The 40,704-nt window shown below is 56.9% G+C and carries 37 protein-coding genes and 1 pseudogene; 13 read left to right on the top strand and 25 right to left on the bottom strand.

The window, feature by feature from the left end; all coding sequences use genetic code 11:
• The first annotated feature begins 689 nt into the window (after positions 1-689).
• Positions 690-1,703 (top strand): Gfo/Idh/MocA family protein, encoded by a 1,014-nt coding sequence (locus EO133_RS03915; protein WP_127071372.1) that lies wholly within the window; start codon positions 690-692, stop codon positions 1,701-1,703.
• On the opposite strand, the gene EO133_RS03910 is transcribed toward EO133_RS03915, so the two are convergent.
• Positions 1,693-2,898, bottom strand: a complete 1,206-nt coding sequence (locus EO133_RS03910) for a TIGR03862 family flavoprotein (RefSeq protein WP_280516139.1) — start codon at positions 2,896-2,898, stop codon at positions 1,693-1,695. The two genes, EO133_RS03915 and EO133_RS03910, sit on opposite strands and share 11 nt — an antisense overlap.
• Before the next feature lie 134 nt (positions 2,899-3,032).
• On the opposite strand from EO133_RS03910, the gene EO133_RS03905 reads away from it, so the two are divergent.
• The 3 genes from EO133_RS03905 to EO133_RS03895 all read left to right on the top strand — a co-directional run bounded on the left by EO133_RS03905 (position 3,033) and on the right by EO133_RS03895 (position 6,864).
• A complete protein-coding gene (locus EO133_RS03905) occupies positions 3,033-4,283 on the top strand; it encodes an aminopeptidase (RefSeq protein ID WP_127071371.1) in 1,251 nt (416 codons plus the stop codon).
• A gap of 174 nt (positions 4,284-4,457) precedes the next feature.
• Positions 4,458-5,054 carry a DUF1176 domain-containing protein gene (locus EO133_RS03900; RefSeq protein ID WP_164734876.1) on the top strand — a complete coding sequence of 199 codons (597 nt, stop codon included), beginning with the start codon at positions 4,458-4,460 and terminating at the stop codon, positions 5,052-5,054.
• Between the two features lie 331 nt (positions 5,055-5,385).
• Complete coding sequence (locus tag EO133_RS03895; protein WP_127071369.1) at positions 5,386-6,864, top strand: AMP nucleosidase; 1,479 nt, start codon at positions 5,386-5,388, stop codon at positions 6,862-6,864.
• A gap of 56 nt (positions 6,865-6,920) precedes the next feature.
• On the opposite strand, the gene EO133_RS03890 is transcribed toward EO133_RS03895, so the two are convergent.
• From EO133_RS03890 to aspS, 3 genes are all read right to left on the bottom strand, one after another.
• Positions 6,921-9,197, bottom strand: coding sequence for an NADP-dependent malic enzyme (locus tag EO133_RS03890; RefSeq protein WP_127071368.1), 2,277 nt, complete (start codon positions 9,195-9,197; stop codon positions 6,921-6,923).
• 125 nt (positions 9,198-9,322) lie between these two features.
• Positions 9,323-10,903 carry an EAL domain-containing protein gene (locus EO133_RS03885; protein WP_164734875.1) on the bottom strand — a complete coding sequence of 527 codons (1,581 nt, stop codon included), beginning with the start codon at positions 10,901-10,903 and terminating at the stop codon, positions 9,323-9,325.
• Positions 10,904-11,099: 196 nt separating this feature from the next.
• Positions 11,100-12,899, bottom strand: a complete 1,800-nt coding sequence (gene aspS / locus EO133_RS03880) for an aspartate--tRNA ligase (RefSeq protein ID WP_127071374.1) — start codon at positions 12,897-12,899, stop codon at positions 11,100-11,102.
• A gap of 153 nt (positions 12,900-13,052) precedes the next feature.
• On the opposite strand from aspS, the gene rnd reads away from it, so the two are divergent.
• Positions 13,053-14,210 carry a ribonuclease D gene (rnd, locus tag EO133_RS03875; protein WP_127071366.1) on the top strand — a complete coding sequence of 386 codons (1,158 nt, stop codon included), beginning with the start codon at positions 13,053-13,055 and terminating at the stop codon, positions 14,208-14,210.
• Here rnd and EO133_RS03870 read toward each other — a convergent pair whose 3' ends face one another.
• Genes EO133_RS03870 through EO133_RS03855 form a run of 4 tightly spaced genes read right to left on the bottom strand, consistent with a single transcriptional unit; the run spans position 14,211 to position 19,787 of the window.
• Positions 14,211-15,752: a Ppx/GppA family phosphatase gene (locus EO133_RS03870; RefSeq protein WP_164734874.1), complete on the bottom strand. Its 1,542-nt coding sequence runs from the start codon at positions 15,750-15,752 to the stop codon at positions 14,211-14,213.
• The gene (locus EO133_RS03865; RefSeq protein WP_127071364.1) at positions 15,749-17,926 is read right to left on the bottom strand and encodes an RNA degradosome polyphosphate kinase; all 2,178 of its coding nucleotides are present in this window, start codon (positions 17,924-17,926) and stop codon (positions 15,749-15,751) included. The genes EO133_RS03870 and EO133_RS03865 overlap by 4 nt, the downstream gene beginning before the upstream one ends.
• A gap of 9 nt (positions 17,927-17,935) precedes the next feature.
• Positions 17,936-18,643, bottom strand: coding sequence for a P-loop NTPase family protein (locus tag EO133_RS03860; protein WP_127071363.1), 708 nt, complete (start codon positions 18,641-18,643; stop codon positions 17,936-17,938).
• A gap of 25 nt (positions 18,644-18,668) precedes the next feature.
• Complete coding sequence (locus tag EO133_RS03855) at positions 18,669-19,787, bottom strand: AI-2E family transporter (protein ID WP_127071362.1); 1,119 nt, start codon at positions 19,785-19,787, stop codon at positions 18,669-18,671.
• 129 nt (positions 19,788-19,916) lie between these two features.
• On the opposite strand from EO133_RS03855, the gene purM reads away from it, so the two are divergent.
• The 3 genes from purM to EO133_RS03840 all read left to right on the top strand — a co-directional run bounded on the left by purM (position 19,917) and on the right by EO133_RS03840 (position 22,593).
• Positions 19,917-20,993, top strand: a complete 1,077-nt coding sequence (purM, locus tag EO133_RS03850) for a phosphoribosylformylglycinamidine cyclo-ligase (protein WP_127071361.1) — start codon at positions 19,917-19,919, stop codon at positions 20,991-20,993.
• Positions 20,990-21,577: a phosphoribosylglycinamide formyltransferase gene (gene purN, locus EO133_RS03845; RefSeq protein WP_127071360.1), complete on the top strand. Its 588-nt coding sequence runs from the start codon at positions 20,990-20,992 to the stop codon at positions 21,575-21,577. Before purM ends, purN begins: the two co-directional genes overlap by 4 nt.
• A gap of 113 nt (positions 21,578-21,690) precedes the next feature.
• Positions 21,691-22,593, top strand: coding sequence for a DMT family transporter (locus tag EO133_RS03840; protein WP_127071359.1), 903 nt, complete (start codon positions 21,691-21,693; stop codon positions 22,591-22,593).
• Positions 22,594-22,799: 206 nt separating this feature from the next.
• Here EO133_RS03840 and gatB read toward each other — a convergent pair whose 3' ends face one another.
• From gatB to clpS, 5 genes are all read right to left on the bottom strand, one after another.
• On the bottom strand, positions 22,800-24,284 hold the full coding sequence (gatB, locus tag EO133_RS03835; protein ID WP_127071358.1) for an Asp-tRNA(Asn)/Glu-tRNA(Gln) amidotransferase subunit GatB: 1,485 nt from the start codon (positions 24,282-24,284) through the stop codon (positions 22,800-22,802).
• Positions 24,285-24,370: 86 nt separating this feature from the next.
• A complete protein-coding gene (locus EO133_RS03830; protein ID WP_127071357.1) occupies positions 24,371-24,886 on the bottom strand; it encodes a GNAT family N-acetyltransferase in 516 nt (171 codons plus the stop codon).
• Positions 24,887-24,891: 5 nt separating this feature from the next.
• Complete coding sequence (locus EO133_RS03825) at positions 24,892-25,212, bottom strand: chorismate mutase (protein ID WP_127071356.1); 321 nt, start codon at positions 25,210-25,212, stop codon at positions 24,892-24,894.
• Positions 25,213-25,382: 170 nt separating this feature from the next.
• Positions 25,383-27,770, bottom strand: a complete 2,388-nt coding sequence (clpA, locus tag EO133_RS03820) for an ATP-dependent Clp protease ATP-binding subunit ClpA (protein WP_127071355.1) — start codon at positions 27,768-27,770, stop codon at positions 25,383-25,385.
• A 12-nt stretch (positions 27,771-27,782) separates the two neighbouring features.
• A complete protein-coding gene (clpS, locus tag EO133_RS03815) occupies positions 27,783-28,064 on the bottom strand; it encodes an ATP-dependent Clp protease adapter ClpS (RefSeq protein WP_371870939.1) in 282 nt (93 codons plus the stop codon).
• Positions 28,065-28,486: 422 nt separating this feature from the next.
• Here clpS and EO133_RS03810 point away from each other — a divergent pair, with 422 nt between their 5' ends.
• A complete protein-coding gene (locus tag EO133_RS03810) occupies positions 28,487-30,106 on the top strand; it encodes a D-alanyl-D-alanine carboxypeptidase (RefSeq protein WP_127071354.1) in 1,620 nt (539 codons plus the stop codon).
• A 63-nt stretch (positions 30,107-30,169) separates the two neighbouring features.
• Positions 30,170-30,448, top strand: a complete 279-nt coding sequence (locus EO133_RS03805; protein WP_127071353.1) for a hypothetical protein — start codon at positions 30,170-30,172, stop codon at positions 30,446-30,448.
• A 129-nt stretch (positions 30,449-30,577) separates the two neighbouring features.
• On the opposite strand, the gene EO133_RS03800 is transcribed toward EO133_RS03805, so the two are convergent.
• Entirely contained in the window at positions 30,578-31,471 is an 894-nt protein-coding gene (locus EO133_RS03800) for a division plane positioning ATPase MipZ (RefSeq protein ID WP_127071352.1), read from the bottom strand.
• A gap of 180 nt (positions 31,472-31,651) precedes the next feature.
• Complete coding sequence (locus EO133_RS03795; protein WP_127071351.1) at positions 31,652-32,077, bottom strand: DUF1489 family protein; 426 nt, start codon at positions 32,075-32,077, stop codon at positions 31,652-31,654.
• A 464-nt stretch (positions 32,078-32,541) separates the two neighbouring features.
• Between EO133_RS03795 and EO133_RS03790 the strand changes: the two genes are divergently transcribed.
• Together EO133_RS03790 and EO133_RS03785 are read left to right on the top strand one after the other, a co-directional pair.
• Positions 32,542-33,342 (top strand): GGDEF domain-containing protein, encoded by an 801-nt coding sequence (locus EO133_RS03790; protein WP_127071350.1) that lies wholly within the window; start codon positions 32,542-32,544, stop codon positions 33,340-33,342.
• Between the two features lie 18 nt (positions 33,343-33,360).
• Positions 33,361-33,930 (top strand): DNA-3-methyladenine glycosylase, encoded by a 570-nt coding sequence (locus EO133_RS03785; RefSeq protein WP_127071349.1) that lies wholly within the window; start codon positions 33,361-33,363, stop codon positions 33,928-33,930.
• A gap of 54 nt (positions 33,931-33,984) precedes the next feature.
• Here EO133_RS03785 and EO133_RS03780 read toward each other — a convergent pair whose 3' ends face one another.
• The 4 genes from EO133_RS03780 to EO133_RS03760 all read right to left on the bottom strand — a co-directional run bounded on the left by EO133_RS03780 (position 33,985) and on the right by EO133_RS03760 (position 36,981).
• Entirely contained in the window at positions 33,985-34,608 is a 624-nt protein-coding gene (locus tag EO133_RS03780) for a L,D-transpeptidase (RefSeq protein WP_127071348.1), read from the bottom strand.
• A gap of 320 nt (positions 34,609-34,928) precedes the next feature.
• Entirely contained in the window at positions 34,929-35,135 is a 207-nt protein-coding gene (locus EO133_RS03775) for a hypothetical protein (RefSeq protein ID WP_127071347.1), read from the bottom strand.
• Between the two features lie 134 nt (positions 35,136-35,269).
• Positions 35,270-36,202, bottom strand: a complete 933-nt coding sequence (locus EO133_RS03770) for a DMT family transporter (protein ID WP_164734873.1) — start codon at positions 36,200-36,202, stop codon at positions 35,270-35,272.
• 545 nt (positions 36,203-36,747) lie between these two features.
• A complete protein-coding gene (locus tag EO133_RS03760) occupies positions 36,748-36,981 on the bottom strand; it encodes a hypothetical protein (RefSeq protein ID WP_127071344.1) in 234 nt (77 codons plus the stop codon).
• A 214-nt stretch (positions 36,982-37,195) separates the two neighbouring features.
• Here EO133_RS03760 and EO133_RS03755 point away from each other — a divergent pair, with 214 nt between their 5' ends.
• Positions 37,196-37,852 (top strand): SOS response-associated peptidase, encoded by a 657-nt coding sequence (locus tag EO133_RS03755; protein WP_127071343.1) that lies wholly within the window; start codon positions 37,196-37,198, stop codon positions 37,850-37,852.
• Between the two features lie 2 nt (positions 37,853-37,854).
• Here EO133_RS03755 and EO133_RS03750 read toward each other — a convergent pair whose 3' ends face one another.
• The 6 genes and pseudogenes from EO133_RS03750 to EO133_RS20475 all read right to left on the bottom strand — a co-directional run.
• The gene (locus EO133_RS03750) at positions 37,855-38,217 is read right to left on the bottom strand and encodes a hypothetical protein (RefSeq protein ID WP_127071342.1); all 363 of its coding nucleotides are present in this window, start codon (positions 38,215-38,217) and stop codon (positions 37,855-37,857) included.
• 74 nt (positions 38,218-38,291) lie between these two features.
• Complete coding sequence (locus EO133_RS03745) at positions 38,292-38,657, bottom strand: hypothetical protein (RefSeq protein ID WP_127071341.1); 366 nt, start codon at positions 38,655-38,657, stop codon at positions 38,292-38,294.
• 30 nt (positions 38,658-38,687) lie between these two features.
• Positions 38,688-39,599, bottom strand: coding sequence for a glycoside hydrolase family protein (locus EO133_RS03740; RefSeq protein WP_164734872.1), 912 nt, complete (start codon positions 39,597-39,599; stop codon positions 38,688-38,690).
• Between the two features lie 22 nt (positions 39,600-39,621).
• Positions 39,622-39,915, bottom strand: coding sequence for a hypothetical protein (locus EO133_RS03735; RefSeq protein WP_127071339.1), 294 nt, complete (start codon positions 39,913-39,915; stop codon positions 39,622-39,624).
• Positions 39,902-40,228, bottom strand: coding sequence for a hypothetical protein (locus EO133_RS03730; protein ID WP_127071338.1), 327 nt, complete (start codon positions 40,226-40,228; stop codon positions 39,902-39,904). Before EO133_RS03730 ends, EO133_RS03735 begins: the two co-directional genes overlap by 14 nt.
• Positions 40,228-40,704, bottom strand: a pseudogene (locus EO133_RS20475) (hypothetical protein); the annotation flags it as partial. The gene EO133_RS03730 and the pseudogene EO133_RS20475, both read right to left, overlap by 1 nt.

The following is a 40,704-nucleotide window of genomic DNA, read 5'->3' as shown; positions in this document are numbered from 1 at the left end:
AACGTCACCGAGGCCAGCCACAGGACGCCTGTGGTCACCGCCGAAAGGCGGCGGGGAGTTTGCAGCGGTTTGGCCTCTGGCCAAAGCTCAAGGTCCGGTGGACCTTGGGCAGCGCACAAACGCCCGGAGACCTATGGTCGGAGGGCCCAACCCAGCCCGAGCGGACGCCACGCCAAAAATCCCGAGCGCATGGGGCGATGATCGCTTCATATATTAAATTTCAGTACGGAGCGCCCATCGCCCCATGCCGTCCACCTCTTTTGCAAACCGAGGCCTCTGGCCATCGGGCGCTTTGACATGGCTGAAAGAAAGGCCCCCTCATCCGGCGCTACGCGCCACCTTCTCCCACGAGGGGAGAAGGGGAAGTGTGCAATGGGAAGCCACCATACACCCCTCTCCCCTTGTGGGAGAGGGGCAGGGGTGAGGGGGGCAAGCCTGATGCCTTCGGAACTGCCCGAAACCGACGAGCGTAGCGAGGAGCCCGGCCAACATTTTGGCCGCCCCGCCGGAGCGGCAGGATTTTGAGCAGGCCGGATTTAGGCCGTCGCGAGAAATCCGTTACGCCGCGCGAGGCAAACAAAAAAAGAAGCGGTGCGGCCCGTGAGGCAGAACAAGAAAGTAGCGATGCCCCCCCTTGTCCTGTTCCCACATCCGAAGTAACCAGATGGAGAATAAAAGGGAGCGGAAACATGACAGGCATAGCGATTATCGGGGCGGGCATGGTGGCCGATGTGCATGTTCGGGCGCTCGGCGAAAATGCCGATCTTGCAAACATTATCGGCGTTGCGGCCCGCAATCGCGAAAAGCTCGAAGCCTTTTGCGCGCCGCGCGGGCTGACCACATTCCCCGATGCCGATACCCTGCTCCACGATGAACGGGTCGAGGCCGTCATCGTCCTCACGCCACCCGATGCCCGCGCACACATCGTCGAAACCTGCGCATCGCTCAATAAGCCCCTTCTTATGGAAAAACCCATTGAGCGCACCAGCGCCGCAGCACAAGCGCTCGTCGAGCGTGCCGAGGCGGCAGACATTCCCCTCGGCATTGTATTCCAGCACCGTTTTCGCGCCGCCTCTCAGGCGCTTGCTGCTCGTATCGCGGAGAACGCCTTCGGCGCGCTCACCAATGCCCAGATCATCGCGCCGTGGTGGCGCCCGCAAAGCTATTACGACGAGCCGGGTCGCGGCACTTATGCGCGCGATGGCGGCGGCGTGCTCATCAGCCAGGCGATCCATACGCTCGATCTCGCTCAGACCTTCACCGGCCCCGTCGCCGAGGTACAGGCGCTTGCTGCCACAACCCGCCAACACAAAATGGAAGCGGAAGATTTCGTTTCCGCCGGCTTGGTCTTTGCCAATGGCGCTGTCGGCGCGCTCATTGCCACCACTGCCAACTATCCCGGCACCGCCGAATCCATCGTTCTCGACTTTGAGCATGCCGCAATTCGCCTGCAATCGGGTGTGCTGGATATTTTCTGGCACGATGGGCGCACCGAGCAGGTGGGAGAACCTGCGACCACCGGCGGTGGCGCCGACCCAATGGCTTTCCCGCACGATTGGCACGCAGCGCTCCAGCGCGACTTTCTCCTCGCCATTCGCGAAGGACGCGCCCCCCGCGTCACCGCCCGTGATGCGCTGCAAACCCACCGCCTGATCGACGCCATCATGCAATCGAGCCGGGAGGGCAAAAAGATCACCGTTTGAGGTAAGCCAGAACGCCCCGCGCCGCCGCCCTGCCCGTCGCAAGGCATCCGGTCAGCAGATAGCCGCCCGTCGGTGCTTCCCAGTCCAGCATTTCACCCGCGACGAAAATGCCCGGCAGGCTCTTGAGCATGTAGCGCTCATCCACCGTCTCCCAGGCAACGCCGCCCGCCGATGAAATCGCTTCCGCGATAGGTCGCGGTCGCAGGAGAGGCAGGGGCAGCGCCTTGATGGCCTTGGCAAGCGCGCCATTATCCCCGCGTTCGGCCGCGCTGGTAAACTCCCGGACAAGTGCCACCTTGACCTGATCGAGCCCTGCCCCTTTTCGCAGCCGGTTTGAAAATGAGGCTTTGCCGCTCTGCCGCTTGAGATCGCGTTCCAGCCGCTCTACGTCGCGTGCCGGAGCAAGATCGAGCATAAGAACCGGCTTATCCATATCCCGGAGCGCTGCCGAATGGTTGTAAATCAAACTTCCCTCAACGCCGCGCGCCGTGATCACGAATTCGCCCTGCGTCGCTGCGGCCCCGCTGGTCGCCACAACAGCCTTGACCGGTTGCCCGGCAAAGCGCTCGGTAAGAATATCGCTCCAAGCCATATCGAATCCGCAATTGGCCGGCTTGAATGCGTTGACCACGACGCCGCGGCCCTCGAGCCACGGCACCCATGCCGCATCCGAACCGAGCCTGGGCCAACTTGCCCCGCCCAAAGCCAGCACCACCGCATCGAACCGGAACGTTTGCCGCCCCTCTGGCGTTTCAACCAGCAACGCATCGCCCGCAAACCCCGCCCACCTATGCCGCGTCAGAACCGCTACGCCCTGCCCGTCCAGCCGCTTCAGCCACGCCCGAAGCAAGGGCGAACCTTTCATCGCGGTTGGAAAAACCCGGCCAGAAGACCCCACAAAAGTCTCCACGCCCAACGTGCTGGCCCATTGCCGCACATCATCGCCGCCAAAAGCATCAAGCGCTGGTTCCAGCCTTTCGCCTGCCGCACCAAACCGGGTTTTGAACATTTCATGGGGTTCAGCATGGGTAAGGTTCAATCCCGACTTTCCGGCCATCAGGAATTTCCGTCCCACCGTCGGCATCGCCTCGAGAACGCTCACACGCATCCCGGCAGCCGATAGGTGTTCGGCAGCCATCAGCCCTGCAGGTCCGCCCCCCACAATCCCCACATGCGCTGTTTGGGTATCCGGCACTTATCCCCGCCCACTTCGTCTTGGCTTATTCTTGCTCATCCCGTTCCGCCCCTCTTTCCTGATCAATCTTGAACCGCTAGGCTGACCCACCCAATCTCACCAGCCCTTTTTTCACTTACCCTAGAGATCGTTCAATGTCCGATTCGAGCAGCAAAGCTCCAGTAAACCCTGAAAAACTAGACAAGCTCGCCCAGGTCGCGGTCCATACCGGGCTGGGCCTCGAACCCGGACAGGATTTGCTGATTACTGCTCCGCTGACCGCCCTGCCCCTCGTACGCAAGATTACCGAACATGCCTATAAGGCTGGCGCCGGGATTGTCACGACCTTTTATTCCGATGAGGAAGCAACTCTCGCGCGTTACCGCAACGCCCCAGACGACAGTTTCGACAAGGCCGCAAACTGGCTCTATGACGGCATGGCGAAGGCGTTTGAAAACAACACCGCGCGCCTGGCCATTGCAGGCGACAACCCCATGATGCTGGCAAACGAAGATCCTGAAAAGGTGTCCCGCGCCAACCGGGCGACATCGAAGGCCTATAAGCCTGCGCTTAAGAAGATTTCCGGTTTTGAGATCAACTGGAACATTGTGTCCTACCCCAATCCGAAATGGGCAGCACTGGTATTCCCCGATTTGCCCGAGGATCAGGCTGTTGAGAAACTGGCGGACGCCATATTTGCGGCCTCGCGCGTCGATCAACCCGATCCGGTTGCCGCTTGGGCCGAGCACAATGCCAACCTGCATGCACGCCGCGACTGGCTTAATGAAATGAATTTTGCCGCCCTGCACTTTACCGGCCCCGGCACCGATCTCACGGTTGGCCTTGCCGACGGGCACAAATGGGCCGGCGGTGCCTCCCCGGCAAAGAACGGCATCACTTGCAACCCCAACATTCCGACCGAAGAGGTGTTCACCACACCGCACGCCCATAAGGTCAACGGCAAGGTCCGCTCAACCAAGCCGCTATCCTATCAGGGCACGCTGATTGAAAATATCGAAATGATTTTCAAGGATGGCGTTGCGGTCGAAGTTACCGCCACCAAGGGCAATGACGTCTGGAATAAGGTGCTCGATACCGATGAAGGCGCACGCCGCATCGGTGAGGTCGCGCTGGTGCCCCATTCCTCACCAATCTCGCAGTCAGGTGTATTGTTCTACAATACGCTCTTTGACGAGAATGCCGCTTGTCACATCGCCATGGGCCAGTGCTATTCGGAATGTTTTGTCGGTGGCGACAAAATGAGTGAAGAGGAAGTCACCGAGCGCGGCGGCAATTCGAGCCTTATTCACATCGATTGGATGATCGGCTCGGGCGCAATCGATATTGACGGTATCACCCAGGATGGTGAGCGTGTTCCAGTTTTCCGCAAGGGCGAATGGGCCTGATCTTGGGGGCGTTGGAGCGGGTTTCCCGCTCCAACTTTACAAATCTCTGCGATGCTTGGATTTAAGGAAAAGATTCCCGACAATTTTCTTGTCCCCGTCTTTGCCATCCGCGTTACGGTGTTAACGATCGCGAAACTTGCGGCACTCTCATGGTGTCAATTGGGGAACCGGACCATGTTGAAACGGATCTATATCGCTCTTGCTTTTACACTTGCTGCCGCAAATCCCGCTTTGGCGCAGGAAGATCAACCGCATTCCGCTGCACTTGAGCATTTCAAATCCGCCTTTGCCGATAGCTGTTTTGGTTTCGATCAGTCTTATTTCAGCAACGAAGAACCATCGTCATGGCAATTGAGCTGGAAGCCGGACTATTCCGACACCGAGAGAACGACAACACTTTATGAGTTCTTCTGTGGGGCCGGCGCCTATAACGTCAACTACGTCTATTATCTCGACGACCCGGATTTCGGCCCGTTCCCTGTTGCTTTCGCGATACCGGCCTTCGACGTGAAATATGTCGACGACGATTTTGATGGGGATGTTCAATCCATCACCGTCCGTGGCATGACAACACAATGGCAGCTCACAAATCCCTCATATTCCCCTGAAACCGGGACCATAACCAGCAGCGCCAAATGGCGCGGCATAGGGGATGCTTCGTCTTCCGGCACATGGGTGTTTCAACAGGGACAGTTTGTGCTCAAAAGCTACGATGTAGATGCCAGCTACGATGACGAGATCAATCCCGAACGCATTCTCGAATACAAGTAACGCCCAATCGCCAGCCCACAAAAAAAGGAGACCGCAGCGCCGGGCGGACGACTGCGGCCTCCAATGACACTTTCGCTGCGCTGTTGAGGGCTTGGGGGACAAAAACAGCGAAAGCTCATCTCCGCCAGTGCATGGGCACGTTTGCCGATCTGGCAGATAAGCTACATATTGGAAGTGCAATGCGGCGGCAAAAGGCCCAATCACCGAACTGTGATAATCTGCCGCTATCTTCGGCAAGGATCGGACGTCCATCTTGCCTGTCGCTGCGCATTGCGTCCAAGCACATTTGCTGGCAAATCTTGAGACGAGAATAATAAGAAAAGGAAAAACAATGAAACTCGTTAGCCCCGATCCCGTACCCCTTAAATCGTTCACCGACGCTGTAGAGGCATGGGAATATGTATGCGAAGTTTATGATCGCAATACCGGATTCATTCGGGACCATCTGCGCAATCTGACCAAGGGCATCGTGCCGCCGGGCAAAGTCCGAGCGCATTATCCGCAGGTGCAGATGACCTCAACGAGTTTTCAGCAACAAGCCAATTCCCGGCTTGCCTACGGCTTTCTGCACAGCCCTGGCCTTTATCAAACCACGATCACCCAGCCTCGCCTTTTTCATAAATATCTGATCGAGAATTTCTCGCTTCTGCTTAAAAATCATGACGGCACTATTGAGGTTGGCGAATCCGAAACGCCGATTCCGCTGCACTTTGCGGTTGCCCCCGACGAACGTGTGGAAGGCGAAGTTCTTGTCGATATTGGTGTCCCTCTGCGCGATCTTTTCGATACGCCTGACCTGGGCCACATGGACGATGAGATCGCAAATGGCACAATGATCCCGCCAAGCGGTGGCCCGTTCCCGATGGCGGCGTTTACCGCACCGCGCGTTGACTATTCACTGCACAGGCTCAGCCACTACATGGCGACCACGCCGGATCACTTTCAGAACTTTGTGATTTTTACCAATTACCAGTTCTATATTGAAGAGTTCACACGGCTGGCCAAGCAATGGATGACTGAGGGGCACCCCCTCTATGACAGCTTTGTGGAACCGGGCAACGTAGTAACAATGAACGCCCGCCTCGGTGGCGGGACCACTGGCACACCGATAAGCAGGCAGCCACAGATGCCGGCCTATCATCTCACCGCACAAAACGGGCGCGGGATCACGATGATCAATATCGGTGTGGGTCCCTCGAACGCAAAGACAGCGACAGACCATGTGGCTGTCCTGCGCCCGCACGCTTGGCTGATGCTCGGTCACTGCGCTGGCTTGCGCAATTCGCAATCGCTTGGCGACTATGTGCTGGCTCATGCCTATGTTCGCGAAGATCACGTCCTTGACGATGATTTGCCAGTTACCGTACCCATTCCAGCGCTCGCCGAAATCCAGCTTGCCTTGCAGGAGGCGGTTGCCGAAGTAACCCACCTCGAAGGGCTTGAAACCAAGTCCATCATGCGCACCGGCACGGTCTTTACGATCGACAATCGCAATTGGGAGCTGCGTGATCAAACGGAAATCTCACGTCGACTTTCCCAATCGCGCGCCATTGCCCTCGACATGGAAAGCGCAACGATTGCGGCCAATGGTTTCCGCTTCCGCGTACCTTATGGCACCCTGCTCTGCGTCTCTGACAAGCCCCTGCACGGCGAACTGAAATTGCCCGGCATGGCATCCGAATTCTACCGCACGCAGGTCAACCGGCATCTGCTGATCGGGCTCAAGGCAATGGAAATCCTGCGCGATCAACCGATCGAACGGCTCCATTCGCGCAAATTGAGATCCTTTGCCGAAACCGCATTCCAATAACGCAAAAGGGCGCCCCGAGAGGCGCCCTTTTTCAAATCAAAGCTCGATCTGTCAGATCAGGGAGCAAGAGCTTCGTTCACTGCAATCGCAGTCATATTGACAATACCGCGGCTCGTTACCGATGGCGCAAGGATGTGGGCTGGGCGCTGCGTGCCCATCAGAATCGGGCCGACCGGAAGTGCGTTATTCATTTCCTTGAGCAAGGTCATGGAAAGATTCGCACTTTCAAGGTTTGGGAACACCAGAAGATTGGCCTCACCCTTAAGGATAGAATCGGGGATATAGCGCTCGCGCAACCCCTGATTGAGTGCCAGATCGCCCTGCATTTCCCCCTCAACGATAAGATCCGGAGCAATTGCCTTGAGCTTCTGATAGGCCTCGCGCATTTTTTCGGACGAATCGCCCTCACGCGAACCGAAGTTGGAATAGCTCAGCAACGCGGCTCTTGCCTCGATGTTAAAACGCTTGAGGTGATCGCGTGCTTGCAGCGCGATTCCCACGATCTCATCGGCAGTGGGATCGATGCTCACATAGGTATCAGCGAGGAAAAACACCCCGCGTGGCATGATCAGCATGGAAAGCGCAGACACATCCGATACACCATCGGAAAGCCCGATGATCGACTTGATGTCGCGAACATGCTTGATGTAACGCCCCTCCAAACCACAGATCAGGCCATCGGCCTCGCCACGCATGACAGCCAGCGCGCCGATGACGGTCGTGTTGGTGCGCACGATGGTTCTTGCCGTGTCCGGCGTAACGCCGCTACGCCCCACCAATGAATGGAACAGCGACACATATTCGCGATAGCGCGGGTCGTCCTCGGGGTTGATCACCTCGAAATCCTTGCCCGGCGTCAACTGCAGGCCAAAACGGTCAATGCGTTGCTCAATAACGAAAGGACGCCCGATCAGGATCGGAGAGGCGATTCCCTCTTCGAGAATTACCTGTGTCGCACGCAACACGCGTTCATCTTCGCCATCGGCAAATGCAATGCGCTTGGGTTCTTCACGCGCCCGTTCGATCATTGGCTTCATGACCATGCCGGAACGGAAAACGAAGCGGTTGAGGCTGTCCTTGTACGCGTCGAAATCCTCAATCGGCCGTCGCGCAACGCCGCTATCCATCGCTGCCTTCGCAACCGCTGGTGCAATGCGGAGGATCAGGCGCTGGTCGAACGGATTGGGGATCAGATAATCCCTGCCAAAAGTGGAGACACCGCTTGTTGTCGCTTCCAGCACAGGCTCTTGGGCAAGCTGCGCGATTGCATGCGCCGCTGCCGCTTTCATTTCCTCGTTGATCGTGGTTGCACCGACATCGAGTGCGCCACGGAAGATGAAGGGGAAGCACAGAACATTATTGACCTGGTTGGGGTAATCCGAACGTCCCGTACAGATCATCGCGTCGGGGCGCGCTTCACGCGCCAGTTCGGGCATAATTTCCGGAACCGGATTGGAAAGCGCCAATACAAGCGGATCGGGCGCCATGTTGGTCATCATCTCAGGCTTAAGAGCGCCTGCAGCAGAAAGCCCGAGAAAAATGTCAGCACCGTCCATGACCTCAGCGAGCGAAGTCTTGTCGGTGTCCTGTGCAAACGATGCGCGCCAGCGATCCATCAGATTGTCGCGCTTTTTGGTCACAAGGCCTTCGCGGTCGGCAACCCAGATATTTTCGCGCTTCGCACCGACGGCAATCAGCATGTTCAGACAGGCGATTGCGGCGGCACCAGCGCCGGAGGTGCAAATCTTGACCTGGGAGATGTCCTTCTTTGCGATCTTCAAGCCATTCAGAACGGCAGCCGCGACGATGATCGCTGTACCGTGCTGGTCGTCATGGAAAACCGGAATAGGCATGCGCTCCCGCAATGCTTCTTCGATTTCAAAGCAGTCGGGCGCTTTGATGTCTTCGAGATTGATGCCACCGAATGTCGGCCAGAGCGGCGCGACTGTTTCGATGAACTTCTTGGGGTCCTGTTCGTCGACTTCGATGTCGATGCTGTCAATCCCTGCGAACTTCTTGAAGAGAACTGACTTGCCTTCCATGACAGGTTTGGAAGCAAGCGCGCCGATATTGCCGAGCCCAAGAACGGCGGTGCCGTTTGAGATCACGGCAACGAGGTTGGCGCGCGAGGTATAGAGCGCCGCGGTTTCCGGGTTCTCTGCAATTTCCTCACATGGTGCAGCCACGCCGGGGGAATAGGCCAATGCAAGGTCACGCTGATTGGCCAGCGGCTTGGTCGGCGAGATTTCGAGCTTGCCTGGCTTGGGATAATTGTGGAAATGCAGCGCGGCTTCTCTCAAAGCCTTCTGCGGATCTCGCTGGTCGTCAGTCATACCCTCTCCTCGGATTATCGGCTGCCTGTAGGTGCCACCAATTGCCAGAAAAGAAAAGGCATTCCGGCCAATTTCCGCACCGCGGCAACACAGCCACTTGCTCTAGGACAAGCAGCGGCAAATTGCTAGGCGGCAATATCCTCATCGAGGTTTGTTTGCTTGACCTGCGGCTTCAGCGCATTGGCCAGTGTCAGGAACGAGTCCAGCTTGAGCGGCGGCGAGAATAGATAACCCTGCGCTAAGGTTACGTTCTTGGAACGTAGATACAGAGCCTGGTCTTGGGTTTCGACGCCTTCGGCAATAATCTCAATGCCCATATCGCGTGCCATTGAGACAAGGCCGTCGATAACCGGCACCGGCACATTTGCATCCTTGATCATATCAACGAAAATCTTGTCGATCTTGATGATATCGATACCCAGCGTATGCAGATAAGCAAGGTTGGAGTGCCCTGTGCCCACATCGTCCATGGCAACGCGCACGCCCAGCGCATGCATCGCAGAAACGATGCGGTTGACGGCAGCACGATCATCAAGCGGACGCCGCTCGGTTATCTCGAAAACAAGTTGCTCATAGGAAATACCGCTGCCCTCGAAAATCGACTGGATATCATCGACAATCGATCCATCACGAAAATGGCCTTCAAAAAGGTTGATACTGACTTTGAAATCCCTGACCTCCCGGCAGATCCCCTCAAGATCGTCCCGCACTTGCTCCATCAGATTGAGAGTCATGGGAATTGCAAGATTCGTCATCTCGGCATAATCGATAAACGCACCGGGCGGGATGACCTCACCATTGCGCTTCACCCACCTGATGAGCACTTCGCACCCGGTCAGCCGGCCTGTCCTCAGATTGATGACCGGCTGATAATAGGGCTTCATTTCACCTGCAACGATAGCGCGTTCAATATCATAGGCCGGCATTTTCGATCGCCTGGCATATTGAATAGCAAGAGCCAGAGTGATCGCGCCGATCAGGCAAGCAATAACGGTAAATGCAAAAGTCAGCTCAGAATAACGCGCACGAACGGACGAGAGTGAAACTGCGGCCTCGGTACGAAGTGGGATTTCGCCGGCAAACGAGCGCGCAATCAGAAAATCGCCTCCCTGCCCATCAAGTTCGCGCTCGTCGCCGACCTGCACGATGGGCGTACCATTGGTCATTGCAATCTGCAGATAGGATAGGTCGCTGATCACAGGCATATAGCCGCTGAGAAGGATTGGAGCAGGCACAACAAAGGCAGAGACGGATCTGTTCTCGTTCACATGCTGCGTCACCTTCAGCATGGGCGTGGAATTGCCCTCCATCACCACGGCACTAAGCCGCTCGGTATAACCTGGAATCGCCAAGCTCTCGGACAAGACGCGATAGCGCACATCGCTATCATAGGCCGAACAATACTGAACCCCATCGCTGTTTTCGACGACCACCTGTGTCAGAAACAGGCTCGACTGCAGTTGCGAATTTACATTGGCCATAAAGGTCGGCGTACATAGCGACGGGCTATCCCTCAAGATCGTTCGCAACGATTGGATTGCACCATGAACGATGCGCTGCGCATCATTGCTCACAACATTGACAGCACTCTGCATCTTCTCGGTTTCGTGCGCCTTGACATAGCGACCGAGCACGTAGTCCACGCCAAGCACCGGAACGAATGCCAGGATCGCAATGACGACCAACAATATTTGCGAACCACGCAAAGTCAAAGCGCCTAAACCCCCGCTGGCAGCACGCATTTTTATTGCGGGCACGATAGGCGGAAAGCCTTTAACTGCGCATTAATGCTAGACTGCTTTTAGCCAGGGCATGACCGTTTCGCGGCCGCCAGGGCGCGACAACGAAAAGCCGGAAACATGCCTGTCGGACTCGGCATCCGACAGGGCAATTCCCGCCTTTTTAGGCGTTCTTTTTTTCCGCTGGCAGGTTCAGCCGCAGATGCAGCTCCCGCAACTGCCGCGCCGAGGCGTCGCTTGGCGCGCCCATCAGCGGATCTTCGGCCTGCTGGTTCATCGGGAACAGCGTGATTTCACGCAGATTCTGCACGCCGCACAGAAGCATCACGATACGATCGATGCCCGCTGCCATGCCACCATGCGGTGGAGCGCCATACTGGAATGCGCGATAAAGGCCGCCAAAGCGTTCTTCTACGTCCTGCTTGGACAAGCCGACCTTTTCAAAGGCCGCGATCATTGTGTCAGGTTCCTGGTTACGGATCGAGCCCGACGCGATTTCAAACCCGTTACAAACGGCATCGTACTGATAAGCCTTGATCGAAAGCGGATCCTGGCTTTCCAGTGCTTCGCGGCCACCTTGCGGCATTGAGAAGGGGTTATGCGCAAATTCAAGCTTCTTTTCGTCCTCGTCCCATTCATAGAACGGGAAATCGACGATCCAGCACAGGGCATAGCTGTCGAGGTCGAGCAATTCGAGATCTGTGCCAACTTTCGTGCGGGCGGCGCCTGCGAAAGTAGCAAATTTCGACGGCACGCCGCAAACAAAGAACACCGCATCGCCATCGGCAAGGCCAAGTTGGCTGCGAATAGCGTCGGTGCGCTCTTCACCGATATTCTTGGCGATTGGGCCAGAACCGGCCCCATCCTTAAAGAAAATATAGCCCAATCCAGGCTGCCCCTCGCCTTGAGCCCAACCATTCATTCGGTCGCAGAAGGCCCGCCCTATCGGCTCAGCACCTTCCTTGTTCTTGGCCGGTATCGCCCAGACTTCAACCTTGGAATCGCCTGCGATTTGGTTTGCAAAAACCTTGAAACCGGAACCCCTGAAATGTTCGGTCACATCCTGCATTTCTATCGGGTTGCGCAGATCCGGCTTGTCCGTGCCATATTTGCGCAGCGCGACATCATAAGGAATACGCGGGAATTGCTGGGTAACTTTCTTACCTTCGGCAAACTTCTCGAAGACGCCACGCATTACCGGCTCCATCGTGTCCCAGACTTCTTCCTGGGTCACAAAGCTCATTTCGACGTCGAGCTGGTAGAATTCGCCCGGCAACCGATCGGCACGCGGATCTTCATCGCGGAAGCAAGGCGCAATCTGGAAATAGCGGTCAAAGCCGGCCACCATCAGCAACTGCTTGTATTGCTGCGGCGCTTGCGGCAACGCAAAGAACTTGCCGGGATGAATACGGCTGGGCACCAGAAAGTCGCGCGCGCCTTCGGGTGACGACGCGGTCAGGATCGGTGTGGAATATTCGCCAAAGCCGATTTCGTTCATCCGGTTGCGCATATCGGCGATGATCTTGGTACGCTTTACGATATTGGCGTGCAGCGTCTCGCGGCGCAGATCGAGGAAGCGATAACGCAAGCGCGTATCTTCCGGATAATCGGGCTCACCGAATACTGGCAGGGGCAGCTCCGCTGATTTGCCCAGTATCTCAATCTCACGAATGAAGACTTCGACACCGCCCGTCGGCAGGCTCTTGTTGACCGTCTCTGGCGTACGGGCTTTCACTTCGCCATCGATGCGAATAACCCACTCCGCTCGCACCGTTTCTGCCAGTTTGAATGCCGGCGAATCGGGATCGACAACGCATTGGGTCAAGCCATAGTGATCGCGCAGATCGATGAATAGCAAGCCGCCGTGGTCGCGGATACGGTGAACCCAGCCCGACAATCTGGCGGTCTGTCCCACATCGGCAGTGTTGAGTTGGGCACAGGTGTGCGAGCGATAGCGATGCATCAATCGAAAACTTTCGAGAAACGGAATGGGAGATTTTTGCCGGAAAAGCGCATGGCACGCTTTAAATGTCAAGCATGATAGGCCACCACACTATGCGGAAACCACCCAACCTGCTAGGAGAGTGGCAATTAATTCGAACTGGACATATTCTCTATGCAGGTCATCACGACAACGCAGGCGCTTGCCGCGTTTTGCAAAGATGCAACCAACTACGATTTTGTTACTCTAGATACAGAATTTCTCCGGGAAACGACCTACTGGCCCAAACTGTGCCTGGTACAGGCGGCAACCCCTGATCGCGCCGTGATTATCGATCCGCTGGCTGAAGACCTCGACCTCGCCCCCATTGCAGACCTTCTGTTCAATAATCATGTCACGAAAGTTTTCCACGCTGCGCGGCAGGACATAGAAATTTTCGTCAAGCTTTTCGGTCAGGTCCCTGCCCCACTTTTCGATACCCAGGTTGCCGCTTCGGTTTGCGGCCACGGAGATTCGGTTTCATATGACAATCTCGTGCGCGCGGTCGTTGGCGCCCAGATCGACAAAAGCTCCCGATTTACCGATTGGTCCGCGCGCCCCCTGAGCGAAAAGCAGCTCACCTATGCGCTTGCTGACGTCACGCATCTTCGCGATGTCTATGCCAACCTGCGCGACGAAATTGCCAAGGCCAAGCGCATGAGTTGGGTGCAGGACGAAATGAGCGTCCTCGAAAGTCTCGATACATATATCGTCAAGCCCGAGAACGCCTGGAAGCGCCTCAAGATGAAGGTCAGTCGGCCGCGAGATCTCGCAGCGCTGCAAGAACTGGCAGCTTGGCGCGAGCAGCGCGCACAGGCAAATGATCAGCCTCGCAGTCGCATCATCAAGGATGACGCGCTTTACGAGCTTGCCCAGCAGCGCCCCAGAAAACCGGAAGCATTCGACAAGTTACGCGCCGTGCCTCGAGGCTTTGGCCGCTCCTCGGCCGCCGGAGAAATCATTACAATTCTCGAAAATGTCGAGAAAATCGAGAAGGCGGACCTTCCGACCGTCCCGCAGCGCCCGCGCGGTCCTTCCCCCAAAGGCGCAATCGGTGATCTGCTGCGCGTGCTGCTCAAGGCCGTTGCCGACAAGAACAATGTTGCCACGCGCATTATCGCTAGTTCCGATGACATCGACGCTATCGTACTCGATGATTTCGCCGACGTGCCGGCCCTCAAGGGATGGCGCCGCAAGCTGTTCGGCGAAAAGGCGCTGGCCATAAAAAATGGCCGCCTTGCATTGGCGGCCACGGAAAACGGTGTCGTTGAAATCCCCGTCGATCTGAACTGATCAATCGATCTGAATCCGGCTCGTCTTGAAGCCGGTTTCAAGTGCCAGTTGTCTGTGGCGACTACCCAGACGCTCGCCATCGAGAAATGCCAGATCGGCAGGCAGGTGCAGAACTAATGTCTTGTCGGCAACTGAAAAACGCGCGCGGGTCAGGATGCCGGGCATTGCTGCGGCCAGAGGATAGGCGACCCGGAAAAACGCGCCAATGATGCGTGCGCGCTTTGTAAGTTGCGGCCCGGCAAGCGCGAGCAATTTGGCGCTGGCACTCTTTTGCTTGAAGCCCATATAGCGGAAGGCCAGTGTCTGCGCGAGAAATGCGCGACCGGAATGTCCGATCCCCACGATGTCTGAAAACGCGACCATATCGACGCTCTGCTCGCCGCGATAATCGGGATGGGCCCGCCACCCGATATCGGAAATATAGCAGGACGCTTTGCGCAGCCGCACTTCGTCCTCGGTTTCCTGCAAGCCGACGACCTCGAACAGCTGTCCGCTTATCGAGATGAGATCCTCGGCAAAGTCCGGCGCGCGCGCGCGCAACTGGGACATTTCCCGCGTAGATTCAAGCAATGGATCGATATCCTTATGCTCGTCGTCCAACTTGTCGAACAAAAACCCTTCGCGAACGCCCAATGCGGAGAACACTACGGTATCGAATTCCCCGGCCCGCAAAAGCTCTGCAAGCACTGCCGCGCCATAAGGCAGCAGGTCTTTTCGCGAACTGGAAACCACCTCCAATCCACTGATTGTCTCCTTTCCCTGCTGCGCACCGATCAGCATTTCGCAAAGCGCGCTGATCTCGGTAGCAGGAACCGCATAGTCCTGCACCATATGCAACGGGTACTTGGTACGGGCCTGATGCAATTTTGCCAGTGCGCGCCATGTCCCACCAATGGCGCAAAAGGTCTTGCGCTTGTTTTTGTCAAGTATGCCGGACTTGGCCAGTCGCTGGCGCGAAATCTCGCTGGCCCTCCGCGGAACAAGGTTGCTGTCATCCTGAAGGCGGATAACACCCAGTTCATGCGTTTCCCCCTTGCGATCATTATGCCCCTTGAGCACGGCAAGTTCGAGACTGCCACCGCCAAGGTCTCCAACCACTCCGTCAAAGTTCGGCATCCCGGCAGCAACGCCAAGCGCAGCGTAGTGGGCTTCCTCACTCCCCGAAAGCACCCGCACGGGCGCTTCCATGATAGCTTCGACGGCCTTGACAAAATCCGGGCCATTCTTGGCTTCGCGCGTTGCCGATGTCGCGATCACATGAACGTTGCCAACATCCATCAACTGGCAAACAAGCGCAAAACGTTGGATGGCCTTAAGCGCTCTGGCCATACTGTCATCGGCCAGTTGGCCGGTTGCAGCAACGCCGCGTCCTAAAGCCGATGAGGACTTTTCATTGTATAGGACCGTCAGCGCTCGCGCGTGCCGCTCATAAACGACAAGCCGAACCGAATTCGAGCCAATATCGAGAACAGCTACCGGTTTGGCGCCAGCAATACGCCCCTGCCCGGCTGGGTCGGATTCGACACTCCAGAAACGAATCAATCGCCACTTTCCTCGTCGTCCTCCCCATGCAATGCACTGCCGCGCCCTGATAGAGAGGGGTTCGTCATAAAGTAATTATGCGCGTTAAAAGGCTCTTCGCCTTCCGCCGGCACAATACGCTGGGCTGTTCCGTCAGGAAGCAGTTCCCAGCTTTGCTGGTTATCTCGCAGATTAGCCGCCATAATTCTATCAAGAATTTGCTTGTGCACCGTCTTATTGTTCATCGGCACCAGCGTTTCCACACGCCAGTCAAGGTTTCGAGGCATCAAATCGGCCGATGAAATATAAACGGCGGCCTCGCGCGAGGGCATCTCGTGCCCATTGCCAAAACAATAAATGCGCGAGTGCTCCAGAAAGCGCCCAACGATTGATTTTACCCGAATGTTGTCTGAAAACCCCGGAATGCCGGGACGCAGGCAGCAAATGCCGCGCACGACGAGTTCGATTTTCACACCAGCCTGGCTGGCATCGTAAAGCGCATCGATAAGTTCAGGATCGACGAGCGAGTTGCATTTCAACCAAATCGCGGCAGGCCTGCCTTCCTTGGCAAAGGCGATTTCTGCGCTGATGTGATCGAGCAACCGCTGGCGCAACGTGATCGGCGAAATCGCCATCACCTCCAATTCGGTCGGACGTGCATAACCGGTAATGAAATTGAAAACGCGGGCCACATCGCGGGTAACCACCGGATCGGCGGTAAAATAGCTCAGATCAGTATAAATCTTGGCTGTCACCGGGTGATAATTACCAGTACCGACATGGCAGTAGGACGCCAGCCGCCCCTTTTCGCGGCGCACCACCTGGCTCAGCTTGGCATGTGTCTTGAGTTCGATAAACCCGAAGACAACCTGCACCCCGGCACGTTCCAGATCGCGCGCCCAACGAATATTGGCTTCCTCATCGAAACGAGCCTTGAGTTCCACAAGCGCGGTTACAGATTTTCCGGACTCTGCGGCTGCGATCAGAGCCTTGACGATCGGAGAGTCTTTGGATGTGCGATAAAGCGTCTGTTTGATCGCAACGACTTCGGGGTCGCGTGCTGCCTGCGTAACGAACTGCGCCACCACATCAAAGCTCTCATAGGGGTGATGGACCAGTATGTCCTTCTCGCGGATCGCCGCGAAACAATCCCCATGATGGTCACGAATACGTTCGGGAAAGCGCGCATGATAGCGTGGAAACTTCAACTCGGGACGATCAAGGTCACAGATTTTTCCCGCGTCTGCCAGTCCAAGGAAGCCGTCGACTTCAAACGTATCCTCAAGCCCGATACCAAGTTCTTCCGCAATCAGCCGCTTGAGTGAACGCGGCATGGACCGTTCGATTTCTAATCGGATCACTTGACCGCGACGGCGCTGGCGTAACGCCGACTCAAATTCCACGACCAGATCGGCGGCTTCGTCATCGATTTCGATTTCACTGTCGCGCACGACCCGGAACGCGCCCGATCCGACGACGTTGTAGCCAGGAAATATCTTATGAAAGAACAGCTTGACCATAGTTTCGAGCGTCACCATCTCCACGCGCCGGTCGGAGATTGCGCGCGTCGGCAACTTGATGAATCGGTCGAGATTGGACGGAATACGCACAAGCGCGGTCAAGCGAGAGTTGTCTGTTGCGCGATCAAGTTGGAAAGCCAGCGAAAAACCCAGGTTCGGAATGAACGGAAACGGGTGCGCCGGGTCAATGGCGATGGGCGTCAGAACCGGAAAGATTTCCTCGCGGAAGATATTTTGCAAAAAGCCAACCTGCTCAGGGGTCAGGTCCTGGGCTTCATGCAGGATGATGCTTTGCTCGAAAAGCTCGTCGCGGATCGACTGCCACTGGTCCTGCTGCTCGAGATGCAGGTGCTGGGCCAGCGTAGCGATTTCCTCCAGTTGCTCGGTTGGCGTCATGCCGTCCGCGCTTTGGCGCGGCAATCCGGCCCGCAATTGCCCTTTCAGGCCCGCTACGCGCACCATGAAGAACTCGTCCAGATTATTGGCCGAAATCGAGACGAACCGCAGCCTTTCCAACAGCGGGTGATTGGGATTTGCAGCCTCTTCCAATACCCGCATATTGAACTGCAGCCAGGACACTTCCCGATTGACGAAGCGCGCAGGGCTTTCACGCAGCGCTTCGATGTCGGGCGCCATATCGTCAACGAGGTGTTCCTGATGAGCCATATCGTCCATTTGCGTATCTCAGCCTTCTGTCCCGGATTTCGCTGCGTGGTGCGCAGCGCGCAGGGTCAATGCTTCCGCCGCAATGGCCCTCGTTATGGCTCTGCCACCCGACAAAGCCAGCGTATCGGCAAGTTCCACCAGCGCAACCACCTCTTCTGAGGAACGCTCCATGCGCGCCACCAGATAGGAGATCACCTTCGGGTCAACCGACAACTGCCTGTCAGCAAACAGTTTCACGAACATCTGCGACAATAAGATGTCGTCTGGCGCCGTCAGCGAAAACCATGCAGCAAGCCGCGCTCGCGATTTCAGGTCATTTGTAATAAATGGCCACTCGGCAATCGGTGTCCGGCTGGTCATGAGAACGGGCCGTTCGTCGCGCATGGACTGATTCAGCAGGTGAAAGAGCGCTTTTTCTTCGTAGCCGGCCCGATCCACATCCTCGATAAGAACTGGCACCTTGCTGCCTTCTGCCGCGAGCCGTCCGACATCAGCGGGCGTGGCAATCTGTGCGCCAGCACGGCTCTGCCAGATCAGAGCCAGATGCGATTTACCCGATTTTGCAGGCCCCTCAAGCAATGCCATGGGCGCAGCCCAATCCGGATAGGCGCGTATGTGATCGAACGCCAATTGATTGCCGTCGCAAACCATGAAATCGGCCTCACCCTGCGCCGCTTCATGACCCAGTGCCAAAACGAGCTGGTTCTTGCCAGGCGGCAAAATCACAGATGTAGACTCCTCAAATTCCATTCTAGACCGAAGTGCCCGCATCGGTGTCCTTCGCGGCAGGGTTACTATCGCTACCCAGAACTTCGCCTGAGAGATAAAGCGGGCTGGTCTTATATTTGGACACCGCCCAACGGATCAGCACGCCGCTGATGGCGGCAAGCGGAACTGCGATCAGAACGCCGACTATCCCGAATAGCAGGCCAAAGGCAAAGATCGCAAACATCATCCACACCGGATGCAACCGGATCGAAGAACCAACCAGTTTGGGATAGAGAAAATAGCTCTCGAACAACTGCCCGAACATGTAGATCACGACAATCACTGAAATCATGATCGGATCGGGCCAGAACTGGACCAAACCGACGCCGATAGACAGAATAAAGCCCAGAAACGACCCTAGATAGGGAATAAAGCTGAACAGCCCGGCGATGATGCCGATTGCCAGCCCAAAATGCAGCCCGGCCAGCGACAACGAGACCCCGTAATAGGCCGCAAGAATCAACAGTACCGCACCCTGCCCGCGAAGGAAGCCGCCGAAGGCAACGTCCATATCGGCGAGCAGCGCCCGAACTTCCGGCTTGTGCTTGGGAGGCAGAAGGCTATCGATCCCATCCACCATCCGCTGCCAGTCCATCAGCATGTAAACCGCCACGACTGGCGTAACGATCATCACGGTCAGGATGCTTATCAGCCCCATCCCCTGTTGCATGATCTGTCCGGTTACATTGGTCAGCAACCCGATCCAGTCGGTGAAAAGCTGCTCAAGACCCGTTTCCAGCTCCTGCATACGCTGGGGGCCGAGCCAGAGCTCCAATCGCGGAACCTGCGTCTCTAGAAACGCCTGCAACTGCTGGAAATACCCTGGAATATTGCGCACTAACCCAAAGGCCTGCTGCACAAGAACCGGCAGCAGGGTCAAAATCAATGCCGCAACCAGTATCACGACCACCAGCATGACCATCAAGGTTGCCGGGCCGCGATGCACGCCGATCCGCGTCAACTTTTCGACAATTGGATTGAGAAGATAGGCCAGCCCGATACCAAGTACAAAGGGCAGCATGATTCCGCGCAGGAGCCAAAGCAGCAATCCCAACACGAGCAGCAATGCCAGCCAGGCCTTGATTTGGTTCTGTAAAGACATGTGATCCTTGCGCGAAACGTTGCAAGCCGTTATCAGCCTTGATTATAGGTCGGCGACGGCCAGTCAATGTCAATCCATGCCCGATGCACCTACTGCGCCGGACAGACAAAGGAATAGCGTTTCAGGCCCATGTCCGATAGCGCAAAATTGCCACCAAACAGTCTTTCCTACAAGCAGGCTGGCGTCGACATCGATGCCGGTAACGCATTGGTCGAGGCCATAAAACCGGCGGTCAAGTCGACGCGCCGCCCTGGCGCCGATGGCGAAATCGGCGGTTTTGGCGGATTGTTCGACCTAAAGGCAGCCGGGTTTTCCGACCCCGTTCTGGTCGCTGCCAACGATGGCGTGGGCACGAAATTGCGCATTGCAATTGATGCCGGTGTGCATAACACGGTAGGCATCGACCTTGTCGCCATGTGCGTCAACGACATCATTGTTCAGGGCGCCGAACCGCTCTTTTTCCTCGACTATCTTGCCACAGGTGCTCTCGATGTCGAGCAGGGCACGGCAATTGTCGAAGGCATCGCCGAAGGCTGCCGCCAGGCGGGCTGCGCCTTGCTGGGCGGCGAAACCGCCGAAATGCCCGGTATGTATTCAGGCGACGACTATGATCTTGCAGGCTTTGCCGTAGGCGCTGCAGAGCGAGGAACCTTGCTCCCGCGTAAAGACATCGCTGCCGGAGACAAGCTGGTCGCCATCGCCTCGTCCGGTGTTCATTCCAACGGCTATTCACTTGTCCGCAAGATCGTGGAAATGACAGGTCTGGATTGGTCCGCTCCTGCACCATTTGCGCCTGGGCAAAGCTTGGGCCAAGCGCTGCTGACGCCGACAAAAATCTACGTGAAGCCGATCCTTGCCGCCATCAGGGCGGGTATCGGTATCAAGGCTCTTGCCCACATCACTGGCGGCGGCTTTCAGGAGAACATTCCGCGCGTCCTACCGGCAGCCCTCGCTGCGCGCGTGGATCTCAATACCATTGAACCGCCCAAGGTCTTTGGCTGGCTGGCCAAGCAAGGCGGTATCGCCGAGCGCGAAATGCTGCGCACGTTCAATTGCGGCGTCGGTATGCTTGTCGCGGTTTCCGCGCAGGACGCCGATGCGCTGGTAGATGCCCTCAAACAGCACGGTGAAACAGCAACCGCCGTAGGTGAATTGGTCGAACGCAGTGGCGATGCTGTCGAATTCACCGGCACACTCGGCCTATGATCGACAAAAGGCGCGTCGCCATTCTGATTTCGGGCCGCGGCTCGAACATGGAAGTGCTGATAAAGGCTGCAAGGGCTGAAGATTTCCCGGCTCGCATTGTTGGTGTTTTCTCCAATCGCGCTGCTGCCCCCGGCCTCGATTTCGCGCGCAGCGAAGGCATTCCCACTGCCAACCTGGCCCAAAGCAAATTTGAAACCCGCTTAGACTTTGAGAACGCGCTGACCGAAATCCTTGAGGGTTGGGGCGCGGAAGTGGTTTGCCTCGCAGGTTTCATGCGCATCCTCACGCCCGAATTCACCACTCACTGGCGGGGCAAGGCGATCAATATTCATCCCTCGCTCCTTCCGGCCTACAAGGGTCTGGATACACACGCCCGAGCTATCGCCGACGGCGCTACAGAGGCAGGCTGCACGGTTCATTTCGTGACACCGGGACTTGATGAAGGCCCGGTCATCGCGCAGGCCAAAGTGCCGGTACTGCCTGACGATACGCCGGAAACCCTGGCCGCGCGGGTGCTGGTGGAGGAACACAAGCTGTATCCGCAGGCCTTACGGCTCGTCGCTGAAGGCACGGTGCGGCTTTAGCGTCATTTCCGGGTCGCTTGGATCACCACGATTGATATGAGTTATCGCCAAATGTGCTTCGACTTTAGAGCACAGGAGGCGTAGTTTTCGCGCCTTGATTGGGAGCGAACAAAATGGCCACCCGCGATTGGCTTCTCGTACTGTTTCTGGGCGCCATTTGGGGCAGCTCATTTATCTTCAATGCAGTCCTGATCCGCGAACTCGGCCCGCTTTGGGTATCGGCCGGCCGGGTTGGCGTTGCGGCGGCAGCGTCTTGGATTTTCTTTCTGGCATTGCGCAAGCCAAAGATCACCGATCTGGGGTTGATCGCAAAACTCGCGCTATTGGGCATTTTCTCTTACGCCCTGCCTTTTGCCCTGTTTCCATTGGGACAAACCGCGCTGGCCAGTGGCGTCGCCGCAATTCTGAACGCCATGACGCCAATCATGACCGTAATTGTTTCCCATTTCTGGGTCGGTGGCGAACGTGCAACACCCTACAAGATCGCCGGTGTTTTTGCGGGCCTTGCAGGCGTTGTGATTCTGTCGTTACCGGCTTTGGGCAATGGCGGCGAATCGCACATTTGGGCCATTGGCCTCTGCCTTCTGGCGACATTCTGTTATGCGGTGTCGTTGAACTGGAGCCGCAATTTTTCAGGCATCGATGCCACGACCATCGCCACAATTGCCCTGACCGGCGCCACCGCTGCGGCCGTGCCTGCCGCCCTGATATTTGAAGGCGTGCCGCAAATCGAACAGCCCCAGACCTGGCTGGCGATTCTGGGCATCGGCCTGCTGCCAACATTTGTGGCCTTTCAGGTCATGTACCGGATATTGCCCCGGATCGGCGCGACGAACTTTTCCGCAACGACATTCATAGCGCCAATTTCAACCATACTGCTTGGCATTGCCATTTTGGGTGAAATCGTGCTTCCGACTCATCTTCTTGGAATGTTGGCCATCTTTGCGGGCCTTCTGATGATCGATGGTCGCCTGCCCCGCTGGATCGGTATGCAAAGGCGACGTCCAGCCCGCTGAATGGGCTTCATCGATAATGCCCCGTTAATAGGCAAGCCTGTCACCGGGCACGGGCGCTATATGCCAATCGCCGGTATATAGCCGCGCCAAACCGTATAACTTCTTATAGATCCTGGCGGTTTCTTCGATGCGCTTGGCAAGAATACTGAAAACAACGCGATGGGTTCTGGCCAAAAGGGAAACCCTTTCATGGCCAGAACTCCGGCTTATTCCAGTCCGAGTTTGGCCTTGAGGATTTCGTTGACAGCTCCTGGGTTGGCCTTGCCGCCAGTCTGCTTCATGACCTGACCCACAAACCATCCCAACAGGCCCGGCTTGGTCTTGACCGCCTCGACCTGCCCTGGGTTCCCTGCGATGATTTCATCGACGATTTTCTCGATGGCGCCCGTGTCAGACACCTGCTTCATGCCACGTTCTTCAACAAGCGTTGCCGGATCACCACCCTCGGACCAAACAATCTCGAAGAGGTCCTTGGCGATCTTGCCTGAAATCTCGCCCTTGGAGATCAGATCGACAATCGCCCCCAGCTGATCCGCAGAGATCGGGCTGTCGTCAATGTCGAGTCCTTGCTTATTCAGACGACCGAAAAGCTCGTTGATGACCCAATTGGCAGCGAGCTTGCCATCACGGCCTTTGGCGACAGCCTCGTAGAAGTCAGCGGAACGTCTGCTGGCGACAAGAACGCTCGCGTCGTAATGCGAAATACCATAGGTCTCGATGAAGCGCGCGCTCTTCTCATCCGGCAACTCCGGCAGGTGTTTTGCAAGTTCCGCGATGAAGGTATCATCGAACTCGAGCGGCAGCAGGTCGGGATCGGGGAAGTAGCGATAGTCGTGCGCTTCTTCTTTGCTCCGCATGGAACGTGTCTGCCCGGTCTTGGGATCGAACAGTCGCGTTTCCTGATCGATGACACCGCCATCTTCCAGAATATCGATCTGGCGCCGAGCCTCATATTCGATGGCTTGGCCCGCAAAGCGGACGGAATTGACGTTCTTGATTTCGCAGCGCGTACCAAATTCTCCGCCCGGACGCCGCACGGAAACATTGATATCGGCGCGCATGGAACCTTGCTCCATATTACCGTCGCACGTGCCGAGATAACGCAGAATGGTGCGTAGCTTGGAAAGATAAGCCTTGGCTTCGTCCGACGAGCGCAGATCGGGCTTGGAAACAATCTCCATCAGCGCGACGCCAGAACGGTTGAGATCGACAAAGCTCATGTTGGGATGCTGGTCGTGGATGGACTTGCCAGCATCCTGTTCCAGATGCAGCCGCTCAATACCGATTTCCACCTCACCATCTTCACCGAGATCGAGCAGCACCTTGCCCTCGCCCACAATCGGGTCCTTGAACTGGGAAATCTGATAACCCTGCGGCAAATCCGGATAAAAGTAGTTCTTACGGTCAAATACCGAGCGCTTGTTGATCTGCGCCTTGAGCCCCAGCCCCGTCCGAACGGCCTGGCGCACGCATTCTTCATTGATGACCGGCAGCATGCCCGGCATCGCCGCATCAACAAAGCTCACATTGGAATTGGGCGGATTGCCGAACTCGGTCGAAGAACCCGAGAACAACTTGGATTCGGAAGTCACCTGCGCATGCACTTCCATACCGATAACAAGTTCCCAGTCTCCGGTGGCACCAGAGATGAAATATTTTGGGTTCGGTGTCCGTGTATCGACGAGAGTCATGCGAAATCGGCCTGTTTTCGTTCAATGCGAATGCGCATAATGCGCCTGAAATCTGGAGTGTGGATAACTGAATTGAATGGGAGGGTCTATAGGGCAGTAACAACCAACTGCTTTTCCATACGCACTTTTTCAATACGCTGGCCAAGCAACTTGGAAAACTTGACGCCGCGCCAGACGATGCCGTAGCCCTCGCGGGCATAAAAGCGGATCGCGCCACCATTTTCCGCATGAGTTTCGAGCACGCTGACATCGTGTCCAGAGCGGAAAATGTCCTGCTCCACAGCATGAAGCAAGGCCCGCCCAATACCCTTGCGTTGTTGGCTGGGCGCCACCCAAAGGTCTGAAATATAGGGGCTCATTGCATCGCGCGCGCCCCAGCCAGCCAGCATCCCATCCTGCTCGGCCACCATAATTGCCGGCGCAGCATTAATGCAAAAGAGCTGGAAGGCAACAAGCAAGGCACGACGATCGGCTTCGATCTGATCGTCGCTATCGGCCCGCAAAATGTGGTTCATGCTCGAATCCCACGCATCGAACGCCATCTGCCCAAGCTTGTCAGCTTCGGCGATAGAAGCGCGGCGGAGCGTGGTGTTATCGAGCATTCCGATCACGTCGTTTTTTTGCGGTTCCGGGCTATGATGATGCCCTTTTCGTAGTTGATGTTCCAGTCAATTAATGTACGCCAAAGCAATTCGGCCTGATCTTCGTCGAGATCGAGCCTGAGAGCGGCTTCGCGCACGCGACCGATGACGGCTTCGATCCGCGCCGGATCGTTGGCTTCGTGCGGATCGGTCTTGATTTCCGCCATGCGCGTAACATAGCTATGCCGCTCTGCAAAAAGGGAAATCAGCGCCTGGTCGATCCGGTTGATCTCAGCGCGGACGTCTTCCTTGGTCTGGCATTCGGCAGGCGATTTGGTGGCGGACATGAAACAACCCTTGCAAAAACTATCGGCAAATCTGTGCAACGAGTACACGCCGATTTCAACCACCCACGTCCAGAATCCTTCCCCTTAACGTGCAACTCGACATGAATTAGGCCGGAAAAACCGGCCTAATTTCGCGTTTCTGAAAAGCTCTCGCCAACCTTGGCGGCTAGCTATTCTGACTTTTGTTCGGCACTCTTGGGCTTGGCTTTCCGGGTTGGCTTTTTGCCACCCTTGGGACCTGTGATTGCCTTGGGACGGGCAGGCCGCGGCGGGATCGAAACGAGTTCAAGACGCGCTTCGCTGCCCTCACCGACAACAGTGACCTTGACCGACCCACCCTTCTGCAACAATCCAAAGAGAACTTCCTCAGCCAATGGCTTCTTGACATATTCCTGAATGACACGGCCAAGCGGACGGGCACCCATCTTTTCGTCATAGCCACGGGTTGCGAGCCAATCGGAGGCTTCGGGGGTCAACTCGATAGTGATGCCGCGTTCGGCCAACTGACCTTCAAGCTGCAGGATGAACTTCTCGACCACACGATTGACCGTCGAAGGTGGCAACGGCGCAAACGAGATGATCGCATCGAGACGATTGCGGAATTCCGGCGTGAACATCCGGTTGATCGCCTCCTCGTCATCGCCTTCCTGACGCACCCGGCCAAACCCGATCGGCGCCTTGGCCAATTCAGTAGCACCGACATTGGACGTCATGATGAGGATGACATTGCGGAAATCGACCTGCTTGCCTGAATGGTCAGTCAGCTTGCCGTGATCCATCACCTGCAACAAGATGTTAAAGAGGTCTGGATGAGCCTTTTCGATTTCATCGAGCAACAGCACACAATGGGGATGCTGATCGACGCCATCGGTCATCAACCCGCCCTGATCGAACCCGACATAGCCCGGAGGAGCACCAATGAGGCGCGATACGGTATGACGCTCCATATATTCGGACATGTCGAAACGCAGCAGTTCAACCCCAAGCGTATCGGCAAGCTGCTTGGCCACTTCGGTCTTGCCCACACCGGTCGGACCGGTGAACATGTAAGAGCCAATGGGCTTTTCCGGTTCGCGTAAACCGGCGCGAGCTAGCTTGATAGCGGACGAGAGCGCATCGATCGCCTTATCCTGGCCGAATACGACCCGCTTGAGATTGGTTTCGAGGTTGCCAAGCAACTCGGTATCGGATTTGGACACCGACTTGGGCGGAATGCGGGCGATCGTCGCTACAGTATTTTCAATATCTTCGACATTGATGATTTTCTTGCGTTTATCCTCGGTCACGAGCATCTGCCGGGCGCCGGTTTCATCCACAACGTCAATCGCCTTGTCCGGCAACTTGCGGTCGTTAATGTAGCGGGCCGACAATTCCACCGCCGCCTTGAGGGCATCGTCCGTATATTTGAGCTTGTGGTAGTCCTCGAAATAGGGTCGCAAACCCTTCATGATCTCGATGGCATCGGGAATTGTCGGTTCGTTGACATCGATCTTCTGGAACCGGCGCACAAGGGCACGGTCCTTTTCGAAGAACTGGCGATATTCCTTGTAGGTGGTCGAGCCGATGCAACGGATCGCGCCCGAAGCCAGAGCCGGCTTCAAGAGATTGGACGCATCGAGCGCACCGCCCGAAGTCGCGCCAGCGCCGATCACCGTATGGATCTCGTCGATAAAGAGGATGACATTTTCCTTCTTTTCGAGCTCCTTCATGATCGCCTTAAGGCGCTCTTCAAAATCGCCGCGATAGCGTGTTCCGGCAAGCAAGGCACCCATATCGAGCGCATAGATAACCGAACCCTCAAGCACTTCGGGCACATCGCCTTCGACAATGCGGCGAGCCAGACCTTCGGCAATAGCCGTCTTGCCGACGCCAGGATCACCCACATAGAGCGGATTGTTCTTGGAGCGGCGGCACAGAACCTGAATCGTGCGCTCCAGCTCAGGCCCGCGTCCGATAAGCGGATCGATTTTGCCCGACTTGGCCTTCTCGTTGAGGTTGATACAGAAATCGGCCAGCGCCGAACTTTGCTGCGGACTTGCGCCCCCTGGCCGGTCGGCATCTTCGCCCATACCCGAACCGCCTTCTTCTGCGCCCCGGATAGGACGGTCCGCATTGCGGCCCGACTTGGCAATGCCGTGCGAGATGAAATTGACGGCATCGAGCCGGGTCATGTCCTGCTGCTCAAGGAAATAGGCAGCATGGCTCTCGCGCTCGGCAAAGATGGCAACGAGCACATTGGCGCCGGTCACTTCTTCCCGGCCCGAGGATTGTACGTGAATCACCGCACGTTGAATGACCCGCTGAAATGCAGCAGTCGGCCGGGCATCCTGTCCTTGCGGTACAACGAGGCTGTCGAGTTCCTCGTCGATGAATTCTTCAAGATCGGCACGCAGGTTCTCAACATCGACGTCACAGCCGTTGAGAACGGCGATGGTGTCACGATCGTCGGTCAGAGCGAGCAAGAGGTGCTCGAGCGTGGCAAATTCATGCGCACGCTCCCGCGCCAGATTCATCGCCTGATGCAGAGCCTTTTCCAAGCCGCGGGAGAATGAAGGCATATCGTTCCTATCCTACTGTTTTTCCATCACGCATTGCAGCGGATGTTGATTTTGTCGTGCAGCATCCATCACCCTTGTGACCTTGGTTTCGGCCACTTCATAAGGATAGATGCCACATTCCCCCACACCCTTGTTGTGAACATGCAACATGATCCGCGTTGCTTCATCACGGGACTTGTTGAACACCTGTTCCAAAATAAGAATGACGAACTCCATCGGCGTGTAGTCGTCATTGAGCAACAAGACCCGATAAAGGCTCGGCCGTTTCGTCTTAGGCCGCGTCTTGGTCGCAATTCCGGTCTGATTGCCACCCTGCCCCTCATCGTCAGCCCCGTTCGGGCCAGCGCGCAGATGCCTTGCGGTAACCGGCAACAGCGAATGTGCGAGCCGGTCCGCCGAAGCAGGAGCTGAGGTGGAAGCGAAAATAGTCAAATCGGTCGTCCCATTTCCTCGTTAGACAGCATCATTATGTAGGCAAAATCACCACGATGTTAAGGGGCCGTTTTCAATCATTCCAGTGGGTATCGATCACAATCTCAAGCGCAGGATTCATGAAACAGAAATTGGCCAATGTTTTGGCTTAAATTTTATCGACTTTACGGATTTGTAACCGCCTCGACATATTGTTGCGCCCAGTAACGAGGTGAGAGCCTGCCCTTGGGGGCTTGTGGCGGACGCTTACCCTCAGAGTGTGGCGTAACAGCGTGGCGTTTTTCATGCTGGATAGTAAAGAGTTGGAGTACAGGGTGCCGACCCCTTTGCGTATCGCGTGTTATCGCGTGTTTTCTGTGCGTTTCGTTTTAAGCCTCCTGTTTCTCGCAAGCGCATTTGCCTTTGCCGCCGTTCCGGCTCAGGCTCAGAACGTGCCCCGCGCCTTCGCCGGCATTGCCGTGGACGCCAAAACGGGCCAAGTCCTTTATCAGGACAAGGCCAACGAGCTTCGCTACCCCGCCTCGCTTACAAAAGTAATGACGCTCTATATCGTTTTTCAAGAACTTGAAGCCGGGCGTTTGACGCTCAATACAAGGCTCAATGTTTCGGCCCATGCTGCCGCCGCCGTTCCGACAAAGCTCTACGTGCAGCGCGGCTCCACCATTACCGTGGAAAATGCAATCAAATCCCTCGTGACCCTTTCTGCAAACGACGTTGCGCGCGTCATTGCTGAAAACATCTCCGGCACGGAAAGCCGGTTCGGCGAACGCATGACCCAGACAGCGCGCGCGCTCGGCATGAGTCGCACCACCTACCGGAACGCTTCTGGCCTGCCCGACAGCGGACAGGTTACAACTGCTGCGGACCAGGCCATCCTCGCACGAGCAGTTTTCCAGCACTTCCCGCGCTATTACGAATATTTCCAGACCCGTAGCTTTACTTACGGCGGCCGCACCTATGGCAATCACAATCGTTTGCTGGGCCAGAACGGTGTGGACGGCATCAAGACCGGCTACATCAATGCGTCAGGTTACAACCTGATGACCGCCGCACGGCAGAACAATCGTCATATCGTGGTCGTTGCCCTCGGTTTCAATACCGGCGCCGCCCGCAATGCGCGCGTGGCCGAACTCGTGCGCACCTATTTGCCACGGGCCCGTCAAGGCGACTATTGGCGCGAAGCCATGATCGCGCGGCCTGCTTTGCTGGGCAACGGAACAGCTGTAGCGGCGGCAGGCGTGGCCGTCCCCCTCAACGGGCTCCCGCCGGCCCGCCCCGGTCATCTGGCGCCCACACGCATCGACAGCCCGGTTCAGATTGCATCCGCACAGCCTGCTGCCCCTCAGCCCCAGCCACAGCCACAGCCTGACGATATTCCCTTCCAGGTCGTTGCAGCGTCCGATATTCCGCAGCGTCCCGGCGACAACGCCCTTCAACAAGCCACCTACGTCGCGACAGGCGTAGCACCCGAGCAGCAACCTGGCTATCCAGCGAACGATCCGATTGGTGCATGGATTGCAGAGACCCTGCGCCTCGGCCCCAGCCCATCGGATACGGCCACGCTGCAGCACGGCCAGGTCCTTATTCCTCCTGCACCGATTGCGCGCCCGGACGGTCTCGTTGATCCGATGACGACCCAAAGCTCAGCCAATGTTCCTGCAGGTGGATGGATCGTTCAGGTGGGCGCCGCACCCAGCGAGGCTGCCGCACAGGCGCTGATTGAAGGCGCCAAGCAGGAAATGAGCGAACTGGCAAATCTGCGCGCCTATACCGAAATCTTTGAGCGCAACGGTCAGACCTTCTATCGTGCCCGCTTCGCCGGCTTCGGCGACCGCAATCAGGCCCGCCTGACCTGCGACACACTCACCCAATCCAGTATCAATTGCCTGGCCGTACAAGGATAGCGGCCACATTATATAATGAAAATCTTATAATCGTCCTTGGCGCATGTGTAACGGAGTAGCCCCATGAACGAGACTAGCACGCTGAACCAATTGCGTGACTTCGATGCCCAGTCGCCGCTGGCGTCCGACGATGCTGCGATACGCTCTCAGGCGCTGCGTGAACTGACCCGCGGTCTTGAGCCCGGAAAGCCGGTTCGCCAGAAAGTCGCAGACTTGTTGATCGTAGTCATGGCGCTTTCCGCCCGTACCCGTCGCATGGTGCAGCCGCGCGTTGAAATCGATGTAGATGTTTTCTCGCCAAGCGGCACACGCGCCGTTCGCATGTATATCAATAATCGCTAGACGATATCGGAGGGCAGCGTTGCGCTCGGTTAAAGCGTGGGCCCTGCCTCAGCCATTACCGGGTGGCCCGATCGAACCGGGAAACCCTTGCAACCCTCGGATCACATCCGGGTGCTTTTTTGAAAAACTCTAGCCGACCACGTTGAGCAGACGTCCGACTTCCCCCTGCAAAGCCTGGAACGGCAAATTGGCGCGTTTACGCTGTCGCTCGCCGAGCCCAAGATTGAGCACATCGACAAGCTGGCGATATTCCTGCCGCGCCGAGACATGACTCATGGTTGCGCTGCCCTGCAACACATCTGCATCGAGCGGATCGAATACGGTCATGCCGATGGGAAAGAGCGACCGGAAGATCACCCGCTCGGCGATGCCATCGGCCAGCCGGAACCCGATACGGCCGGAAAGATTGTCTAGCGCAGCCTGAACAAGCCGCATGTTGCGCGAAGCCAGATTGGCGGTGCGATTGCGCACAACGATCCAGTCTATCGTGCTGCCGTCAATGGCCATCCGTTCCTTGCGCGCCCGCTGCACCAGTCGCGTGTAATGGCTGAGTTCGACCGTTTCGCCGGTCTCATGGTCGATCCGGGCAATGACATCAAGATCGATAAGGCTGTCATTGACCGGCGTGACAAGCGTATCGGCCAGCGAATGGGCAAGCCGTGTTAGGTTGGTGTCGAAGCCTGGCGTATCGACAATGATAAAATCGACATCGGCCTCCACTTCTGCGACGGCTTGCCGGAACATCGAAAATTCAACCTGGTTGTTTTCCGCAAGGGAATCGCTGCGCGTGCGTGGAAGATGGAAATGGGTCGAATGTGGCATATCCAGCCCATGGGCCCGCGTCCATTCACGCCGGTTGCGGATATAGGCAGTCAGTGTGTGCTGGCGGCTGTCGGTATCGATAGTTGCGACGCGGAAGCCCTCGTAAAGAAGGTAGGTGGCCAGATGAAAGGCCGTCGTGGACTTGCCCGAACCGCCCTTTTCATTGCCCAGAACAATCACATGCGCGCCAGAGTGCTGCATTCTTTTCTCCACCAGACACATCGACTAAAATGCACAAAACCCGCAAAAGCGTACAGATGCGTCAGCGCCCGCATATGCGCACGCCTGTAACCGAGCGACGACGCTAGCTGGCATTTCGTTAAAATTTTCTCAAGCAGTGTGCCGATTCGAGCCGCTTATCCAGCCCAAACCGTCCTGCGCTCAGATCAGGCCGAGCCGGGCGAGATCCTCGGCCATGCCCTCTGGCGGTAATTGATCGTCGCTGCCAGTAGCCAGATCGGAAGGCGCATCCTTGGGATCGAGATAGCGCCAGCCCTGAAACGGGCGTCGTGGATAAGGGGACGTGCGGATGACGTTGGGATCGAGAATGATGTCGCAGCACGACTTGCCTTCGCTGTCGGTTGCCGCTTCCAGCCCCACGATCAACTGACGACAGCGTACCGCACCTGCCATCACCCAAAACAGCGAGCCCTGCCCCACGATCTCATCGGCCCGCTTGGGCATCATGCGCGTGCGATGAACATTGTTGCCATCGTCACGTGCGAAACCCTGCGAGCGACGCATCTCGCGCCATTCGATGAGTTCATCGACTGAAGAGACGCCAACGCAGAGCTTGATGATGTGCATATCAAAGTGATCCAGACAAAGAATTGGGGTGCCACGTTTCCGAGGCACCCCTCTCCTAATATCAGAATTGTTCTGCCTCAACAGGAGGAGCGGCGCTCCAGATCAAGATCCTGCGATTACAGCAACAATGAAACCAAGCGAAACCAGGCATACTGTTGTCCAGCTTGCGGCCCGCCAGCATACGGCCTTGGATTGGCTACGCATGCATGCTCCTTAGTCTGTTAAACCAAATGACGCCGCCCAATGGGCCGGTCAGTAACGTCTGATTAACCAGCTCTGTCCCTTTGCGCAAGCCACATTTCGGCCCCAATCGCACATATCGCGCTTGCATCCGGCGCATAGCTAGGTTCGGCGCACAGCGATTCACAGGAAAACAACGCATAAGTAATTGATCGGACTGCATTATAAGAGGACGATTATAGAGACTGTGAAAAACTTCGCCCGTATCAGGCAAGGAGGCTGAAATGACCGGGTCGAGTGCCAACATCCCCCTCTATCGTCCGATACGCGTGCTGATCTGGACAACAATCGGCCCCCTTGCCTGCACGCTCATCTCGCTCGGCTACACGATGGCAACCTTCCGGACTCTAGGGGAGGCCGTCTATAATCAAGCACTTATAAATGCGATCCTGCTACCGCTTGCGCTGAGCATCCCGCTGTTCCTGTTCGTTTCTGTCAAGCTGTGTGAACTGGCCGAGGCCAATGAAACACTCGGCCGCATGGCAGCGACAGACGAGCTGACAAGCTGCCTCAACCGCGCAGCGTTAATCGCCCTGATCGAAGACGACCTGGCCCAGAATGCCGCACGACATCACTATGGCGCGTTTCTGGTGCTCGACGTGGACAATTTCAAATACGTGAACGACCGGTTTGGGCATCATGTGGGGGACCAGGCGCTGACGCTGATCGCGCAAACGCTGCGCAAGGCAGTGCGGCGCGGCGACATGGTTGGCCGTTTAGGCGGCGAAGAATTCGGCATTTTCCTGCCCGGCATCGACCTCCGATCTGCGCGGATGGTAGCCGAGCGCGTGCGGCAGGCGATTGCCGAAACAGAGTTTTATCCCGACGGCGAACAGCATAGGCTCACCGTTAGTATCGGCGGCATCATGTGCGACAACCGCGCCCGCTTCGAGGATCTGTTCGCGCGGGCTGACCGTCACCTTTACGCCGCTAAGAAAGCAGGCCGGAACCGGGTGGCCTTTGCCGATCCCATGAATATCAGCGAGCATATGCAGCACCAGAGCGCACTTCCACCGTCTGGCTGAAACCGGTATAGGGCGGGTATGGTCTCCGTTGCGACAACATTCCCGCTTGCAGACTTTTTCGACAACGACGTCGTTTCGGTCGGGCGCGCTTTAATTGGTGCCAAACTTGAAGCCAATGGCGTCGCAGGCATCATCGTTGAAACCGAGTCCTATGCGCTCGATGACCCCGCCTCTCACAGCTTTGTCGGGCAAACTCCGCGTAACGCTGCCATGTTCGGCCCGCCGGGCACGATTTACGTCTATCGCTCCTACGGCATCCATTGGTGCTTCAATCTTGTGTGCCGCCCTGGCCATGCGGTGCTGATACGCGCGCTGGAGCCAACTGACGGCCTTGAGACTATAAAACGTCGCCGCAATACTGACGTGCTGCAGCGACTTTGCACAGGCCCGGGTCGCGTTGGCCAGGCGCTTGCAACGACACCGGAACACAATGGCCTGCCGATATGGAGTGCTCCGTTTGGCCTGCAACCTGCTCAAAAGCGGGTCGAAATCGTCAGCGGCCCAAGAATTGGCATTTCCCGTGCGACGGAAAAGCCCTGGCGTTTCGGACTAAAGGGTAGCCGCTTTCATTCAAAACCCTTCGCATAAAAAGAGCTCCCCGCCGGAGCGAGGAGCCATTTGCACAGCGGACAAGAAATAAGATCAGGCTTGAATGACCACAACCCGCGAGCCGCTCGAAACGCGCTCGTAGAGGTCGATGATGTCATGGTTGAGCATGCGGATACAACCGCTCGACATCGCAAGCCCGATCGATTGCGGCTGGTTCGTGCCATGGATGCGGAACATTGTATCGCGGCCGTTGCGGTACAGATAAAGAGCACGCGCGCCGAGCGGATTGTTCGGGCCGCCGGCCATGCCATTGCGATAGGGCTCATTAGCTTCTGGATCGCGGCGCAACATATTGGCGGTTGGTGTCCAGTTGGGCCACTCAGCCTTGCGGCCAATATAGGCATTGCCGCGCAAGGCCAATCCTTCCCGGCCAACGCCGACGCCATAGCGGATCGCGCGGTTATCGCCGAGAACATAGTAAAGAAATTTGTTGGGAGTATCGACCACCACGGTTCCCTTGGCGTGCGAGGTCTTATATTCGACCTCCTGACGCCGAAACTCGGGCTTGATCATATTTGCATTCAAAGCAGGAAGCGGAAAGCGCTCGTCAGGAACTGCGGCATATGCAAGCCGAGGCATAGTGCTTGTCGTCTGTGACGAACAAGCAGCAAGAAACAGGGGCAACCCAATCAGGAAACCGCGTCGTGAAAGACTCATCAATCAAACCCAAGCATAGAATCAACAACTCTGACGAACATTAACCACAATTGTTAAAAGTTCACTCACTATAATGCTTTGACTTTGAAAAGGTTGGCCAGAGAGAGCTCACGAGTGCGTGAAATACGGCGAAAACGTAACGAACGCGTGACGGCCAGCGACGACAACGGATACAGAAAATCGAGACGCCGCAATCTGTGCCGACGGCCTTCGATTCCCGGAATAACAATGCTGCCTGGATTGGCGCTCGCGCAAGAACCTGTTGCGGTTGCATGTCTCGTCGGGGCTTGGCCGCGCGTTTGCCGAGACGACAACCCAGTCTAGATGCTATCAGCGATAACGGTTCCGACCACTGCGCCACCGGCCGCGCCAACAGCACCACCCAGACCACCAGCCACCGAATGCCCGACAATGGCACCGGTCGCGCCGCCTATGGCTGCACCTGAAATTCTGCGCTCTGTGGTGGAGCAACCGGCTAGCGCCAAGGCACAGACAACCAGCACGAGCTTTGCGGGAAGCTTGATCATCGAGAGCGATCCTTATCTTATGCGTTAAGACCTGACTTTGCGCCATACCGGCAGAGAATCACCGGGCCAGCGCAAGCACGGCTACAATGGCCCTGCCCGATCAAGTTTACGTTAATTGCGGCAATTGGAAGGCCTCAGGCGTCTAGCCTTTTTGTGTCGGATACTGCGGGTGGCCGAAATAGTGCGCCGATATATACGCCGATGACAGCCACGATCCCGCCGATAACCAATAGTACCGTCGGCATATCCCCTAAAATAATCAGGTCGAGCGCAACCGCTGTCAGAGGTGCGAGCAGCAAGACGTAGATGGTGGCCGACGCTGTCCAACGGCTGAGAATGAAAAGAAAAAGTAGAAATAACCCGATCGAACCGACGAGGATCAGATAAACAAGCGACAGCTGCACCGGAAGCGTCGTGGGTACGATCCACGGCTCGCCGGCAATAAGGGAGGCAACGAAAAGCAGCACGCTGCCGACAGCCATTCCAACACCGTTCTCAACAACAGGATCGACCCTTGGGAAGCTCTTTACGATGATCGTCGATTGGGCTGCTGCCACAGCGCCCGCGAGGATCGCAGCCAGCGTCAGCGGCGAAACCAACCTCATCTGGTCAGCGAAAACGATACCAACACCGATGCCGGCGATGAGAGCGCCGACAATGCCGTGAAAGGTAAAGCGTTCGAGGCGCTGGACGATGGCAAGGAGCAGCGTCAGCAGCGGCGCGACGGCAAATGCTACCATGACAGTCCCCGCAGTCGCCTCCTGTAGCGCCCAGTAGAGAAACATGTAGGTGAGGCCAAAGCTCAGAAGGCCATATAATATGGCGCCGAGCAGAGCCCGGCCAGAGGGGAACGTGCGGCGAAGCAGTAGCCCTGCGGCAATCAGGATTGCGGCCGCGGTACCGAATCGAACCCCAGCACCCCAGAACGGCGCCAATTCGGTTAGTCCAACCCGGACAGCGACGGCATTTGCGCCGGCAATAATGGAAGCAATAAGAAAAGCAGCCAGCGTCAAATTGTCCGGCGCCGGCACGCCAACATTTGCAACAGGGGCCTTCGCGTGAGCCACGGCATCCGCTCTCGTTGCGTCGTCCCTCAGCCTACCCCAGCCTATCGCTTCGCGAAAGCACGAAATCGCACATGGCAGCGCGCAAATGCGGACCATGGACCCGCACAAACAACAGCGATTTCGTGATGCTTGCTTCTCACCCGAAGGGAGATGATGGTGCGGTCGAGAAGCAACCGCACCTTAGCGCACCAATTGAAATGTTTGACAAAATTGCCATTCATTGGCCGATCAGCGGCACAGTTTGTGGCTCAAAACGTGGCACAAGGTGCGCACCGATTTACTCGAACCCATCCCACCTCGGCACATTCCCTGGCGAAAGGGTCACCTGAGCGGGCCGTTTGCCACAATCGTTGCAGCGGAAGCGCGACAGGAAATAGTCCCTGTTCTTCGAGATCTCGAAATCAGGGCCGAATATCTCGATCAGCCTGGGCGTCGAAAGCGTAAGTCTGTGCCCGCACACGCAGTAAAGCGTATGCGTGTGATCTGCCTCCAAATGATCTTGTAGCGTCGAGATTATCCAGCCGCGTTCTGTCCTGGGCATGGCGTCACTGAATGATCGTCAGCGTGTCGCGATCGAGATTATGCGCCAGCTTGTAGGGGCGCGTCAGAGCGATCTCGCTCGCCTCCGGATTGAAGATCGAAAACCGAAAGCCCTGGGCAAACATCGCCGTCGCCTCATCGGCCGAAAGTGATTCCACCTCGGGTGCCCGGCCTTTGAGCTGGAGTGTGAAGCGCAAAGCCTCATCGGCCTGCGCCATCTGGGGTGCAGATAGTGCCATTTCCGTTCTCCTTTGCCCTCGTTTTATAATGAGAACAAAAATAGAACAAGTTGCATCCGATCACAATTTGACGTTCACTGCCGAACAAGGATCCTTTTGGGGGACGCAAGCCATGCGGACGGGCAAGATTTTGGCGCTGTGCGGATTGCTAGGGATAGTCGTCTCGTTGGCGCTCGCATTCGCGCAAGCACTCTGAGTGAAAGGGAGGTCGGGAATGTGCAATCTTTACAGCCACGTTTCAAATCGCCAGGCGATCTTGCAGATCTCCCGTGCCATGCGGGCAACCGAGGCTGTCGGCAATCTGGCGCCACAGCCCGGCATATTTCCCGATTACACAGCGCCGATCGTTCGCAACAATGCGGACGTACGAGAACTGGCGATGGCACGCTGGGGCATGCCCAGCCCCCAGTTCGCACTGAAGGGCAAGAACCGGGATCCCGGCATCACCAACATCCGGAACACCAAAAGCCAGCACTGGCGTCGTTGGCTTGCCGTTGAAAACAGATGCCTGGTCCCGTTCACCAGTTTTTCCGAGTTCAACAAATCTGCCGGCGGCGATATCTGGTTCGCCCTCGATGAGGAACGCCCCCTCGCCTTTTTCGCAGGGCTATGGGTTCCAGACTGGACCAGCGTGCGCAAGGTCAAGGAAGGCGCGGTCACAGCGGACCTCTACGGCTTTCTGACCACCGAACCAAACGCCGATGTCAAGCCGATCCATGACCAGGCAATGCCCGTAATCCTCACAGAAGCCGAGGAGATCGAGACCTGGCTAACGGCGCCATGGGACGATGCGCAGGCGTTGCAACGTCCCCTGCCCGATGGCGAGCTGCAGATCGTTGCCCGTGGCGTCAAAGAGGACTATGCGGCTTGAGCCTAGCCACCGCTCCGCGATCTTATGACATCATCGATCTTATCCGACAGCTTATCGATAGACGCCTTCACCTCGTCATGACTTCGCGCCAGCTCTGGCTTGGTCGCAAAGTTCTCTGCGGCGAATCTCTGGTGCTTTAGCAACTCGCGCTCAACCTGAGCGGTATGCGTGGCAATGTCCTGAACTGTTCCCGTTACGGTTTTGACCTCCACGTCGACATGGCTTTTTAATCGCTCTTCGGATTGAGAGCGCGCCGTCGCTGCTGCTGCAAACTTGCGATTGAGCCACACGACGACTGCCACCACTGTCACCACAATGGGCCAGATATTGTTGACCAGTTCCCACGTGATTGCCGAACCCTGCATATTTTAGTCTCCTTGGTCGAGCAGGAGGCGACTAGCGCCCCGCACCCCGAATGCACCGAAGCGCGTGGTTGTGATTAGCGCCGCTCGATCGGCCCGTCATAGCCCGTTTGGGCCCGCGCCTGCGCTTCAGTGAGAACTGGCAACGGCGATTTCGGGCGGCCCCAGCGCCCCCAAAGTGTACCGATCCCGCCGCCAACGCCCGTAACTGCAGTTGCCCAAAGGCTCGGACTCCAGTCACCGGCCGCCACAAGCCCGGCCATCGTGCCAAGGCCGGAAAGTATGGCGGCGATCGCTCCCCAGGTGACGCGGGATTGATACCATGGCTCCTGGTTGTTCTGGTTGATCAGGATCGGCGCGAGCCTTTCGGCTTCCGGCCGGGAGACATTGGGCGCGATCTTCTGGATAAGCTCGATCGCTTGCAGTGCTGTGCGCAGAGGCATTGGGCAGTCCTTTCAATGTGAGGCAGGTTTCTAGGCGGGCACAGATACCCTGCGGCCAAGTGTGATGCCGCGATCCTGGAACCAGTCTTTCACCGGTTCAGGCAGTTTGGAGAAAATCGGGCCGCGATAGCGCCATGTCATGAAGCCTGCGATGACAAGGCCAGCGACAATCACAACGCCAATCCCGGCGCTGGCGAATGTCTCAATGCCAACATTGGGGTCTGTGGCAAGTTCAGTGCCACCACCAGCTGCGCCGCCGGCAGCTCCGCCCCCGACTGCACTCCGGTTTTGCCGCTTGGCTTCCTCTGCACGAACAAGAGCAGATCGCGTGGCTGGCCCAACCAGTCCGTCGATCTTTAGCCTGTGATCTGCCTGGAACGCCTTCACAGCGGCAACAGCGGTTGTTTGCTTGTATCCAAGCGCCTTGAGCCGGTTCCATACGTCAGCGGGCGCGGTAAGCGAGGGAGCTGCAGTTACGGGCTGAGCCTGAGAATGGTACTTGCCGTTTCTGATCGTCTGCCATTCACGGTTGCGGCGATTGGTGAGGCCCGCAAGGACTCGACTGCCTGCCTTGTTCCATGACTTGAAGCCGGACTCGGCTTGGGCGAACTGGCCCGAGAGATATAGACCCGGCCAGCTTGCGTTGTGAATGCGCCCGGTGTTGAAATCGAATGAGGTCGAGCCGTCGAACTCATGCTGGTTGATACCCGGCATTCTGCGATTGACGCGAGGTTCGTAATTGCGGCCCAGCGCGAGGCGCAGGAGCCGCCTGCTTTCTTCCCGGCTGATTGTCATGCCCGGAGTTGGTCTCACCACTCCTGAGCCTGCTGTGAGGCCCACGCCGATGGTTAGAACCCCAGCAGGGCAGCGATAAGCGGTCAAAACTTCACCTTCATCGGCCACGAGATCAGCGATCCCGCGTTCGGACATTGAACGGGCCATCATGGGCCTCCTTATGTTGAGATTATTCCGGTCGGGCTAAAAGAGCGTCCGCCCGATCTTCGCCAAACGCCTGTGTTAGCTCCCAATGCAGCACGGCAAATAGCGGATCATCTGAAACGAAATACTCGACCGCGTGATACATAAGGCGCAGCTTGGCGAGTTCTGAGGCGTTGAGTTCTTGCTCGAACTGCTCGGCTTCTTCCGGCGTCATGCGCTCGATGAAGTGTGATTTGTAGAGGTTGTAGGATTCGGCGGCTTTGCGGGCCTCCCGCTGCTCTTGCGTGACAATTTCCTTACCGCGTTCAGGCGTCCACATCGGCGGGTTCCTCTTGTTCGTCGGACGGCACCGCAATCGGGCCATCTTCGGTGACGGTTATCGGTTCCGGAAAGGCCACAGCCTGGGAAGGGCTCGGGCCGTGTGGAAGCCGCACCGTTAGCCGTACCTCGCCGTCAATTTTCTCGACCGGTCCGACGATCCAGTCACAAGGCACTGTACCCGCCTCGATCACGTCGCCGTCTTCCATCGGGCTGAAGTTGAACAACTCTCCGTTGATGCGAAGCCTGTTCGGTGCGGTGCGCTCAAGGGTAAGCGTGTCGTCGCGGCGCTGCGGGGAAAAGGAAATATGCATTAGAACCACCTTCCGATTGCAAAAGCGGACACAGATATTCCTGCTACGCTCGTGGTAGCGCTAAACATATTAATAGCTGCTGAAGTGGAGCCAAAACCATTAACAACTGTCCATCTATTGGACGCCGAAGATGTGTGCGCAGCCGACACAGAAACTACACCTGAAGCGAAGGCGGCAGGAAAAGTCCAAGTTAATGTACTTGCTGCTCTAAATACACTACCTACCGCTGTATCCGTTACTAATGAACCAACATCCGCATTCCAGCAAATCTGCGTCCCGTCGGCGTAGCGCACATACTGTCCGTTGGCATTGCTTCCACGCTCAATGATTGCCCCGGTCGGCACGCCGCCGGACTGTGTGACAGTACCAAGAATGTTTCCGCGCCTGAATGCTCTATCGGGTGTTTCATTAGGACCGAGCGCACCCAAACCCGTTCGGGCCGCTTCTGCATCGGCATCGTTGGTGATCCGGGTTTG

It is taken from the genome of Pelagibacterium lentulum (assembly GCF_003992625.1).
GTDB classification, from domain to species: domain Bacteria; phylum Pseudomonadota; class Alphaproteobacteria; order Rhizobiales; family Devosiaceae; genus Pelagibacterium; species Pelagibacterium lentulum.
Note: the sequence above shows the minus strand (reverse complement) of the source record. Positions and strands in the feature narration are given on the sequence as shown.

Bases quoted from the DNA above. Each gene is read 5' to 3' on its own strand.
- EO133_RS03825 (WP_127071356.1), bottom strand. From the start codon at position 25,212: ATGTCCGCCACCAAATCGCCTGCCGAATGCCAGACCAAGGAAGACGTC.
- EO133_RS03730 (WP_127071338.1), bottom strand. From the start codon at position 40,228: ATGCATATTTCCTTTTCCCCGCAGCGCCGCGACGACACGCTTACCCTT.
- EO133_RS03895 (WP_127071369.1), top strand. From the start codon at position 5,386: ATGAAACTCGTTAGCCCCGATCCCGTACCCCTTAAATCGTTCACCGAC.
- EO133_RS03790 (WP_127071350.1), top strand. From the start codon at position 32,542: ATGACCGGGTCGAGTGCCAACATCCCCCTCTATCGTCCGATACGCGTG.
- EO133_RS03785 (WP_127071349.1), top strand. From the start codon at position 33,361: ATGGTCTCCGTTGCGACAACATTCCCGCTTGCAGACTTTTTCGACAAC.
- gatB (WP_127071358.1), bottom strand. From the start codon at position 24,284: ATGACTCTCGTCGATACACGGACACCGAACCCAAAATATTTCATCTCT.
- EO133_RS03735 (WP_127071339.1), bottom strand. From the start codon at position 39,915: ATGTGGACGCCTGAACGCGGTAAGGAAATTGTCACGCAAGAGCAGCGG.
- EO133_RS03795 (WP_127071351.1), bottom strand. From the start codon at position 32,077: ATGCACATCATCAAGCTCTGCGTTGGCGTCTCTTCAGTCGATGAACTC.
- EO133_RS03900 (WP_164734876.1), top strand. From the start codon at position 4,458: ATGTTGAAACGGATCTATATCGCTCTTGCTTTTACACTTGCTGCCGCA.
- EO133_RS03865 (WP_127071364.1), bottom strand. From the start codon at position 17,926: ATGGACGATATGGCTCATCAGGAACACCTCGTTGACGATATGGCGCCC.
- EO133_RS03760 (WP_127071344.1), bottom strand. From the start codon at position 36,981: ATGGCACTATCTGCACCCCAGATGGCGCAGGCCGATGAGGCTTTGCGC.
- EO133_RS03805 (WP_127071353.1), top strand. From the start codon at position 30,170: ATGAACGAGACTAGCACGCTGAACCAATTGCGTGACTTCGATGCCCAG.
- EO133_RS03915 (WP_127071372.1), top strand. From the start codon at position 690: ATGACAGGCATAGCGATTATCGGGGCGGGCATGGTGGCCGATGTGCAT.
- purN (WP_127071360.1), top strand. From the start codon at position 20,990: ATGATCGACAAAAGGCGCGTCGCCATTCTGATTTCGGGCCGCGGCTCG.
- EO133_RS03810 (WP_127071354.1), top strand. From the start codon at position 28,487: ATGCTGGATAGTAAAGAGTTGGAGTACAGGGTGCCGACCCCTTTGCGT.
- rnd (WP_127071366.1), top strand. From the start codon at position 13,053: ATGCAGGTCATCACGACAACGCAGGCGCTTGCCGCGTTTTGCAAAGAT.
- EO133_RS03905 (WP_127071371.1), top strand. From the start codon at position 3,033: ATGTCCGATTCGAGCAGCAAAGCTCCAGTAAACCCTGAAAAACTAGAC.
- EO133_RS03755 (WP_127071343.1), top strand. From the start codon at position 37,196: ATGTGCAATCTTTACAGCCACGTTTCAAATCGCCAGGCGATCTTGCAG.
- aspS (WP_127071374.1), bottom strand. From the start codon at position 12,899: ATGCATCGCTATCGCTCGCACACCTGTGCCCAACTCAACACTGCCGAT.
- EO133_RS03855 (WP_127071362.1), bottom strand. From the start codon at position 19,787: ATGTCTTTACAGAACCAAATCAAGGCCTGGCTGGCATTGCTGCTCGTG.
- clpA (WP_127071355.1), bottom strand. From the start codon at position 27,770: ATGCCTTCATTCTCCCGCGGCTTGGAAAAGGCTCTGCATCAGGCGATG.
- EO133_RS03890 (WP_127071368.1), bottom strand. From the start codon at position 9,197: ATGACTGACGACCAGCGAGATCCGCAGAAGGCTTTGAGAGAAGCCGCG.
- EO133_RS03745 (WP_127071341.1), bottom strand. From the start codon at position 38,657: ATGCCTCTGCGCACAGCACTGCAAGCGATCGAGCTTATCCAGAAGATC.
- EO133_RS03740 (WP_164734872.1), bottom strand. From the start codon at position 39,599: ATGGCCCGTTCAATGTCCGAACGCGGGATCGCTGATCTCGTGGCCGAT.
- purM (WP_127071361.1), top strand. From the start codon at position 19,917: ATGTCCGATAGCGCAAAATTGCCACCAAACAGTCTTTCCTACAAGCAG.
- EO133_RS03780 (WP_127071348.1), bottom strand. From the start codon at position 34,608: ATGAGTCTTTCACGACGCGGTTTCCTGATTGGGTTGCCCCTGTTTCTT.
- EO133_RS03840 (WP_127071359.1), top strand. From the start codon at position 21,691: ATGGCCACCCGCGATTGGCTTCTCGTACTGTTTCTGGGCGCCATTTGG.
- EO133_RS03750 (WP_127071342.1), bottom strand. From the start codon at position 38,217: ATGCAGGGTTCGGCAATCACGTGGGAACTGGTCAACAATATCTGGCCC.
- EO133_RS03800 (WP_127071352.1), bottom strand. From the start codon at position 31,471: ATGCAGCACTCTGGCGCGCATGTGATTGTTCTGGGCAATGAAAAGGGC.
- EO133_RS03830 (WP_127071357.1), bottom strand. From the start codon at position 24,886: ATGCTCGATAACACCACGCTCCGCCGCGCTTCTATCGCCGAAGCTGAC.
- EO133_RS03775 (WP_127071347.1), bottom strand. From the start codon at position 35,135: ATGATCAAGCTTCCCGCAAAGCTCGTGCTGGTTGTCTGTGCCTTGGCG.